Below are 56,296 nucleotides of genomic sequence, written 5' to 3'. Positions count from 1 at the left end.
TGAAATCGCCCTGACGCTGTTTTGGCCCTAAGCCGCCGGAATATTTACAGATTTTATAGCTGTCGAGCAGTTGATATTGCTCGCCCATTTTGACGTAGAGATCGAGCGTACGTTCTTCCTTGAAGATCTGGATGTAGACAGGGGATCCCATCAACTGCTGCTTATACTCTTTGCTCACTGGCGTGGTCGAGCTACTGCTGCCCAGCAAACCGGCAAACGAAACGCACGGGATCAACAACATCGCAAGAATTAATGCGATTTTACGCATACTGCTTATTCCTTGATAAAACGGTTACACACGCCAGGACGGCAAAATGAATCCCAAATCGGAATAGTCTGGATTTGGAAGGCTCACATTATCACCAAAAGAGTTTTACGCAAGCCTGTCGGCGCAGGGTTTACAAATTTCATCGGAAGCGGGCTTTACCCAAAGAGCGCCGCGTGAGTTCCAGTTCTCTCAAATCGTAAAAGTTTATCGGTAAGTTTGTAAATCAGGAGCCAGTCCGGTTCGACATGAGCATCGCGATAACCTTTCCATGAACCTTGCAGCGGGTGGTCTTAATAAACAGCTGGAAGCGGTAAAGTAAGAAGCGTCATAAGATATTTCAATTTATTCATATCATTATGACGCTTTTGTGCAAGTTTTACATCCTTTGAAAATTGTCCCGAGTATTCAATATCCCTTTGAATCATATTTAAATTCCTAATTTATCAAATAAATCATCGGCGTCTTTGGCCTTATGAACATCAACGCCAGCTTCGCTGTTTTTAATTGATTGAATGGTTAATTGATTAGGCTCGCGTAAATCGAACGGCAATGCCTTTTCACGCGCGACCTTTGTGAGGGTTATGCGAACCAGGTCAGAGATGGTCAGCCCCATCCCGGCCAGTACGTCCGCCGCCTGATTCTTCAGATCTTCATCGATTCGGGCGCGAACAAACGCGTTAGCAGCCATTGGGGTATCTCCTGTGCTGTATATTTATACAGCTTGAATTGTAGCTCAAATGAGCAACAGCGACAATCCATGAGTAATTTAAGAAACGGATGTTTTTACATAATAAACTGAAATATATTTATTAATTTTATAATAATGGTTTATTAAGTTTGTTCAGGTACGGGCCAGGATACACTGCAACATCAATGCATGACCAGCCATTATTGAGAATGTCTTTGCCGTCGATTCCCTCTTTTGTGTTGTCGGGATTACTGTTGCTTTGCTTGCCGTTTTCTTCATTTGCCAGCGCCACCACATCACATATCTCTTTCAGCTACGCCGCCCGCCAGCGGATGCAAAACCGTGCGCGTTTATTAAAACAGTACCAAACTCATCTGAAAAAGCAGGCCAGCTATATTGTGGAAGGCAATGCCGAAAGCAGAAGGGCGCTACGCCAGCACAACCGGGAGCAGATAAAACAGCATCCAGAATGGTTTCCTGCGCCGCTCAAGGCGAGTGACAGACGCTGGCAGGCGCTGGCGGAAAACAACCACTTTCTAAGCAGTGACCATCTGCATAACATCACCGAAGTGGCGATTCACCGCCTGGAGCAGCAGCTTGGCAAGCCTTACGTCTGGGGCGGCACGCGGCCCGATCAAGGCTTCGACTGTAGCGGGTTAGTTTTTTATGCCTACAACAAGATCCTCGAGGCGAAGCTCCCACGTACGGCCAATGAGATGTATCACTATCGCCGGGCAACGATTGTGGCGAACAACGACCTGCGCCGGGGAGATTTGCTGTTTTTCCATATCCACAGCCGCGAGATTGCCGACCATATGGGCGTGTATTTGGGCGATGGGCAATTTATCGAGTCGCCACGTACCGGCGAAACCATTCGGATAAGCCGATTAGCCGAACCTTTCTGGCAGGACCATTTTTTGGGCGCGCGCAGGATTTTGACGGAAGAGACGATTTTGTAGGCCGGATAAGGCGTTTACGCCGCATCCGGCGGTTGTGCGCAGATGCCTGATGCGACGCTGACGCGTCTTATCATGCCTACAAATCTGTGCGTTTTTGCGAGCCGCTTTCCTGTTATTCCATCACCTCATTGCCGACCTTTCCTTTTCTTCTTACCGTTGAGAAAAAGGAGTCGCCATGTCTGAATATCGTCGTTATTACATCAAGGGGGGAACCTGGTTTTTCACGGTGAATTTACGCAATCGTCGAAGCCAACTCTTGACCACCCAGTACCAGATGCTCCGTCACGCCATTATTAAAGTTAAGCGAGACAGGCCTTTTGAAATCAACGCCTGGGTCGTTTTGCCAGAGCATATGCACTGTATCTGGACATTACCTGAAGGCGATGATGATTTTTCCTCGCGCTGGCGGGAAATTAAAAAGCAATTTACCCATGCTTGTGGATTGAAAAATATCTGGCAACCACGTTTTTGGGAGCACGCCATCCGCAATACCAAAGATTATAGGCATCATGTTGATTATATTTATATAAATCCAGTAAAGCATGGTTGGGTAAAGCAAGTGAGTGATTGGCCATTCTCAACGTTCCATCGCGATGTCGCGCGAGGGTTATATCCCATCGATTGGGCGGGGGACGTAACGGATATAAATGCTGGCGAGCGTATCATTTTATAATTATGCGCAGATGCCTGATGCGACGCTGGCGCGTCTTATCGTGCCTACAAACTTGTGCCGCATCCGGCAATTGTGCGCGGATGCCTGATGCGACGCTGGCACATCTTATCATGCCTACAAACCTGCGCCTGAACGGTAGGCCGGATAAGGCGTTCACGCCGCATCCGGCGGTTATGCACCGATGCCTGATGCGACGCTGACGCGTCTTATCATGCCTACATCAACGCCCCCATAATCTTCAACTCCAGCTCATCCGGCACTTCGTTATACGACAGCACATGCAGCCCCGGCGCAAACAACCTTGCATAACGCGCCAGCAAAGGGCGCAGCTGCGGTGGCACCAGCAGCACCGGGTCTTTCCCCGCCGCTTTCATCTGCTCTTTCACCTGTGGCATCGTACTCTGGAACTGGTTGAGCATATTCGGATCGACCGGCACGCTGTCGAGCATCACTTTCCCGCCCTGTTGCGCCTGATTCACCACGTTGGTCAGCAGATTTTCCAGCTCATTATTCAGCGTATACACCGTCAGCTCCTGCTTGCGAACGAACGGATGGGTAATGCTTCGCCGCAGCGCCAGGCGCACATCAGCTGCCAGCAGAATATGATCTTTGGTCACCGCGCTACTGGCGACCAGCACGGTGGCGATGGTGACGATATCGCGCAGGGAAACGCCTTCGGTCAGCAGCGCCCGGTACACTTTCAGCAACTGGCTGTAATTGAGCGCCGCGCTTAAATCTTCCGCCAGGCGCGGTGCCATCGACGCCAAACGGTTATGCAACTGCGTAATATCATCATAGTTAAACAAATCAGGAATATAGCTGCGCACAATCTTGTTCACATGGGTAGCAATCACGCTGGCGCTGTCGATCACCTGATACCCCATATTCAGCGCCTTCGCCTTCTGCGCAGGCTGGATCCAGGTGACCGGCATCCCATACGCCGGGTCGTTCCCCAGCACGCCGTCAATCTCGCCGTAGGTTTCGCTGGAGGGCAGGGCCATCAGTTTATCCGCCGGAATATCCGCTTCATCAGCCTTTATGCCGTTGATGAAAATGGCGTACTGACTGGGCTTAAGGCGGAAGTTTTCCCGAATGCGGATCTCCGGCAGCAGCACGCCGTTGCCGTCAGAAATCACCTGCCGCACGCCGCGAATCCGCTGGGTGAGCGGGTTACCCTGTGCTTTGTCCACCAGCGCCACCAGTTTGTAACCGAGGCTTAAACTGATAGGCTCGATCAGCGGAATGGTTTCCCAACTGACCTGCTGCTCGCTGGTTTCGGTGATGGTGCGGGTCAGCGTTTCGAGGCTTTTCTCTTCCGCCTCCGCCGCCAGCGGCTGTTTGCTCATCCGCCAGCCGGTAAAACCAAGCAGGGCGCTGAACAGCAAAAACGGCAGGTGCGGCATTCCCGGTACCACCGCCAGCACGAACATAATCCCGGTGGCGGTGTAGAGCACCGACGGGCTTGCCAGCAGCTGGTTACGCACGTCATGGGCGATATCGCCGTTGTCGCTGACGCGGGTGACGATAATCGCCGCCGCGGTGGAGAGCAGCAGGGAAGGGATCTGCGCCACCAGGCCGTCGCCGATGGTCATCAGCACATACTGCTGGAAGGCAGCATCGGCGCTCAGGTTGTATTTGAAGATCCCGATACAGACGCCGCCGATCAGGTTGATCGCCAGAATCATCATCCCGGCGATGGCGTCCCCGCGCACAAACTTCGATGCCCCGTCCATCGCGCCGTAGAAATCGGCCTCGCTGGCAACATCTTTACGCCGGGTTTGCGCCTGCGCCTGGTTGATCAATCCGGCGTTAAGATCGGCGTCAATCGCCATCTGTTTGCCGGGCATCGCGTCTAAGGTAAAGCGGGCAGAAACCTCGGAAATACGCTCGGCCCCTTTGGTGACGACAATAAAGTTGATGATCATCAGGATGATAAACACCACGAAGCCGACGACAAAGTTGCCGCCGATCACCACCTGACCAAACGACTCAATCACCTTACCCGCCGCGCCCGCGCCGAGATGCCCGTGCAGCAGCACCACGCGCGTAGAAGCAACGTTAAGCGTCAGGCGCATTAAGGTGGTGATCAGCAAAATGGTCGGGAACAGGCTGAATTCCAGCGGTCGTTTCGCCGACACCGCCACCAGCAGCACCATCACCGCCAGCACAATGTTGAAGGTGAACAGAATATCCAGCAGCGCAGGCGGCAGCGGCAAAATAACCATCGCCAGAATACACAGGATCACCAGCGGCACGCCGAGATTGCCGCCGCGCAGCAGCGCGAGGAACGATTTAGTTGTTTTCGCCATCCAGTTTAAGCACCTCTTTGGGAATGGAAATATGTCTGTTCAGGGCCGGGCGCGGCTGTGCACCCTCGCGCCAGTGTTTCATTTGCAGGACGTAGGTCAGAACGTGGGCGATGGCCCGGTAAAGCTGAAACGGAATTTGCTGGTTCACCTGGGTGGTGTAGTAAACCGAGCGCGCCAGTCGCGGGAACTCGACCACTTCCACCTGATTCTCAGCGGCGACCTGGCGAATATAGAGGGCGATTTCATCGGTGCCTTTCGCCACCACAAACGGCGCGGCGGCGCGCGACGAGTCATACTGCAACGCCACGGCGTAGTGGGTCGGGTTGGTGATCACCACGTTGGCTTTCGGCACCACTTTGCGAATTTGCCCCATCGCCAACTGCCGTTGCAGACGCCGCACGCGCGCCTTCACTTCCGACTTGCCTTCCTGGTTTTTATACTCTTCTTTCAGCTCCTGTTTGGTCATCTTCAGCCCTTTGGTAAACAGGGCTTTCGCCAGCGGCACGTCGATTAACGCAAAGAAGATAAACAGGATGACAAAGTTGCGCATCACGCAGGCGTAGAGCGATAAACCCTCATTCATCGCCAGTTTGAACGGTAGCGCCTGCAGGCCGAGAAAGGCGGCAAAGTTATTGCGCAGGCTTACCCACAGCATCACCAGCACCACCACCGACTTCATCGTCATCTTTCCCGTTTCCGCCAGATGTTCACTGGAAAACAGCCGCCCAATGCCTTTTAACGGGCTGATTTTGCTGAAATCCGGGAGGATTTTTTTCGGCAGAAACAGCCAGCCGCCGGGCACCAGCGAAGAGAGTAGCGCGGCAGCGGGCATCGGCAGCAAGGTGAGAATAAACTTGCCGAGTATTAACAGGTGATGGCGCAGAAACTGGCCGATCACCTCCGGGTTATTAATCTCCTGCGCGTACTGATGCACGCTGATAAAACTCTCGCGCACAAAATCGGCATACCACGGGAAGCTGCTGGAGATCACCACAAACGCCGCAAACAGGCTCGCCGCCAGCCCCATATCCTTCGAGCGCGGCAGTTGCCCCTCTTCACGCGCTTTACGCAGCTTTTGCGCCGAGGGTTTTTCTGTTTTTTCTTCGCTGCTGCTATCCGCCATAGTGACCTTTCAGCGCGTCGAGTTGCTGCAACACAAAATTCGCCAGATGCAGATAGTGATCCGGCAGGTTGTAGAGCAGGGTGGCAAAGCAGACCAGCCCCGCCAGCATGTTGATGGGAAAACCGAGTGAAAAAAGGTTCAGCGGCGGCGCAATGCGGTTGAGCAGGCCAAAGCAGCCCTGCACAATCAGCATGATAAAAGTGGTTGGCAGCGCCAGCAGCGATGCGGACGCCAGCACCCAGCTAAAGGCCAGCGCGATGGTGCGCAGGGTTTGCGGATGCAGCGCGTTGCCAATCGGCCAGTAGGTAAAGCCCTTATACAGCACACTCACCAGCAGCAGATGCCCGTCCATGGCAAAAAACAGCAGGATCGCGTAGACGTTGATGAGCTCCGCCAGCACGGTGGTCGATGCGCCACTGCTCGGGTCGTTCATCACCGCCATGCTCATCCCCATATTGAACGAGAGAATTTGCCCGGCCAGCTGTAGCGCCAGAAACAAAAACTGAAACATCAGCCCGAATAACATGCCCCATAAAATTTGCTCCACCGTCAGGATCAGGCTGTTGAGTGAAAGCAGGTCGTGGGGAATGGGATGCGGAATTAACGGCGTGATGATGATTGCCAGCGCCAGCGACAAAATAATCCGCACGCGCACGGTCAGGGCGCTGTTATCCAGCACTGGCACATAGCGCAGAAACGCCATAATGCGCACAAAGGGAAACCACAGCCCCAGCGCCAGATCCATCAGTTGCGTAACGTCGCTTGTGCGCATCTTAATGCACCAGCAGGGCGGCCTGGGTAAACAGGTGAATGCAGAGATCATGCAACTGGATAATCATCCATTTGCCGCACACGCCCAGCACCACCAGCGTGACAATCAGCCTCGGCAAAAAGCTCAGGGTCTGTTCGTTAATCTGCGTTACCGCCTGGAACACGCTCACCAGCAGGCCGACCAGCAAACTCGGCACCACCAGTACCGAAACCAGCAAAATCACTACTTTTATGCCGCTGGCGACAATGTCGGCGGCAACGTCTACGGTCAACATAATCAGCCCAGCCCCAGCCCGCGAATGCTGGTGGTGAGCGTGCCGATGGTCAGCGACCAGCCGTCGATCAGCACAAACAGCATCAGCTTAAAGGGCAGCGAAACAATCAGCGGCGACAGCATCATCATCCCCATCGCCATCAGTACGCTTGCGACAATCAGGTCGATAACCAGAAACGGGATGTAAATCATAAAGCCAATCTGGAAAGCGGTTTTCAGCTCGCTCAACACATAGGCGGGCACCACGATAGAGAGATCCTGGTCGGCGGCATTGCCCTTCGCGCCTCCGATGGTCATGATTTGCGCCATCGCTTTTTTGTCGGTCTGCGCCAGCATAAAGCGTTTGAGTGGCGTCGCGGCGGTGCTTAACGCATCGGTCAGGGTAATCTGATCGTTTTCGAACGGCACTACTGCGTGGTCGTAAATATTGAGCCAGATGGGGCGCATCACCAGCATGGTGAGGGAGAGCGCAATGCCAATCAGAATGCGGTTTGGCGGCGTTTGTTGCAGCCCTAGCGCCTGGCGCAGCAGCGACAGCACGATAATAAAGCGCGCAAAGCAGGTCATCATCAGCGCCATCGTCGGCAGCAAACCGACGAGGGTCATCAGAATCAGTACCTGAATTTTGACGCTGTACTCCTGAGTGTTGCCGTGGGTGACCACGTTAAGCAGCGCAATATCGCCGCCCTGGGCGATTGCCAGCGGCGCAAGCGCCAGCAGCCCAAGGCCCAGCGTCAGTTGAGTGCGGCGTTTCATGGTGCCAGGTCGTTGATATCGCGGGTGTTAAATTCCAGCACGCGCAGGCCGTACTTCTCGTTGACCACCACCACTTCCGCTTTGCCCAGCAGGATATTGTTCACTTTAATATCCAGCGGCTCCCCGGCGAGTTTATCCAGCTCAATCACCGTGTCGTCGTCGATGTTAAGGAGGTCGGCTAACATGATCTCCACCGACGACACTTCCAGCGTTAAGGTCACCGGAATGCGTTTTAGCAGCGTCATCGAGTCGGAAAAACGGTCTTCCAGGCGGGGGACCAGCGTTTCAGCGTCGGCGGATTTTGCGACAGGCGCAACTTCATCGGTGAGGCCAAAATCCCCGGCTAAAATATCTTCTTGCTTACTCATGGCTATTCTCATTTTTGCCCGCCAGCTCCGACAAAAACAGTTTGTCTTTGTCTTCCACAATCAGGGCGCTAAATAATTCAGATTGCCCAATCGCCACCGGGAACGTTTCTCCCAGCGAGATGGGTAAAATATCCCCGGCTTTTATCTGCGTGAGATCCGCGACATTCATCGATAGCTCGGCGATTTTGACGTTCAGGGTCAGCGGCAGGGAGCGGATGATCTCTTTAATCAGGGCCGGTTTATTGACGGATTTCGCCACCTGCTGCGGTTTACTGTGCTCGCTGTGGCGGATCAGATTTAAAATAAAATCGGTGTGGGCGTCGTCGAGCAAAATACGAAAACAGCTCTCTTCATCGCCCGCAAGGGTAAAGGTTAATTGATACGCCCAGTGGGTAATCACCGTGCTGCTGTCCAGCTTTAATTTCAGCGCAATACCGGAGGTTTGCAGATTAAATATCAGCGTGCAGATATCCAGCGCGAGTCGGTTCTTTAATCGTGTTTCGGTTTTGGTCGGCAGGCCGTTATGCGCTTTCGCCTCTTCAAGAGACGACTCCAGACCATAAAAATTGCCCAGCAGCATTAACAGCAAGGAGCGATCAATATCAAACGCCAGATGCCCGACCTGGGAAATCATTAGTTCAGCGTTTTTATTAATAATATCCATTTCGCAGCCAATCTTTTTTAAGGTGATATTGCTGCGATGCTTTTTGAGAAAGTAGCTGCCCAGATGCGAATCAATCACGTCAAAATTCCCCGTAAACAGGGGCGGCAGGTGATGGTAGGGGCGTCCGAGCCGATTACCTTCTAATTTAAAGATGCCTGGCGTTTTACTGTACTTCAGCATGGCTTACTTTCTCTGCTGTAATGGTATGGGCGATTTTGTGCACGCAAATCCGGCAGTGACACAAGGTGAGGTATTAAATAGAGGGGGAGTGAAAGGGGCAAATTATTAATAGGATGAAAAAATAATTAAATTATTAAAGGGCTAGATATCAGGCATCGTCATAACACATTGCACGAACCGTAGGCCTGATAAGACGCGCAGCGTCGCATCAGGCATCGGCGCACGATTGCCGGATGCGGCGTAAACGCCTTATCCGGCCTACATGGATAACTCATTGTTTACCATAAAATAATATTTTTATTATCGTTTAATTCGAACTTGTTAATCCCGCCGGTGATACGCTTCACAATATCCTGTTTTCTGTCGCTACTGATATCGTTCACCCTATGTCTGAACTTATTGCAACTGCCGCTTCCAGCATTAACGCTTTTACTCTGGCAAAGCGTGTCGCCGCATTTAACGTGCCGGTGCTCATTCAGGGCGAAACCGGCGCGGGCAAAGAATGCGTGGCGAAATATATTCACACCGTAGCCTTTGGTGAAAATGATAACGCGCCCTATATCGGCGTGAACTGCGCAGCGATCCCGGAAAACATGCTGGAAGCTACATTATTTGGCTACGACAAAGGCGCATTTACCGGCGCAATTGCCAGTGTGCCAGGAAAAATGGAACTGGCGAATAACGGCACCTTATTACTCGATGAAATTGGCGATATGCCGCTGGCGCTACAGGCCAAAATATTACGCGTATTGCAGGAGCAACAGGTTGAGCGATTAGGCAGCAACCGACAAATTAAACTCAATTTTCGCCTGATTGCCTGCACCAATAAAAACCTTGAACAGGAAGTGGCTGCCGGGCGTTTTCGTGAAGATCTCTATTATCGTCTGGCGGTTATTCCTATTACCATGCCGCCACTGCGTGAACGTCTGAACGATATTATTCCGCTGGCAGAGTCATTTATAAAAAAGTACTCCACGGTGCTGGTGAAAAATATCACCCTTTCAGAATCTACCCGCCGGGCGCTGCTCAATTACCGCTGGCCCGGCAACGTGCGCCAGCTGGAGAACGCCATTCAGCGGGGAATGATTTTAAATCGCGACGGCGTGATTTACCCGGATGCCTTAGGCCTGCCGGAAACGGACGTTGCCGACCGCAGCGAACTGCAATGGCCTGTTCAGCCCGCCGTCCACATTGCCGAAACCAGCGATTTGGGCCAGCACGGACGAAGCGCCCAGTATCAATATATCGCTGACCTGATGCGTAAATATCAGGGCAACCGCAGCAAAATCGCCGACCTGTTAGGCATTACCCCGCGCGCACTGCGCTATCGACTGGCCTCCATGCGCAAGCAAGGTATCGAAGTTTTCTCCTGACCCGGAAGTTAAAAATGAGCATTACCACAATCAACAGCACCATGCAGGCGCAAATCATGCAGGACGTGCAGCGGATGCAGGCCAACGCCCAGGCGCCGGTGCTACCCGCCATGACCTTCAGTTCCACAGACCCGGACGTGTCGTTTAACCGCATTATGTACGGCGCGCTTGGTCATGTTGATCAGTTCCAGCAGGTGGCGGAGCAGCAGCAAACGGCTGTCGACACGGGCAAAAGTGATGACCTGGCAGGTGCGATGATCGCCAGCCAGCAGGCGTCGCTCTCTTTCTCCGCGCTGGTGCAGGTGCGCAATAAAATCGCCACCGGGTTTAACGACCTGATGAGTATGTCGATCTAACCCTATGAATGCACAAATAAAGAAGTTAACCCAGGCGTTTCCGGCGTTTCGACTGCGTCTCGTAGATAACAAACGCTGGGCGTTGATGGCGGGAGTGGGGCTTGCCGTGGCGGCGACGGCGATTATCGTCAGCGTGCTGTGGACCGGTAATCGCGGCTACGTTTCGCTCTACGGACGCCAGGAAAATCTGCCCGTGTCGCAGATTGTCACGGTGCTGGACGGCGAAAAGCTCAGCTACCGCATCGACCCGCAGAGCGGGCAGATTCTGGTGCCGGAAGATGAACTGTCGAAAACGCGTATGACCCTTGCCGCGAAAGGCGTGCAGGCGATATTGCCCAGCGGCTACGAGCTGATGGACAAAGACGAAGTGCTCGGCAGCAGCCAGTTCGTGCAGAACGTGCGCTATAAACGCAGCCTCGAAGGGGAGCTGGCGCAGAGCATTATGTCGCTGGACGCGGTGGAGAGCGCGCGGGTGCATCTGGCGCTCAACGAAGAAAGCTCGTTTGTGGTCAGCGATGAGCTGCAAAACAGCGCCTCGGTGGTGGTGCGTCTGCACTACGGCGCGAAGCTGAATATGGACCAGGTGAACGCCATCGTGCATCTGGTTTCCGGCAGTATTCCGGGGCTGCAGGCCAGCAAAGTCAGCGTCGTCGATCAGGCGGGAAATCTGCTAACCGACGGCATTGGCGCGGGCGAGGCGGTCTCTGCCGCTACCCGTAAACGCGATCAGATCCTCAAAGACATTCAGGACAAAACCCGCGCCAGCGTGGCGAACGTGCTGGATTCGCTGGTCGGCAGCGGGAATTACCGTGTCAGCGTGATGCCGGATCTCGACCTCAGCACCATCGACGAAACTCAGGAACACTACGGAGACGCGCCGAAAATAAACCGCGAAGAGAGCGTGCTGGACAGCGACACCAATCAGGTGGCGATGGGTGTGCCCGGCTCTCTCAGCAACCGTCCGCCGGTTGCGGCGAATCAGATGACCAACGGCACGGAAGAAAATCGCTCGCCGGAAGCGTTATCCAAACACAGCGAAAGCAAGCGCGATTACTCTTACGACCGCAGCGTCCAGCATATTCAGCATCCCGGCTTTGCGGTGAAACGCCTCAACGTGGCGGTGGTGCTCAATCAAAACGCCCCGGCGCTGAAAAACTGGAAGCCGGAACAGACCACGCAGCTTACCGCGTTGCTGAACAATGCCGCCGGGATCGACGCGCAACGTGGAGATAACCTGACGCTTTCACTGCTTAACTTTGTCCCGCAGGTGGTCCCGGTCGAACCGGTGATCCCGCTGTGGAAAGATGACAGCGTGCTGGCCTGGGTGCGGCTGATTGGCTGCGGCCTGCTGGCGCTGTTGTTGCTGTTCTTTGTGGTGCGCCCGGTAATGAAACGCCTGACGGCGGTGCGTGCGCCGGTTATCACACCAGAACCGGAAGCTGTCAGCGAACCGTGGATCGCTATGCCGGAAGAGGAGCGCAAAAACGTCGATCTGCCGTCGCTGCCCGGCGATGACAGCCTGCCTTCGCAGAGTTCCGGCCTCGAAGTGAAACTCGAGTTCCTGCAAAAACTGGCCATGAGCGACACCGATCGCGTAGCCGAAGTTCTCAGACAATGGATCACCAGCAATGAGCGAATTGACAACAAATAAGAGCAACAGCTACCTGGAACAGGCGGCGATCCTGCTGCTGTGTCTGGGCGAAGAGGCGGCGGCGACGGTGATGCAAAAACTCAGCCGCGAAGAAGTAGTGCGCCTGAGCGAAAACATGGCGCGGCTTTCCGGCGTCAAAACCAGCATGGCGCGCAAAGTGATCAATAACTTCTTTGATGAGTTCCGCGAACAGAGCGGGATCAACGGCGCATCGCGATCCATGTTGCAGGGTATTCTCAACAAAGCCCTCGGCACCGAGATCGCCAGCAGCGTGATCAACGGCATCTACGGCGATGAGATCCGCTCGCGGATGGCGCGCCTGCAATGGGTGGAACCACGCCAGCTGGCGATGCTGATCTCCGAAGAGCATTTGCAATTACAGGCGGTGTTCCTCGCGTTTCTGACGCCGGAAATCTCGGCGGCGGTGCTCTCGTATCTCAATGAATCGGTGCAAAACGAAATTCTCTATCGGGTGGCGAAACTCAACGACGTTAACCGCGACGTGGTGGATGAACTGGACAGGCTGATCGAACGCGGCCTGTCGGTGCTCTCTGAACATGGCTCGAAGGTGAAAGGCATCAAACAGGCGGCGGATATCGTCAACCGCTTCCAGGGTAACCAGCAGGTGATCCTCGACCAGATGCGCGAGCGCGACGAAGAGGTGCTGGAGCAGCTCCAGGATGAGATGTACGACTTCTTTATCCTCAGCCGCCAGAACGAAGAGGTACGTCGACGTCTGCTCGACGAAGTGCCGATGGAAGACTGGGCGGTGGCGCTGAAAGGCACCGAAGCCCTGTTGCGGCGCTCGATTTACGCGGTAATGCCAAAACGTCAGGTGCAACAACTGGAAGCGATCACCGCGCGCCTGGGGCCGGTGCCGGTCAGCCGTATCGAACAGATCCGCCGCGAAATCATGGGCATCGCCCGTGAACTGGAAGAGGCGGGCGAAATTCAGCTACAGCTCTTTGCGGAACAGACGGCGGAGTAACCCATGACCATTGAAACACTGCGCGGGCGCTATCGCCTGCACCGCTTCCCGCCGCGCCAGCGTGCGGTGACCGGAGAACCGCTCACCGCCAGCATTAGCGCCGCCGATTACCAGCGCCAGTTGATGGACGGTTTTCAGGAAGGGCTGCAAAAAGGTTTTGCTCAGGGAATGACCGAAGGTCAGGAGCAGGGCTTTAGCGAAGGTCATCAGCAAGGTTTTGCCGAGGGGCGACGCCAGGGCTACACCGAAGGCAGTCTCGCCGGGCAGCAGGAAGGGCGCAAACAGTTTGTTGAGGCGGCGCAGCCGCTGGAAGCCATCACCGGTAAAGTGAACGACTTTCTCGCCCATATCGAACGTAAACAGCGGGAAGATTTGCTGCAACTGGTGGAAAAGGTGACGCGGCAGGTGATCCGCTGCGAACTGGCGCTGCAACCGACGCAGTTGCTGGCGCTGGTGGAAGAGGCGCTGGCGGCCTTCCCGGCGATGCCGGAAACCCTGCAAGTGATGCTGAGTACGGAAGAGTTTAACCGCCTGCGCGACGCGGTGCCGGAAAAGGTCAGCGAATGGGGGCTGACGCCTTCGCCGGATCTGCCACCGGGCGAATGCCGGGTGATCACCGACAAATCCGAACTGGATATCGGCTGCGAGCATCGCCTTGAACAATGCATGACCGCGCTGAAAGAAACACTCACGCCGGAGTCGCAGGGTGAGTGATTTTTCTGCGTTCGATAACGCCCTGCGCTCGCTGGAGTCGATCCCGCTGGCCCGCGTCGCCGGGCGGCTGGTGCGCCTTAACGGCATCCTGCTGGAGAGTGTCGGCTGCCCGCTAATGACCGGGCAGCTGTGCCGCATCGAAAGTGCCAATCACACGCTGATCGACGCGCAGGCCGTGGGCTTTAATCGCGACATCACCTATTTAATGCCGTTTAAACAGCCGGTCGGCCTGATGGCAGGCGCACGCGTCTTCCCGGAAGAAAAAGCCCACGACATCCTGATAGGCGAAAGCTGGTTAGGCCGCGTGGTGAATGGCCTCGGCGAACCGCTGGATGGCAAAGGCCGCCTGAACGGCAACGACCTTCTGCCGCCGTTGCCGCCCTCGGTTAATCCCTTAACTCGTCGTTCGGTAGACGAACCGCTGGACGTGGGCGTGAAAGCGATCAACGGCCTGCTGACCATCGGCAAAGGCCAGCGCGTCGGACTAATGGCAGGCAGCGGCGTCGGGAAAAGCGTGCTGCTGGGGATGATCACCCGCCAGACCAAAGCCGATATCGTGGTGGTTGGGCTGATTGGGGAACGCGGGCGCGAAGTGAAAGAGTTTATCGACCACTCGCTGGGCGCGGACGGGCTGGCAAAGTCTATCGTCGTCGTCGCGCCTGCCGATGAATCGCCGCTGATGCGTCTGAAAGCCACCGAACTGTGCCACTCCATCGCCGCCTGGTTTCGCGACCGCGGGCATCACGTCTTACTGCTGGTGGATTCCCTGACCCGCTACGCGATGGCGCAGCGGGAAATCGCCCTCTCGCTCGGCGAACCGCCCGCCACCAAAGGTTATCCGCCATCGGCATTCGGCATGATCCCCAAACTGGTCGAAAGCGCAGGCAACAGCGAAAGCGCGGGATCGATGACCGCCATCTACACCGTGCTGGCGGAAGGTGACGACCAGCAAGATCCGATTGTCGACTGCGCGCGCGCGGTGCTGGACGGGCATATCGTATTAACCCGCAAACTGGCGGAAGCGGGGCACTATCCGGCCATTGATATCGGCCAGTCGATCAGCCGCTGCATGAACCAGGTCACCAGCCTGGAACATCAGCAATCCGCCCGCGCGTTAAAGCAAAACTATGCCGCCTATATGGAGATCAAACCTCTGATCCCGCTCGGCGGCTATGTGGCAGGTGCCGACGCCAGCGTCGACAAAGCGGTGAAAATGTTTCCGGCCATTGAGCGATTTTTGCGCCAGGAGATGCGCGAACCCGCCTCCCTCGAACTGGTGCAAAGCCGCCTGCAAATCCTCTTTCCTTGTGCCAAAAAGGCAGAACAGTAACTATGCGACAAATCATCGACACCCTGGCGCAGTTGCAGCGCCTGCGGGATAAATCGGTCAAAGACAAAACCGTCGAGCTGGCAAAGCAAAAACAGATTTGCGCGGGTTATGACAACAATATCAAGGCGTTAGGCTACCTTGTCGAGAAAACATCTGCGGGTGCGGCGGTGTCGGTGGAATCGCTGAAAAACGTCAGCGGCTACAAAGGCACCCTGCGCAAGGTAATCGCCTGGCAGGAGCAGGAAAAAACGCTGGCCAATATCAAAGCCACGCGAATGCAGAAAAACCTCACGGCGGCGGCGTGCGAAGAGAAAGTAGTCGCCCTGACGCTGGACGACAAACGCCGCGAGCAACAAGAAAGCGCCACGGCGAAAGCGCAAAAAGCGGTGGACGACATCGCCGTGCAGTGCTGGCTGCGGCACAAATTAGCGGAGTAGCCATGAAAACGGTCATCACCTTCGGCACCTTCGATGTGTTTCATGTCGGTCATCTGCGCCTTTTACAACGCGCCCGCGCATTGGGCGAGCGGCTGCTGGTCGGCGTATCGTCCGACGCCCTGAACATCGCCAAAAAGGGCAGGGCACCGGTTTACCATCAGGATGACCGCATGGCGATCATCGCCGGGCTGGCGTGCGTGGATGGCGTATTTCTGGAAGAGTCGCTGGAGCAAAAAGCGGAGTATTTGCGCGGGTACAGTGCGGATATTTTAGTGATGGGGGATGACTGGGCAGGGAAGTTTGACAGCTTTGCGTATATTTGTGAGGTGGTCTATTTCCCCCGCACGCCGTCGGTGTCGACGACGGGGATTATTGAGGTGATTAGAGGGCTTTTATAAAGTACTAAAACAGAGATGTATTTTCTTGCCGGATGCGCGGTTTACCCCAGCGCCTCCACAATCACAATCGCCGCCCGTTCTCCCGCCTTGCCATCCATAAACGCATCGCAATAGTGATGGCGAATCTCCGTAAGCCGCGCCTGCACCGACCCCCAGTCAAACGCCTCTGACAACAAATAACGCAGTTCTGCAACATCATGAGCAACCGGCAATATTTCGCGGATTCGCTGGTCGGCGCTCTCTGCCGTGGAATAACTTTTCTCACCGTCGAGCAAATCATTCATGCCCGGAAAGTCGAGCAGGATCACCCGCTTATCAACGTGGATAGCATCGAAAATAAACCCGCTGTTATCGGTCAGCACGTAATCGGCTTTTGCCAGCAGCGCCAGCGTGTGGCGGGCGGAGTCGGTGCGCTGTTTTAAATGCCTGCGCACCAGGGCCAGCGATGCTGCTTCTTCCGGGCGTGAGCAGGTGCCATGGTGCAGTTTGCAAATCAGGTTCACATCACCGCTCAAGCGGCCCAATTTTTCAGCCCAGTGGGGCAGGGAGCTTAATGCGCCAAACGTTGGGGCATAGAGCACCGTAGGTTTACGGTAATCTGATTGGATGTTTTCCGGCAACGCGCGATCGAACGTGCCGTTATGCCAGGCGTCGAAGCGCGGGTTGCCGACCACTTTTGCGCTGCCGAAATGCGCCAGCGCCTGCTGACTGTAGTGGCTATAACACAAAATGCTTTGGTAAAAACGATTCCAGTCGGCGTGGTTCCACGTCTCTTTGGCTAAGCCGTACATAGCGCGGATGTTCACCGCCGCCAGGCCATTGAGCGCAGGCGTGTGGTAGGGGCTGACCAGGCATTTCACCCGCTGACCATGTGTCTGCATTTCTGACAGACGCATACCTTTAAGCTGCGGATCGTCGATGTTTTTCAGTGTTTCCAGCATCTCATCAAGAAACGGTTTAAACACGCGGTCATTGATCACTAGTGTGCAGCTCTGCCCCTGCGCCTGTAGAGCGGTGATGATTGGGCGGTACAGCGTGTAGTGGAATGAGGTTTCCATAAAAAAGCCGATGGTATCGGCGATGGGTAATGTAGATGGCTTGGTGGCTACGGGTAACTTATTGAAATAGTGAGCAATATTATCAGTCGTTTTTTTCTCGATATCACTAAAACCCGGTCGCTGGTAGCAAAGGCTCGGGTAACAGGCCAGCCATTTGTCGGCGCGTAGCAGCGGCTGCCAGCAGGCTTCCAGCGAGTGCTCATCGTTGCTCATCTGCTGCGCCAGTTGCGGGTAGTAGCGGCTGTTCACCAGATACGCGCACACTTTGCGGCAGTCCCGCGCGTGCACCAGCCCCGGCAAACTTTTTAGCATCGTTCCCTGCGAAATTTCGCCACCGAGGATCATCACCTGCCAGGGAATTTTCGCCAGGCTCGCCAGCAGCGTGTTCAGTACCTGAATATGTTTCTCCTGCTTGAGAATAACCGCGTCATCTTCCAGCAGCAGGTAGTTTTGCCAGCCGTGCTGTTGCGCCAGGCGCAGCGCCTGTAAGTGCGACTGACGGCGGCCCCGTTGACCGTTTTCATCTTCACTGGCGGCAAGGCGGGTGATCTTCTCAGGTGGAATATGCAGCAATGCCAGTTCTTCACGGATCTGTTGTAAGCGATCCGGGCGTTTATCCAGATTCAGCAGAACGATCTGATCGATCGCCTGATGGTTGATCGCCTGGTGATGAGTGGCGTTATGCAGACTCAGATAAGCATTGCGCAGCAGCGGATCGCGGACGATATCCGTAAGCGCCGCGTTTACTGGCGTGCTGGCCCCGAGAATAAAATCTTTATCAAAGGTGTTGTGACTATGCGAGATACACAGAATCGTGCGCTCGCCGGGCAGTTGCAGCGGGTTTACGCTGAAATTGTCGGTGAAACGTTTCTCTTCGCCTAAATTGCAATCATCGTCGTAACGGTGCTTTTTCAGGTAGTTACGGTGATAGCAAAAGGTGCCGTTGAGGATGTTATGCGGGCCAAAGCTGCGGCTTTGAAAGATGCGGTTGATGTGGCTGTACCAGATGGGGATCTGATCGGAGCCGGAGATGAGCGCCCGGTGTTTTTGCATCATGGCGATGGTGTAAGAGATTTTATCTGCCGGGTAGTAGTCGTCATCGTCCATGCAGAGGATGTATTCGCCGCGCGCCAGTTCGTTGAGCATGTTGCGTTTTTTGCCCAGCGGCAGTTTTTCCGGGTGATGGATGTAGCGGATGTTAAAGGCTTCCGGCGTGCCATTGGTCAGGCGGTCGATGATGTGTTGATGGCTTTGTGGGGAATCGTCGAGGATGATGAGTTCGCGGCGGTCTGCCGGGTAATCCTGATAGCGGTACATATAGAGCAGGTACGGCAGGAATGCGCCGCGGTTCCAGGTTGGCGTGACGACGCTGACAAACGGTTTTTCGCGGTGGGTGTTGAGTGTTTTGATGATGGTTGGTGTTGGCATGGTGTTTGGGTGAGTTAATGGGTGAATGTGATGAATGTGCGCGCTGATGCCCTCACCCCAACCCTCTCCCACAGGGAGAGGGAGAAAATCAGCGCCGATTTTAACACTGTGCTCGATCGGTCCCCTCGCCCCTTTGGGGAGAGGGTTAGGGTGAGGGGCAAAGCGCGCACAGAGCGACTCACGTTAGCAGCGAAAACGCTGAAAGCAGCGGGTCGGCGGCACATAACGACTGAATTTGCTGGCGAACCAACAGCGCATTTTCACTGGCTCGCCAGCGTTCAAACATGGCAAAGAGGGCGAAAATATCCTCCTGCCGCAGCGAAGAACCATCCAGCGTCCATAAACTGATTAACGTGCGGAGGAGATAAAAATCGCACACCAGCGGGAAATAATCCGCCCCGTCAGTCTGCCCAATCACATCGTGGTAAACGCGGTAAATCAGCCAGTTACGCATCATCCAGGGCGCGGTGGCAAAATGCTGTTGCCAGGTGGTTTGCCACTGCGTCTGAAGCTGCTGTTGTAACAGGGCTTCGCTGTTAGCGTCATGCAGCGTCAGCAAAGGCATCTGCAACGGCAGCGAAGTTTTGCGCGGGCTTTCCGGCAAAATCGACCAGTCAAACGTAAAACTCCCGAGTAACGTGGCCAGGTGACGCGCCAGCTGTGGCACGGGCGGCAGCTGGGCGAACTGTGCCTGTAGGATGCCTTTTTTCGCATGATCGGCCAGCGCCTGCGGCAGCGTCGTCAAACGGGCAAGAATATCTCCGTCTCTGCCCGGCATTTTACTGGCGCGGGAGAGCAGGATACCGACGGCATACAATGACAGTTCTGGTGTTAAATCACGGAGCGTGAGGGTACTCAAAATCACCTGGTTTACTATCGCATCGCGCGCGGAAAGCTCTGCGGCATTTTCTTCCACAGGACGGTAGGTGAGCTGTAAATCAAAGGCCCTGACATCGTTGAGCACCGCTTCGCAGCTGGCAATATCGGTCAATGACAGGCTCAGGCGAATCTCGTTTTTCCACACCTTGCGGACGTATAAAGGCGAACCGGGGTGACGCGCTAAAAATTTGCGCACGTATTCCGGTTCGTAACATTCAATAAAACTCATAGGTGGCTTCCAGTCTTTAATGCTGTGCAGAATGTGCAATAAGCGTGCCGAGATTTTTTGTAATCAAAAACAAAGGATTGAGAATCAGGCGGAAAATCCGTTTCCGCTATGGGGAAGGTATGCGCGTTATTCCTGATAGAGAAAATCTGCTTCGCTGCCTAAAAATGACTGAATAAATTCATACTGGCGAATCAACAGCTCGCCGTTTTTATCGTTGTAGGTTTTGCAGCGTTCCGCTTTTTGCTCAAGGCGTTGCCACAATTGTTGTGCTGCCGCTTTTTGGACCGCCGGAAGCCAGGCAAACACCTGCGCCAGACCGTCACGATTTACGCTAACACCGAGCATTTTCAGCAGGCTATGCCGCTGATGGCTATGCCCATGCAACTGTTCATAGTGATGGGTTATCTCCTCGTTTACCGCCAGCAACTCTTCGCTGGCGCGGCGAATCATGCAGATCCGCTGGCGCTGAAGAAGTTCGCGCAGGGAATCATACAGAGCGTCGTCGGCACGAATTCCCTGCAACAACGCCTTCACCTGTTGTAACCGGATACTCACTTCATCGGCCTCTTAGTTCTGGAAAAAACTCAGCATGTCGCTGGCTAACTGTTCGGTGTCCACTTGTAGACTGCCAGAGGCCAGCATCGCCTGCATTTGCGCCACTTTGTCGCTGTCGATATCGCTCTCTTGCTGGTCGTTCAGCGTTTGCTGGGCGGACTGCAATCCCGCCTGAGTAATGTCGTCGGCGCTCAGCGTCGTGGTGGTGGTCGCCGTGGTTTTGCGCGGCTGGCTGGAGCCTGCCGTTGTGGCTGTCGGGCGATTGCCTGGCATAGTCGGGGTGATTTTCATCGCAACCTCGTCTCGGTAATTGGGTGGGTTACTGCGGTAAAGCGGTTAACAGGCGGCAAAACTTTAATCGTTAGCGCAAATTACTCCGCGCTTACCGTTGTCACCACGCCGCTTTCCGCCACCATTGCGCTGATGACCCGCTGGCTGCTGGCGTTACGCACTTTCACCATCTCGCCTTTGCGGCCATTTTTCAGCGCCACGCCGGGCATCGAGGCGGTGATCCCCGCGCTCTGGTAAACAATCATCACCGGTTGATCGCGCCCGACCAGCACCGGAGACACGAGTTCTTCTTTGGTGATTGGCCTGCCGGGTTGCAGGGCGTGTTTACTGCTGAAACCAATCGCGTCATCGAGAACCATCAACACATCGCGGCGCTGGGCGCTGACGTTGTAGGGCTTAAGCTCCACATCATTCGCGGTGAGCGGCGTATCGCGGGCAACCAGTGACTTCGTCATTACCACCGGCACCAGTACATCCGGGCGCACCGCCACGTTCATCTGCCAGCTTTGCGGGCAACTGACGGTGAAGTTCATCCGGTTGAGGGCGATTTCCGCAGGCGAAGTCAGCGTGACGCCGGGTGTTTTAGTACAGGGCGCGGCGGTCGCAATCTGCGAGGGAATGTAGATCTTAAAGGTGTAGCGATAGTCATGCCACTGCCGCTGCTGCGCCAGCGATTCAATTTTTTGGCTCGCGGCATTCAGCACCTGGGCGTTGACTTGTTCCCGCGCGCTGTGTTGCACGGGATGGACGGCGGCGTAGCCCGGTAAGGCTAGCGCCAGAAGGAAATAAAACTTCCGCCTGCAAAATTGAAAACTCATAAACCCTTTCTCATCAGTGACTTAAAAAATGGCATGGCGATTGCTTAGCGTATGCGGATTGAAGCAGGAGTGACGCAGGAAATGGGGATCAGTTTTCAACAAGCATTGGGAGTACATCCGCAGGCAGTGAAGTTACGTCTTGAGAGGACCGAGCTACTGACTGCGAATCTGGCGAATGTCGATACGCCAAATTTCAAGGCTAAAGATATTGATTTTGCCAGGGAGATGCAACGGGCAAATAACGCGGTGGTGGATGTCCAGTACCGTGTGCCGATGCAGCCGTCGGAAGATGGCAACACCGTGGAACTGAACAGCGAACAGGCGCGGCTTTCACAAAATAGTATGGATTATCAAAGCAGTTTGACCTTTCTGAATCTGCAAATCAGCGGTATCAGAGAGGCCATTGAAGGGAAATAAGCATGTCATTTACTGATATCTATCAGATTTCCGGCTCGGCGATGACGGCGCAAACGCTACGTCTGAATACCGTTGCCAGTAACCTGGCGAATGCCAATGCGCCCGCCAGCAGCGAGGCGCAGGCGTATAAAGCGCGCAGCCCGGTGTTTGCCGCGGTGTATCACCACAGCCTGCTGGCGGGTACACATCGTCATGCCATTGACGGTGCCAGCGTGCAGGTACAGGACGTGCTGCAAACCGGCGGGGCGGTGAAACGCTATGAACCGCATTCGCCGCTCGCCGATGCTAACGGTGATGTCTGGTATCCCGACGTCAACGTGGTGGAACAGATGGCGGACATGATGTCGGCCTCGCGCGATTTCGAAACCAATGTCGATGTGCTCAACAACGTGAAAAGTATGCAGCAAAGTTTGCTGAAACTGGGAGAAGCCTGATGAATACCCTGGCGCTGAATGCGCAATCGCCGCAACCCACCGCCACGGCGGAAAGCAACAACGTGGCGGCCAGCGACACGCAAAGCAGCAGCGATAGCTCGCCCGTCGATACTTTCCTGACGCTGTTTGTCGCCGAGATCCAAAACCAGGACCCAACCGACCCGACCGACGCTACCGAATATATCGACCAGCTGTCGTCGATGGCGCAGGTGGCGATGATGGAAGAGATGAGCGTGCAGGCGAATACCAATGCGGTGCTGATGAGCAACATCCAGGTGATGGCGCTCGGTAACCTGGTGGGCGACGACATTATGGTGCAGACCACCGCCTTGCAGGTGAGCGACCAGACCATTAACGGTCGCGCCACGCTTGACGACGCCTGTACCACTGCCGATCTCCACTTTACCGATGCCGCAGGCGATGACTACACCGTCTCGCTGATCCCGCAAGGGAGTTCGTCCGTCGGGCCAGGCCAGGTCGATTTCTCGGTGAATCCCGCCGATTACGGCATCCCGCCGGGCGATTACGACGTCTCGGTGGTCACCAACACCGGGGAAGAAGAGGTGCCGATTGAAGTCTCCGGCGAAGTGGAAGATGTGCGCATCCCGCTCGACGGCAGCTCTCCGGTGCTCAACGTTGCAGGCGTGGGCGAAGTACCGTTCACCATGATTAGCCAGTTTGGCGTACCCGATGCCGACAGTGATGTGGCGTGATGTCCGGTGCCAAATTGCCTGATGCGCTTCGCTTATCAGGCCTACATGAAACTGCAATGTATTGAATCTGCATGGTTTTGTAGGCCGGATAAGGCGTTCACGCCGCATCCGGCAAAACAACGGACACGCTGTCAAAATTTGAATTAACAGGAAGACACAATGAGTTATGAAATTGCCGCAACGGGGCTGAATGCCGTTAACGAACAGCTCGACGGGATCAGTAACAACATCGCCAACGCCGGAACGGTGGGCTATAAGTCGATGACTACCCAGTTTTCCGCCATGTATGCCGGAAGCCAGGCGATGGGCGTCAGTGTGGTGGGCACCGCGCAGAGCATTTCGCGCGGCGGTTCGCTGATCTCCACCGGTAATGCGCTGGATCTGGCGATTAACGACGACGGGTTTTTTGTTACCTGCGACAGCGCGGGCAATATCTCGTATACCCGCGCCGGATCGTTTGAAACCGACAAAAACGGCTATATCGTTAACGCCTCGGGCGACTATTTACAGGGTTATCCGGTCGATGACAGCGGCACCCTGCAAACCGGTACGGTGACGGATATCCAGATCAAAACCGGCAATATCCCGGCGCAGGCCAGCAGCAGCCTGACCTTTACTGCCAACTTCGATGCCAGCGATGCGGCTATCGACCGTACAACCGTGCCGTTCGATCCAACCAACAGCAGCTCGTATACAGACAGCTACACCACCACGGTGTATGACTCATTGGGTAACGAACACTCGGTATGCCAGTACTTCACTAAAACCAGCGATAACACCTGGGAAGTGCAATACACCTTCGACGGTCAGCAGCAGACTGGCGTTCCGGCGACGACCTTAATCTTCGACCCGAACACCGGTAAGCTGACTTCGCCAACCACGCCGCAGACCATTGAGTTCCAGACCGACGCCGCCGCACCTATCGACTTAACCGTCGATTACACCACTTGTACGCAATACGGCTCGGACTTCTCGGTCACCACCAATGCCGCCAACGGCTACGCCTCCGCAACGCAAAACGGCGTGCAGGTTGATGACGATGGCAAAGTTTACGCCACCTACAGCAACGGCGAGCGCATGTTGCAGGGGCAGGTGGTGCTGGCGACTTTCCCGAATGAAAACGGACTCGAAGCGGTGAGCGGCACCGCGTGGGTACAAACCGGGGAATCCGGCACCCCGCTGATTGGCGTTCCTGGCTCCGGCACTTGCGGCACGCTCTCATCGGGCGTGCTCGAAAGCTCTAACGTCGATATCACCAGCGAACTGGTCAACCTGATGACCGCCCAGCGTAACTATCAGGCCAACACCAAAGTTATCGCTACCAGCACACAGCTCGATGACGCGCTGTTCCAGGCAATGTAATGGACCGTTTGATTTATACCGCCCTGAGCGGGGCTTCTCAGACTTTGTACGAGCAGCAAATTAGCGCCAACAACCTGGCGAACGTCAACACCAACGGTTTTCGCGCCGATATGGCGATGGCGACCAACAACAAGGTGAAAGGCGGCGGCTTCGACACGCGCTATATGGCGCAGGAAGGGGCCAGCGGCGTGAACGACAGCACGGGTGTGGCGGAGAAAACCGAACGCCCGCTGGACGTGGCGATTCAGGGGGCAGGTTACATTGCGGTGCAGGATAAAAACGGCAACGAAGTGTATACCCGCAACGGCAACATTCAGCAGGACGACCAGGGGCAACTGACTATCGACGGCAATCTGGTGCTGGGGGATAACGGGCCGATCATTCTGCCGCCGAACGCCATCGCTTCGTTTGGCAGCGACGGCACGCTGTCGGTGACGCCCGATGACGGCGACGTGACCGCGACGATGGATATCGATCGCCTGAAGCTGGTGGATATCCCGGTCGCTAACCTGGCAAAAAATCCTGAAGGGATGCTGGTGACTGCCGACGGCGTACCGGCCCAGCGCGATGAAAATATCAAAGTCAGCGGCGGTTTTCTCGAAGGCAGCAACGTCTCAGCGGTGAGCGAAATGATGTCGTCCATCGCCATGAACCGCCAGTTTGAAGCGCAGATCAAGATGATGAAAACCGCCGAAGATATCAGCGACGCGGGCAACCGCTTATTGCGCGGCTCGTAACCGCACATCGTAGGCCGGATAAGGCGTTCACGCTGCATCCGGCAACCGCGGCCCAAAAATAACACGGAATTTACCACCATGAACGCAGCATTATGGATCAGCAAAACCGGCCTCTCGGCGCAGGATGCTGAAATGAGCGCGATTGCCAACAACATCGCCAACGTTAATACCACCGGCTTCAAGCGCGACCGGGTGATGTTTCAGGATCTGTTCTACCAGACCCAGGAAGCGCCGGGCGCGATGCTCGACCAGAACAACATCATGCCGACCGGGCTGCAATTCGGTAGCGGCGTGCGCATTGTCGGTACCCAGAAAACCTTCACCGAAGGCAACGTCGAAACCACCGACAACGCGATGAATGTCGCCATTATGGGGCAGGGATTTTTGCAGGTGCAAAAGGCTAACGGCGATATCGCCTATACCCGCGATGGCAACTTGCAGGTGAACGCCGACGGCGTGCTGACCAACTCGCAGGGCTTGCCGTTGCAGCCGGAAATCGACGTTCCGGCAGGGGCCACCAACGTCGCGTTTGGTGAGGATGGCACAGTGACGGCGATCTTACCCGGCGACAGCGACGCGACCGAGTTAGGGCAACTGACGCTGGTTAACTTCGCCAACCCGGCGGGGCTTTCCGCCGAGGGCGACAACCTGTATCTGGAAACCGCCGCCAGCGGTCAGCCGACAGAAGGTGTGCCGGGCGAAGATGGGCTTGGCACTTTGCAGGACAACGCACTGGAAGGCTCGAACGTGGATATCGTCAACGAAATGGTGGCGATGATTACGGTGCAACGCGCGTACGAGATGAACGCCAAAATGGTGTCGGCGGCGGACGATATGTTGCAGTACATCAGCCAGACGCTGTAAGGCGAAATGTCGGATGCGACGCTGACGCCCTTGTAGGCACGATAAGCGAGTGGACGGTGCACATAGTTTGGTTGATTAACCGTTTATAAACCGTCCACACGCGCATCGGGCAATGTGCACACGCTTGTTGTCGGATGCGACGCTGACGCGTCTTATCCGACCTACAAGAGCACATAACTCACTGTATTTAAAACAGGCAGAACGTGAAAAATTATCTCTGGCTGGTGGCACTGCTTCCCCTGCTTAGCGGGTGTGAATCGCAGGCCATTCTGGTCAAAAAAGACGACGCATACTTTGCGCCACCGAAAACCGAAGCACCGCCTCCGGCAGACGGGCGTGCTGGCGGTGTATTTGAAACTGGCTACAACTGGTCGATGACCGCCGATCGGCGGGCTTATCGCGTGGGCGATATCCTGACGGTGATCCTCGAAGAATCCACCCAGTCGAGCAAACAGGCGAAAACCAACTTCGGCAAAAGCAACACCGTCGATATCGGCGCACCGACCATTTTTGGTCACACTAAAGATAAGCTTTCCGGCTCTATCGACGCCAACCGCGACTTTGACGGCAGCGCCACTTCCCAGCAGCAGAACAGCCTGCGCGGGGAGATCACCGTTTCCGTCCATGCGGTGCAGCCCAACGGCATCCTGGAAATTCGCGGCGAGAAATGGCTCACCCTCAACCAGGGCGATGAGTACATCCGCTTAAGCGGCCTGGTGCGCGCCGACGACATCCAGAACGACAACTCGGTTTCCTCCCAGCGGATCGCCGACGCCCGTATCTCCTATGCCGGACGTGGCGCGTTAAGCGACGCCAATGCCGCAGGCTGGCTGACGCGGTTGTTTAACCATCCTCTGTTCCCGATTTAATGCCGGAGAGTGCAATGCAAAACTGGATAAAAACAGTGGTCGTAGCCGTAAGCCTGGCGCTACCCGGCGTGGTGCTGGCGCAATCGCTGGAGTCACTGGTTAACGTACAGGGCGTGCGTGAAAACCAACTGGTCGGCTACAGCCTGGTGGTCGGCCTCGACGGTACCGGTGATAAAAACCAGGTCAAATTCACCAACCAGACCATCACCAATATGCTGCGCCAGTTCGGCGTGCAATTGCCGAATAAAATCGACCCGAAGGTGAAAAACGTCGCCGCAGTGGCGGTGAGCGCCACGTTGCCGCCGATGTACTCGCGCGGGCAGACCATTGATGTCACCGTCTCGTCGATTGGCGATGCGAAAAGTATTCGTGGCGGCACCTTGCTGCTGACGCAGTTGCACGGCGCAGATGGTGAAGTGTATGCCCTGGCACAGGGCAGCGTGGTGGTCGGCGGGATGAACGCCACCGGGGCCAGCGGTTCCAGCGTAACGGTTAATACGCCAACCGCCGGGTTAATTCCTAACGGCGCGACGGTGGAGCGCGAGATCCCCAGCGATTTTCAGATGGGCGATACCATCACGCTTAATCTGAAACGCCCGTCGTTTAAAGACGCCAACAACATAGCGGCGGCGATTAACGCCTCGTTTGGCGGGATTGCCATGGCGCAGAGTTCCACCAACGTTACCGTACGCGCGCCCACCAGCCCCGGCGCGCGGGTGGCGTTTATGTCGCAACTGGACGATGTGCAGGTGCAGGCGGAGAAAATCCGCGCCCGTGTGGTGTTCAACTCGCGCACCGGCACGGTGGTAATGGGCGATGGCGTTGCGCTACACGCGGCGGCGGTATCGCACGGCAGTTTGACCGTTTCGATTAACGAAACCAGCAACGTCAGCCAGCCGAATGCCTTTGCGGGCGGGCGCACGGCGGTAACGCCGCAGAGCAATATCGCGGTGAATCATGCCCGTCCGGGCGTGGTGAGTTTGCCGGAGTCGAGCAGCCTGAAAACGCTGGTCAATGCGTTGAACAGTTTAGGCGCGACGCCGGACGACATTATGTCGATTTTGCAGGCGCTGCATGAAGCGGGTGCGCTGGATGCCGATCTGGAGGTGATCTGATGAAAATCAACGCCAGCGGCGGGATTGACGGCAGCGATGCATTAATGGGGCCGAAGGTTCAGGCTAATGATATTAAGCAGGCCGCGGAACAGTTTGAGGCGATTTTTTTACGCAACATGCTGAAAGAGATGCGCAAAACCAACGAGTTGTTTGATTCGAAAGATAACCCATTTAACAGCGATTCGGTGCGCATGATGCAGGGGTTTTATGACGATGAGTTGTGTAACACCCTGGCGCAGCAGCACGGGATTGGGATCGCGGCGATGATTGTGAAGCAGTTGTCGCCAAAGCATAAATGAGGCTCCGACGTTCGGTGCCTGATGCGACGCTGGCGCGTCTTATCAGGCCTACGAGTCGCCCGTATGTAGGCCGGATAAGGCGTCCACGCCGCATCCGGCGTTCGGCACCCGGTTTACGGAACTTAAGAATCCCCAACTTTACGCCGCTTTTAACCGGCACGATTTACCGGTAAGGATCCAACATGGACATGATTAACATCGGCTACAGCGGTGCATCAACCGCGCAGGTGGAGCTGAACGTCACGGCGCAAAACACCGCTAACGCCATGACCACGGGCTACACCCGTCAGGTGGCGGAGATCAGCACCATCGGTGCCAGCGGCGGTTCGCCGAACAGCGCCGGTAACGGCGTACAGGTCGACAGCATTCGCCGCGTCTCCAACCAGTATCAGGTGAATCAGGTGTGGTATGCCGCCAGCGATTACGGCTATTACAGCACCCAGCAGGGGTATCTCAGCCAACTGGAAGCAGTACTAAGCGACGATAACAGCAGCCTGAGCGGCGGCTTCGATAACTTCTTCGCCGCCCTTAACGAAGCGACCACCAGCCCCGATGATTCCGCCCTGCGCGAGCAGGTGATCAGCGAAGCCGGGGCGCTGTCGTTGCGTATTGATAACACGCTCGATTACATCGACTCGCAAAGCACGGAAATCATCAGCCAGCAGCAGGCGATGGTGTCGCAAATCAATACGCTCACCAGCGGCATTGCCAGCTATAACCAGCAAATCGCGCAGGCCGAAGCCAACGGGGATAACGCCTCTGCGCTGTATGACGCCCGCGACCAGATGGTGGAAGAACTCAGCGGGATGATGGATGTGCAGGTCAATATCGACGATCAGGGCAACTACAACGTCACCCTGAAAAACGGTCAGCCACTGGTGAGCGGGCAGCAAAGTTCGACCATCGCGCTGGAAACCAACGCCGACGGCACGCCGACCATGTCGCTGACCTTCGCTGGCACCACCTCGACGATGACCACCGACACTGGAGGTTCATTAGGCGCACTGTTTGATTATCAAAACGATGTGCTGACGCCGTTGACCGACACCATCAACAGCATGGCCTCGCAGTTTGCCGATGCGGTCAACAACCAGCTGGCGCAGGGCTACGATCTCAACGGTAACCCCGGCGAGCCGCTGTTTATTTATGACGCCAGCAATGCCGATGGCCCACTGACCGTTAACCCGGATATCACCGCCGATGAGCTGGCGTTTTCCAGTTCGCCGGACGAAAGCGGTAACAGCGACAACCTGCAGGCGCTGATCAACATCTCCACCGAACCGCTGGAAATTGCCAATCTTGGCAGTGTGACGGTCGGGCAGGCGTGCTCGTCAATCATCAGCAATATCGGCATTTACAGCCAGCAAAACCAGACGGAAGTCGATGCCGCGTCCAATGTCTATTCCGCAGCGCAAAACCAGCAGAGCAGCGTCAGCGGCGTCAGCATGGACGAAGAGGCGGTTAACCTGATCACCTATCAACAAATTTATGAAGCCAATCTGAAAGTCATTTCCGCCGGGGCCGAGATTTTCGATTCGGTGCTGGAAATGTGCAGCTAAGCGGGAGCACGAGAATGCGAGTAACCACCCAACAAACCTACGTCTCGATGACGCAAAGTTTTAATAATCTCTCCGGCGATCTGGCGCATGTGGTCGAACAGATGGCAACCGGTAAGGAAATTTTGCAGCCGTCTGATGACCCGATCGCCGCCACGCGCATCACCCAGTTAAACCGCCAACAGTCGGCGATTGAGCAGTATCAGAGCAATATCGACTCCGCGTCGGCGGGGTTAAGCCAGCAGGAGTCGATTCTCGATGGCGTCAACAACAGCCTGCTGGCGGTGCGTGACGACCTGCTGGAAGCGGCGAACGGCACCAATACCGCCGATTCGCTCGCAAGCCTCGGGCAGGATATTGAGTCGCTCACCGAATCGATGGTCGCGGCGCTCAATTATCAGGACGAAGACGGGCACTACGTGTTTGGCGGCACCATCAACGATCAGCCGTCGATTGTGGCCGTGGACGATGACGGCGATGGCGTGACCGACAGCTATAGCTACCAGGGCAACAGCGACCACCGACAGACCACCGTTTCGAACGGCGTGGAAGTGGATACCAACGTGGCGGCGAGCGATTTCTTCGGTAGCAATTTAGATGTGCTCAACACGCTCAATTCGCTCTCTCAGGAGTTGCAAGCCCCCAACGTTGACCCGGCCGATCCGCAGGTGCAGAGCGATATTCAGAACGCCGTTGATGTGGTGGACACCGCCTCGGACGATCTCAACGCCTCGATTGCGTCGCTCGGCGAGACGCAGAACACCATGTCGATGCTGAGCGATGCGCAGACCGATATCTCTACCTCTAATGATGAGTTGATTGGTTCATTGCAGGATCTCGATTACGGCCCGGCGTCGATCACCTTTACCGGACTGGAAGTGGCAATGGAAGCTACCCTCAAGACTTACTCGAAAGTGAGTGAGTTGAATTTGTTCAGCGTTCTCTAACTCTTTCAGGAACAGTATGCAGGTCGGACTTACATCTTCGTCACTCGCCACCGGCGGCGCGCATAGCGCTGCGGTATCGTCGTCAACCGTTGCGCCCACTCAGGCGGTGCGGCAAAAACTCCCGGCGACGGCGAGTGAATATCCGGCCTCGCCGCTGATTACCACTCGCCCGCAGCGTTACAGCGTGCAGCTTAACGACCAGCTCACCACGTTGCAGCAGGCGGATCACTACCTCGGGCAACTGGAGCAGCAGTTACTCGATTATCGTCATAGCCAGCGTAAGGGTGGGCAGGCGCAGAGTACGGCGCTGATGCAGATGCTGGACAAACGCACCGCGCTTTCCGGCGGTGCGGTAGACCGCCAGTTGCAGCCAGTGTTGCAAGGGGAAGCGCGAGTGAGCTTTCACTCGCCGGATCTGGTGAATCTGGTACACAATCCCACGCCGGGAACGCGTATGTTCAGCGTCTCTGACGGGCGGCAGACTCAACTTTCGGCGGTGATGTTGTCTGAGGATGACAACGCCGGGCAGTATCAGACGCGGCTGACCAACGCCCTGCGCCGCGTGGGCGTGCAGCTGCATCAGCAAGCGGATGGCATCAGTTTCTCCACCACCGAAAAACAGTGGCCTAACATCGAGCGCACTTTAAGCGTGCGCAGCGATGGTGATAAATCAGCGTTTATGCCGCTGAAAATCTTTGCCGAACCGTCACAGGCGGACCGCTTAGCGCAAAGCCTGCAACAGGGCGGGGCGGGAATTTCTCAGACGTTAGAAAGTATTAATCAGCAGCGCGCGCAGATGGCGGTACAACAGGAAAAAGCCCGCCAGTTGATCGACGGCATGTCCCGCTTCCCGCAAACGGAAAACGCCGTGCAGGCATCGGAAAACCTCGGCGGCGTGCTCGATAGCGCGAATCATAATTATCAGGTGTTATTGCAGGCGGTGAACGGTCAGGCGCGAATTTCCAGCCAGACGGTGAGGAATTTATTGGGGTAATTATCAGCCGGATAAGACGCCTTTAGCGTCGTATCCGGCATATATTGGCACTCATCAGCACTTCTGCACAGTATTTAACAACTTCTCTAAATTCTGATACATCGCGCTATTAATATCGCTGTTCTGCCAGCCTTCCACATTAAACGTTAATTGCCAGCTACCATTGCACTGGTTGCGCAGAACAATATCACTTTCCAGTCGGTTACGAACATATTTATAATAGGTTGTCATTGTCATATTATGCGCTGACAATAAATTATCGAGTTTGTCTTTCCCTGGTGCGAGGGTTTGTGACAGTAACGGTACGGAATTATTTTCTTTTCCAGAACTAAGGTGAAATATTTTTATTCTTGGACTGTTAATTGACTCTTTTACCAGCTGCGGGGCATCAGGTGTACTTTTCAAGTGTGAATACCCCACGGTCGAGCCAATAAATATAACAGCCGCGGTCAAGGCTAACCCCATCAGTCCTTTATGTTTTTTTCTAACAGGCACAGGCGGTGTTGTCGAAGATATCTCTCCTGGCACAGTTTCCTGTATCTGGTTGGTAATAATCAGCGCTTCCGCTGGCGATGACTCCGGCAAAGACACATACTCTTTATTGCACAGGTAACCTTTTTTCGGGATGGTTTTAATAATGTTCTGTTGTTTGCCATCATCGTCGATAGCAACGCGTAACGCATGGATCGCCGTCGGCAGGCTGTTTCCGCCGACAATGCGGTTCTTCCATACTTCGGCACATAAATAAGATCGCGATAAAACCACATCGGCATTTTTTGCTAATGTTTCCAGCAAAATAAAATGGTATTCGCCGAGACGACGTGTTTCACCCGTTTCGCAATGTATTAAGGCATTAAGCGACGGGTCCATCCGCCAGTTGTTGATAATAATACTCATAGTTGAGTTTACCTTAGCAAGGGATAAATGTTTCCTGATAGTGCTTTGCATAAAGCACAGTCTTATACGTCCCTGAGAAGATGATTTTTCTGCGTGATAACTAATATTTTATGGTAATAGGATTATTCTTAATCACTATATGGCGTGGAAATGTAACGAAATGACAGGACAGGTACAATAGCCAAATGTGTACTATTTGCAACGCAATGTAAATTTTGGCATCAGTACATTGAGAAGAAAACGCGGTAATTGATGATAATCTTAACTATATCAAGCAATTGATAAAGACATATTTTGATACCTGGCCATGTGGCAGATATTGCTAATAATCTTTTTATCTGAATTTAAACTCTGCTTTTTTTAGCTAAAAGTGGCATCAGATAAACCGCAGTGAAATTTTTTTTACGGCGATTTTAAGTTTGCTCCTGAGGTGTCGTTTTTACAGGGTATCGAAACGAAAACGATTAATCCCAAGGAGCAGTATCATGTTATCTATTAACACCAATAACGCCTCAATGGCCGCCGTTAATGCAATCAGCAAAAGCAGCTCTTCTCTGTCTACATCTATGGAACGCCTGGCGACAGGTAACCGGATTAACTCTTCTGCCGATGACGCAGCGGGCAAACAAATTGCTAACCGTCTGACTGCACAGTCAAGCGGTATGGGCGTGGCGCTGAGCAATATCAATGATGCCACCGCGATGCTGCAAACCGCCGACAGCATGTTCGATGAAATGTCTGACGTGCTGGGTCGTATGAAAGACCTGTCAACTCAGGCAGCGAACGGCACCTACAGCGACGACGACCTGCAGGCGATGCAGGACGAATACGACGAACTGGGTCAGCAGATGTCTGACATGCTGCAAAACACCACCTACGGCGGCACCAACCTGTTCGGTGTTTCCGGCACCAGCAACACCGGTACTGACGGCCTGTTCCAGAGCGCGGTAACCTTCCAGGTGGGCGCGGAATCTTCCGACACCATGACCGTGAACATTTCAAGCCAACTGAATACCCTGGTGACGGATCTTTCTGCTATCAGCAACTCCTTCAGTGCGGATCAGGCAGACACCACGGGTACTGCAGGCGTGTCTGGCGGTACTGAGCTGACTGCGTCTGGCTCGGCTAACCAGATGATTACCAGCATTTCTACCGCGATGGATGACGTTTCTCAGATTCAGTCCAAGCTGGGTGCGTCTATTAACCGTCTGAACGACACTACCAACAACCTGACCAGCATGCAGGACAACACCGAAGTTGCTATCGGTAACATCATGGATACCGACTACGCGACGGAAGCGTCCAACATGACCAAACAGCAGGTGCTGATGCAGACCGGCATCACCATGCTGAAACAGTCCAACAGCATGTCCAGCATGGTTTCCAGCCTGCTGCAGTAATGGCGGACTTGCCGGATGCGGCGTAAACGCCTTATCCGGCCTACAAAATATTGCAAATTCAATATATTGCAGAAACCATGTAGGCCTGATAAGCGCAGCGCATCAGGCAGTGTTGCGTTTGTCATCAGTCTCAACACCGCCTGCGGGCGGTGTTGTGCTTTCTGCGGCAGGCGTTTTTCCGCTAAAGCGGAAGCGTTCTTTCCGCCCATTTTTCAATCTATTGATTCTTCACATAAAAAATATTGGCACGCCTTTTGCCAATAACCTGACATCGTTATTCGGAGTCATCAATGATCAACCCAAGAACCATTGCGCAAGAAATCGCCTATGCCGACGTTGCCACTCAGGCGGCAAACTTGCAGGAAAAGCAAACGGAGCTGGATGCTGAAAGCAGCGGCCTGGACTCGCTCAGCTCAGCGTTGAGCGATTTCCAGAGCGCCGTTGACGCGCTGAACAGCGATACCGACGGCCCGGTGACTTTTGCCGCCACCAGCAATAATGACTCGGCGACCGTTTCCGCCAATTCCCAGGCGCAGGCGGGAAGCTACTCATTTTTCGTTGAGCAACTGGCGCAGGGGCAGCAGACCACATTCAGTATGGGCGACGACGCCTTTTCCGCCACCGGCACCTTCGAACTGACGATGGGCGACAGCACCATGGATATCGATCTGTCGGCGGCAGATCAGAACGGTGACGGCGATGGTTTTATCGACGCCAGCGAGCTGGTGAATGCGATTAACGACTCCGATGACAATCCAGGCGTGTCGGCGGCACTGGTAAAAACCGACGGCACCACCACGATTATGCTCACCTCCGATAGCACCGGGGCGCAGAGCGCGTTTTCGGTGAGCGTAACGGGGCATGATGCCAGCAACGATAGCACCAGCGCGCCCGTTGCCACGGATGTTTCCTCCGCTCAGGACGCGATTATTCATCTCGGTAGCGCCACAGGGCCTGCGATCACCAACAGCAGCAATACATTTGATGATGTGATCCCCGGCGTCACCATGACTTTTACCGAAGTCAGCGATTCTGACAGCGATCTCACCACCTTTAACATCAGCGAAGATTCCAGCGCCAGCCAGGAGAAAGTACAGACCTTTGTCGATGCCTATAACACCTTGATTGATACGGTTGATTCGCTGACCACTCACGATGATGACAGTACCAGCGCCGGGGTATTTGCAGGCGACGCCGGGCTCAGTTCACTGGCGAACCAGCTCGATGACATCGCCCATGCCAGCTACAACGGCGTGTCGATTGTTGACTATGGCATCACCCTCGATTCTCACGGCCACTTACAGATTGACTCCGACCAGTTCAACGACGAAATGGCGAAAAATCCTGACGGTCTGACCTCTATTTTCGTTGGCGACAACAGCATGGTGGCGCAGATGGACGACCTGATTAACACCTACACGGACTCCAGCAACGGCATCATCACCCTGCGCCAGCAGAACATTGACGATCAGATGAGCAAAATTCAGGACGAAGGCGATCAGCTTACTGATACCTATAACGCCAACTACGACCGTTATCTGGAGGAGTACACCAACACGCTGGTTGAGGTGTACACCATGAAAGCCAGCATGGCGGCATTCGCGTAACTCAGAAGGAATATCCCTAAAGATGTACCAAGTACAGGACGGCTATTCGCAATATAAAGAGATCGATCTCGCGGCGCGTACTGCGGCGGCATCGCCTCTGGAACTGGTGCTGGTGCTGTTTTCTGGCCTGATGGACGAACTGGAACGCGCCAAAAGCCATATTGAAGGGCGGCGTTTCGAGAAGAAAGCCCAGAGCATCAATAAATGCATCGACATTCTCAATGCGCTCACCAGTTCGCTGGAGTTTGAAACTGGCGGCGAGCTGGTGGTCAACCTTTCGCGACTCTATGACCACTGCGTTTACCGATTGTATGAGGCCAGCGGCGAACTGTCGGCAGAGAAAATCGATGAAGTGATGCTGATCTTAAGCAACCTGCGCGAAGGCTGGGAAGGGCTTTCGGGCAAGCTGGGTTAAGACGATGGAAAAACAACGCAGGAAACTTTTCGCACTGGTCGAGGCGATGAATGAAGCCCTCGACAAGCAACGCTGGCGACGCCTTCCGGCACTGCATCAGCAGTTGATACGCCAGTTTCACGATTACGCGGCGGCGGAAACCGATGCGGCGCAGTTGGATGCAGTGAAAGCGCGACTGTATGACGCGTTTAACGCCCTGATTAAACGGCGCGAGCAGCGCGCAGAAGTGTTGAAAGCGCGTATGGAACAGCATCAGCGGCATCAGGAAGGCGTACTGGCCTACTCAATTGTTAATTTACTTTCGGAGAAGTCATGAATCCGGCATTGCTTGCCACGCTCGGAACGCTTGCGGAAACGGCGTCGCTGAAAGCGGATATTTTACCGCCGGTGAGCGGTGAAAACGCGCCCGCGTTTACCCTGCCGAAAATGGCGGTCGCGGCGGTGGCGGAGCGCGTTCATAGCGCTAAAACCAGTCAGCAACAGGCGACGCACCCGCAGGAGAACGATCCGGTGGCGATGCAGGCGCTAATGGCGCTGTTACTTCCGCACCCAGCCGCGCCACATCAGGACACGCCGCAGCCGCGAAACGTCGCAACATCGCCGGTTATCCAGCAATTGACGAAAGCGGTGGTGCAAAACGCGCCGCAACGCCCGACGCAACAGCAGGAACTCACGCCGTTGCCGCCGCAGTTGCAGGAACTGATCAGTCAGTTGCCGCAGGAGAAACCCGAACAGCAGGCCAGACTGGCGACTTACGCCAGTGAAGATTTACATGCCATTGCGTCGACGCAGCCGCGCGTCTCAACACAGCCAGCTCGCCCGAAACCTGAACTAACCCGTGTGACCGCGCGCCCGCAGGTCGAGCGTAAAACGGAAAAAGTGCCGGACAGCGAACCGGTTATTGCGCGTGCGGTGTTGCAGGTTAAGACGCCGGAGCTGGTCAGCGATCATCAGGAGATTGTCGCCAAACCCGTCACGCTTTCGATGGACGAACTGGGCGAAAAACTGACGACGCTGTTGAAAGATCAGATCCACTTTCAGCTCAACAAACAACAGCAGATCTCCACCATCCGTCTCGATCCACCGTCGCTTGGCAAGCTCGAGATCGCCGTACAACTCGACAACGGCAAACTGATGGTGCACATCGGCGCGAACCAAAGTGAAGTTTGCCGCGCGTTACAGCAGTTTAGCGACGATCTCCGCCAGCATCTGACGGCGCAAAATTTTATGGAGGTGAACGTACAGGTTTCCTCCGAAGGGCAGTCGCAGCAACAACAACAGTCGGGCCATCAGCAGGAAGAGGTGAGTGCTGCCTTACAGCTTGATGATGCGCCTCAATTTCAACAGAACGAATCCGTTTTGATCAAAGTGTAAAGGCAATATGAAGAAAATCGTGGTGGCGGGCGTGGTCAGCGCCGTTCTGGCGTTGGTGGTGGGGGCCGGAGCTGGATGGGGTGTCTGGCATCATTATGCCGGAAAAGGAAAACCGACTGCCGCCGCGCAGACGGAAACGGTGGAAACCCTGGATGAGAGCAAAAGCGTGTTTGTGACGTTGCCGGAAACCATTGTCACGCTGCATGACAATAACGGCGCGGACCATTATTTGTCGGCGGAATTAGTGATGGTGGTCGCCAGTGACAAAGAAGCGGAAAAAATAAAACATCAGGAGCCGCTGTATCAAAGTATTGCGGTTGAATGCCTGACGGAAATGAAATTTGAAGATTTGCGTGGCATGAAAATATCCGCCATCCGCAAACTCATTTCTGACGCGTTAAAGAAAGATCTTCAGCGTCGCAAAATGAGCGCACCGTATAAGGATTTGCTGGTGAAAAAAGTGGTCTTCCAGTAATCACCAGGCGGATATAAATATGCTACAGGATGTATTCGAGTCGGAAGAATTTGCTGCCGCGCCGGTATTAACCCCGCAGCAGGAGAGCCACTACTTGCAGGCCTATTTACCGTTGGTGCGTAAAGTGGTGCGGCAACTTGCCCCGCAGTGTAATTGCATTATTGATCGTCAGGATATGGAACAAACGGCGTTAATGGGGCTGCTTAATGCCATCCGTCGCTACGGGCTGCCGGACGAAGGTTTTGCGGGCTATGCCGTGCACCGTATTCGCGGCGCGATCCTGGATGAGCTGCGCGCTCTCGACTGGCGACCGCGCCAGCTGCGACAGAAATATCATCAGATGAAAGATCTGATTCGCGAAACGCGCAAAAAACTGGGGCACGAACCGGAGTGGTCAGAACTGGCCGTGGAAGGGATCTCGCATGAAGATTATCTCGAATATCAGCAACTGGAAGGGGCGGAAACGCTCGCCAGCCTGGACGAACTGCTGAACGGCGAAGGGCCTGGCATTCTGCTTGCTGGCAGGGAGCTGGAAGATCAGTTTGTCACCCAGCAAATGCTGCAACAGGCGCTTTCACAATTAAGCGAAAAAGAGCAACTGATCCTCTCCATGTATTACCAGCATGAGATGAATCTCAAAGAGATTGCGCTGGTATTAGGGCTAACCGAGGCCCGAATTTGTCAACTGAATAAACAGATCGCGCAGAAAATTCGTGATTTTGTCTATCCGAATTAAAGTGAAGAAATCATGCAAAAAATATTAGGTTTACTGGTGGTGCTCGGCTGCGTATTTGGCGGTTATTTTGAAGCGGGCGGGCAATTAGTGGCTATCTGGCAACCGGCGGAAATGATCATTATTTTGGGTGCCGGTTTCGGGGCGATGATTATTGGTAACCCGAAACATGTGCTGAAAGAGATTGCCCATCAAATTAAAGGCGTAATCAGTAAAAAACAGCTCGGGCCGGAGTTTCAGCGCCAGCTATTAATGTGCCTGTATGAGTTACTCGAAATGGTGCAAAACGGTGGTCTGCGCATGCTGGATCAACATATTGAGCAACCGGAAGAGAGCACCATTTTCCAGAAATACCCGCTGGTGTTAACCCAGAAGCGGCTGGTGACCTTTATTGCCGATAACTTTCGCCTGATGGCGATGGGTAAAATCGACGCCCATGAACTGGAAGGCATTCTCGATCAGGAACTGGACACCGCGGAAGAGTCGCTGCTAACGCCGTCGCGCTCGCTGCAACGTACCGCCGAAGCGATGCCGGGGTTTGGCATTTGTGCGGCGGTGTTGGGCATCATCATCACCATGCAGTCGATTGACGGCTCTATCGCCCTGATTGGCCTGAAAGTGGCGGCAGCGCTGGTGGGGACATTTTTAGGCGTCTTTATCTGCTACTGCCTGATGGACCCACTCGCCAACGCCATGGAACAACAGGCGCGGGCAGAACATTCTTTGCTGGAATGCGTGCGTACCGTGCTGGTGGCGCAGGCAGGCGGCAAACCGACGCTGCTGGCGGTGGACGCCGGGCGTAAGCTACTGCATCTGGCGTCCAAACCGACCTTCGCCAACCTCGACGCGTGGGTGAATGCGATGCTGGAGCAAGAATAAGCATGAGAAAGACGGGTAACCGCCGCGATCGTGGGGCAAAAACCACCATCGTCCGGCGGCAGATCAAAAAGAATCATGCCGGGCACCACGGCGGGGCGTGGAAGGTGGCGTTCGCCGACTTTACTTTGGCAATGATGGCGCTGTTTATGACGCTGTGGATTGTCAACAGCGTCAGTAAATCCGAGCGTGAAAGCATTATCGCCGCGCTGCACGGGCAGTCGATTTTCAGTGGCGGCGGATTGTCGCCGTTAAATAAAATCAGCCCGTCTCATCCGCCAAAACCTGCCACCGTGGCGGTGCCGGAAGAGACGGAGAAAAAAGCGCGAGACGTCAACGAGAAAACAGCGCTGCTGAAGAAGAAATCCGCCACCGAGCTTGGCGAGCTGGCAACCAGTATCAACACCATTGCCCGTGATGCGCATATGGAAGCGAATCTGGAGATGGAGATTGTTCCCCAGGGATTGCGCGTGCTGATTAAAGATGACCAGAACCGCAATATGTTTGAACGCGGCAGCGCGAAGATTATGCCGTTCTTTAAAACGCTGCTGGTGGAGCTCGCGCCAGTGTTCGACTCGCTCGATAATAAAATTATTATTACCGGGCATACCGATGCGATGGCCTACAAAAACAATATCTACAACAACTGGAACCTTTCGGGTGACCGCGCGCTTTCGGCTCGTCGGGTGCTGGAAGAGGCCGGAATGCCGGAAGATAAAGTGATGCAGGTAAGCGCAATGGCGGACCAGATGCTGCTGGACGCGAAGAATCCGCAAAGTGCGGGTAATCGGCGCATCGAGATTATGGTGCTGACCAAAAGTGCGTCCGATACGCTGTATCAATACTTTGGTCAGCATGGGGATAAAGTGGTGCAGCCGCTGGTGCAAAAGCTGGATAAGCAGCAGGTGCTTTCGCAGCGAACGCGCTAAATGCTGAATCTTTACGCATTTCTCAAACCCTGAAATCACTGTATACTTTAGCAGTGTTGAGAGGTGAGTAATGCGTAAAATCATTCATGTGGATATGGACTGCTTTTTCGCCGCAGTGGAGATGCGCGACAATCCCGCCCTGCGCGATATCCCTATTGCTATTGGCGGCAGCCGCGAACGTCGGGGGGTGATCAGCACCGCCAATTATCCCGCGCGTAAATTTGGCGTACGTAGCGCTATGCCGACAGGGATGGCGCTCAAATTATGCCCGCATCTCACCTTGCTTCCGGGGCGCTTTGACGCCTACAAAGAAGCCTCAAATCATATCCGCGAAATCTTCTCGCGCTACACCTCGCGTATTGAACCGTTGTCACTGGATGAGGCTTATCTCGACGTCACCGATAGCGTCCATTGCCACGGTTCTGCGACCCTCATCGTCCAGGAAATCCGCCAGACGATTTTCAACGAGCTGCAACTGACGGCGTCTGCGGGCGTGGCACCCGTAAAGTTTCTCGCCAAAATCGCCTCCGACATGAATAAACCCAACGGCCAGTTTGTGATTACGCCGGCAGAAGTTCCGGCATTTTTACAAACCTTACCACTGGCAAAAATCCCCGGCGTCGGCAAAGTCTCGGCGGCAAAACTGGAAGCGATGGGGCTACGAACCTGCGGTGATGTACAAAAGTGTGATCTGGTGATGCTGCTTAAACGCTTTGGCAAATTTGGCCGCATTTTGTGGGAGCGTAGTCAGGGGATTGACGAGCGCGACGTTAACAGCGAACGGTTGCGAAAATCCGTCGGCGTGGAACGCACGATGGCGGAAGATATCCACCACTGGTCTGAATGTGAAGCGATTATCGAGCGGCTGTATCCGGAACTTGAACGCCGTCTGGCAAAGGTAAAACCTGATTTACTGATTGCCCGCCAGGGGGTGAAATTAAAGTTCGACGATTTTCAGCAAACCACTCAGGAGCACGTCTGGCCGCGGCTGAATAAAGCTGACTTAATCGCCACCGCGCGTAAAACCTGGGATGAACGCCGCGGCGGGCGCGGTGTGCGACTGGTGGGGCTGCATGTGACGTTGCTTGATCCGCAAATGGAAAGACAACTGGTGCTGGGATTATGATGTATACTATTATGTCTATTCTAGTGTGCATTATTATGAGGGGATCACTGCATGCATCGAATTCTCGCTGAAAAATCGGTCAATATTACTGAGTTACGTAAAAACCCAGCTAAATACTTTATTGATCAACCGGTTGCGGTTCTTTCTAATAATCGCCCCGCAGGATATCTCTTAAGTGCCAGCGCATTCGAAGCGTTAATGGACATGCTTGCTGAACAAGAGGAGAAAAAGCCCATAAAGGCGCGCTTCCGTCCAAGTGCTGCAAGATTAGAGGAAATTACACGCCGAGCTGAAAAATATCTTAATGATATGACGGATGATGATTTCAATGACTTTAAGGAATAAGGATGCGGGTATTCAAAACAAAACTTATTCGCCTGCAACTTACAGCAGAGGAACTTGATGCGTTAACGGCGGATTTTATTTCCTATAAGCGTGACGGTGTTTTGCCAGATATATTTGGTCGCGATGCACTCTACGACGACTCGTTTACCTGGCCATTAATCAAATTTGAGCGAGTTGCTCATATTCATCTGGCAAATGTGAATAATCCATTTCCGCCACAGTTGCGCCAATTCAGCAGAACGAATGACGAAGCGCATTTGGTATATTGTCAGGGTGCGTTTGATGAGCAAGCATGGTTGCTCATTGCCATTCTGAAACCTGAACCTCATAAACAGGCTCGAGATAACAACCAAATGCATAAAATTGGGAAAATGGCAGAAGCGTTTCGCATGCGTTTTTGAATTTATATTATGAATAACATACAAATAAGAGACTATCAGCCTGGCGATTTTCAGCAACTATGCGCTATTTTCATTAGAGCGGTTACGATGATCTCCAGTCAGCATTATTCACCACAACAAATTGCCGCCTGGGCGCAGATTGACGAATCTCGCTGGAAGGAGAAACTCGCGAAATCACAAGTGCGGGTTGCCGTCATTAATGCACAACCGGTTGGTTTTATTACCTGCGTTGAACGTTATATCGATATGTTATTTGTTGACCCTGAATACACCCGCCGCGGGGTTGCCTGCGCTTTGTTAAAACCTTTGATTAAGTCTGAATCCGAACTTACGGTGGACGCCAGCATAACCGCAAAACCCTTTTTTGAACGTTATGGTTTTCAGACAGTTAAGCAGCAGCGCGTTGAATGCCGGGGAACGTGGTTTACTAATTTTTATATGCGATATAAACCGCAATATTAAATCCAGCTTGCAATGAAAATAACGCCCGCCTGGTATGTGCGCGTTTTCTTATTCCACAAACTGCAAGGAGGTAAATCATGACAAATCCTTTATCAATGACTCTTTGCAGACCTTTCCAGGATTAATTCTTTTTTTCTTGCCCTGGATTCGTCTGCCATTTCCTGATTTTTATATTTATATACTCTAAATAATTCGAGTCGCAGTACATGCAACTTGAAGTATGACGAGTATAAATGGAATGGTACATGGGCAAATATATTCGTCCCTTATCCGATGCGGTATTTACCATCGCATCTGATGACCTGTGGATCGAGAGTTTAGCGATCCAACAATTACACACCACGGCAAATTTACCCAACATGCAGCGCGTAGTGGGGATGCCAGATTTACACCCCGGACGCGGCTACCCGATTGGCGCAGCGTTCTTCTCTGTTGGTCGTTTTTACCCGACAAGACGTCGCTGTAACGGTGCTGGAAACAGAAACGGGCCGCTACTCTGACACGCTGCGTTCGGCGCTGGTTTCTCTGGATGGCGATAACGCATGGGCATTAAGCGAAAGCTGGTGTGGCACTATTCAGTGGATTTGTCCGAGTCCGTATCGGCCTCATCATGGGCGCAAAAACTGGTTTCTGGGCATTGGGCGTTTTACCGCTGATGAGAAGGAACAATCGGATGCAATCCGTTATGAGACGCTGCGTTCGTCGGGGCCGGGCGGTCAACATGTCAATAAAACCGACTCGGCGGTACGCGCCACGCATCTGGCATCCGGTATTAGCGTGAAGGTTCAGTCAGAGCGCAGCCAGCATGCTAACAAACGGCTGGCGCGATTGCTGATTGCCTGGAAGCTGGAGCAGCAGCAACAGGAAAATAGCGCGGCGCTGAAATCGCAGCGGCGAATGTTCCATCACCAGATTGAACGTGGCAACCCGCGACGGACATTTACAGGGATGGCTTTTATCGAAGGATAATGAAGGATGAAACTGCCGGAAGGCGATTAAACGCCATCCGGCAGCAAATCAAATAATTACTTCGCCGGAATTTCTTTCAGCAGTTCAGTCAGCAGTGTCCAGTAATGACCTACGCTTTTGATGTGAACTTGCTCATCCGGAGAGTGTGGACCGGTGATAGTTGGCCCGATAGAAACCATGTCCATTTCCGGATACGGTTTTTTAAACAGACCACATTCCAGGCCCGCGTGGATAATCTGGATGTTCGGCGTCTTGTTGAACAGGCGCTGATAGGTTTCACGTACCAGATGCATCACCGGAGAATTAGCGTCCGGCTGCCAGCCAGGATATGCGCCTTTCGCTTCGGTTTTCGCGCCAGCCAGTTTACCCAGCGAATCCAGCATGCTCACCACGTAGTCTTTACCGCTGTCGATCAGTGAACGAATCAGGCAGTGAATTTCTACGTTATTGTCAGTCATGGTCACCACACCGACGTTCAGGGAGGTTTCGACCACACCTTTTGCCACGTCGGAATTGCGGATCACACCGTTCGGGGTGGCGTTCAGCAGACGAATAAAGGTATCGCGAGATTTCGCAATCAGAGCAGCTTTATCGTTCGCTACAGAGTCCAGCAACAAGGCCAGATTCTTCTCTTTCTCTGCCAGCTCGTTTTTCAGGATGTCCTGATAGGTATTCACCAGAGATTTCAGGGCGTCGACTTTATCAGCTGCGACAGCAATGGTCGCAAAGGCTTCACGCGGGATGGCGTTACGCAGTGTGCCACCGTTGAAATCGATAAGGCGCAGGTCCAGCTCTTCCGCATGACCCACCAGGAAGCGCACCAGCAGTTTGTTGGCATTACCCAGGCCAACGTGGATTTCACCGCCGGAGTGACCGCCTTTTAGACCTTTTAAGGTTAACTTGAAGGTTTCAAAGCCAGCTGGAACCGCTTCACGATCCAAATGCAGGTTGGAGGTGAAGTCGATACCCCCCGCGCAACCCATGTAGATTTCACCTTCTTCTTCGGAGTCGGTGTTAATCAGAATATCAGCCTGCAACCAGTTGCTCTGTAAGCCGAACGCACCGTCCATACCGGCTTCTTCGGTCATGGTCAGCAGCACTTCCAGCGGGCCGTGAACCACGTTTTCGTCAGCCAGAACCGCCAGCGCAGACGCCATACCAATGCCGTTATCTGCACCCAGCGTGGTGCCGCGCGCTTTAACCCATTCGCCATCAATATAAGGCTGGATAGGATCTTTCGTGAAGTCATGCACGGTGTCGTTATTTTTCTGCGGCACCATATCGAGGTGGGCCTGCAAGACGACCGGTTTACGATTTTCCATACCTGCGGTGGCAGGTTTACGAATCAGGATATTACCTACCTGATCGCGTTCGACATGGAAACCTTTCTCTTTTGCCCAACCAACAATGTATTCAGCGAGTTGCTCTTCATGATAGGACGGGTGAGGAATAGAACAGATTTTGGCAAAAATATCCCACAGCGGCTGTGGAGATAATTGAGACAGTTCAGACACGTTAAGTCTCCTTGTCGATCACCCGCAAAACAGTATTGCAGGTCACAGGGTTAGCAGAAAATGTTGTCAACACAAGACAGGCTTGCGAGATATGTTTGAGAATACCACTTTATCCCGCGTCAGGGAGAGGCAGTGCGTAAAAAGACGCGGACTCATGTGAAATACTGGTTTTTAGTGCGCCAGATCTCTATAATCTCGCGCAACCTATTTTCCCCTCGAACACTTTTTAAGCCGTAGATAAACAGGCTGGGACACTTCACATGAGCGAAAAATACATCGTCACCTGGGACATGTTGCAGATCCATGCACGTAAACTCGCAAGCCGACTGATGCCTTCTGAACAATGGAAAGGCATTATTGCCGTAAGCCGTGGCGGTCTGGTACCGGGTGCGTTACTGGCGCGTGAACTGGGTATTCGTCATGTCGATACCGTTTGTATTTCCAGCTACGATCACGACAACCAGCGCGAGCTTAAAGTGCTGAAACGCGCAGAAGGCGATGGCGAAGGCTTCATCGTTATTGATGACCTGGTGGATACCGGTGGTACTGCGGTTGCGATTCGTGAAATGTATCCAAAAGCGCACTTTGTCACCATCTTCGCAAAACCGGCTGGTCGTCCGCTGGTTGATGACTATGTTGTTGATATCCCGCAAGATACCTGGATTGAACAGCCGTGGGATATGGGCGTCGTATTCGTCCCGCCAATCTCCGGTCGCTAATCTTTTCAACGCCTGGCACTGCCGGGCGTTGTTCTTTTTAACTTCAGGCGGGTTACAATAGTTTCCAGTAAGTATTCTGGAGGCTGCATCCATGACACAGGCAAACCTGAGCGAAACCCTGTTCAAACCCCGCTTTAAACATCCTGAAACCTCGACGCTAGTCCGCCGCTTTAATCACGGCGCACAACCGCCTGTGCAGTCGGCTCTTGATGGTAAAACCATCCCTCACTGGTATCGCATGATTAACCGTCTGATGTGGATCTGGCGCGGTATTGACCCACGTGAAATCCTCGACGTCCAGGCACGTATTGTGATGAGCGATGCTGAACGTACCGACGATGATTTATACGATACTGTGATTGGCTACCGTGGTGGCAACTGGATTTATGAGTGGGCCACCCAGGCGATGGTGTGGCAACAAAAAGCCTGTGCGGAAGAAGATCCGCAACTCAGTGGTCGTCACTGGCTGCATGCGGCTACGTTGTATAACATTGCTGCCTATCCTCATCTGAAAGGAGATGACCTGGCCGAGCAAGCGCAGGCTTTGTCAAACCGCGCCTATGAAGAGGCCGCTCAGCGTCTGCCGGGCACGATGCGGCAGATGGAGTTTACCGTACCCGGCGGTGCGCCCATCACCGGCTTTTTGCATATGCCGAAAGGCGATGGCCCGTTCCCGACAGTATTAATGTGTGGTGGTCTGGATGCGATGCAGACGGACTATTACAGCCTGTACGAACGTTATTTTGCGCCGCGCGGCATTGCGATGCTGACTATTGATATGCCGTCGGTGGGCTTTTCTTCAAAATGGAAGCTGACCCAGGACTCCAGCCTGTTGCATCAGCACGTCTTAAAGGCGCTGCCTAACGTACCGTGGGTGGATCACACTCGCGTCGCGGCCTTTGGTTTCCGTTTCGGCGCTAACGTTGCCGTGCGTCTGGCATACCTTGAATCGCCGCGTCTGAAAGCGGTTGCCTGTCTTGGTCCGGTAGTTCATACCCTGTTGAGTGATTTTAAGTGCCAGCAACAGGTGCCGGAAATGTATCTTGACGTTCTGGCGAGTCGTTTGGGGATGCATGATGCTTCCGACGAAGCGTTGCGCGTGGAGCTGAATCGCTATTCATTAAAAGTGCAAGGATTGCTGGGACGTCGCTGCCCAACGCCAATGTTATCGGGCTACTGGAAGAACGATCCGTTCAGCCCGGAAGAGGACTCACGCTTAATCACCTCATCATCTGCTGACGGTAAATTATTAGAGATCCCATTTAACCCGGTGTATCGGAATTTTGACAAAGGTCTTCAGGAAATCACAGACTGGATCGAAAAACGTTTGTGTTAAAAATTTGCTAAAATTTGCCAATTTGGTAAAACAGTTGCATCACAACAGGAGATTGCAATGACGTTACCGAGTGGACACCCGAAGAGCAGATTGATCAAAAAATTTACCGCACTAGGCCCGTATATTCGTGAAGGTAAGTGCGAAGATAATCGATTCTTTTTCGATTGTCTGGCTGTATGCGTCAACGTGAAACCGGCACCGGAAGTGCGTGAGTTCTGGGGCTGGTGGATGGAGCTTGAAGCGCAGGAATCCCGTTTTACCTACAGTTACCAGTTTGGTCTGTTCGATAAAGCAGGCGACTGGAAGAGTGTTCCGGTAAAAGACACTGAAGTGGTTGAACGACTGGAGCACACCCTACGTGAGTTTCACGAGAAGCTGCGTGAACTGCTGACGACGCTGAATCTGAAGCTGGAACCGGCGGATGATTTTCGTGATGAACCGGTGAAGTTAACGGCGTGAGTGAAATGTGCCGGATGTATCACATCCGGCAATATCCATTAAAACTGATAGGTCATGCCAACCGCGACAATATCATCATTATTAATATTCAATTTGTTATCGCTATCCAGTTGGTTGATTTTATAATCAACAAACGCTGACATATTTTTGTTGAAATAATACGTAGCACCGACGTCGATATAATTGACCAGATCTTCATCACCGATACCTTCAATATCTTTCCCTTTCGATAAGACATAACCCAGCGATGGACGCAGACCAAAGTCAAACTGGTATTGAGCGACCGCTTCAAAGTTCTGTGTCTTATTGGCAAAGCCGCCAGTTATTGGCGTCATTTTGCGTGTTTCAGAATAGAAAGTTGCCAGATAAATATTATTGGCATCGTATTTCAGACCTGTTGCCCATGCTTCTGCACGCTTGCCTGTGCCACGGCTTTGCAGGTTCTGCTCGTTGGTGCGATCTGAGTTGGTATAGGCCCCACTAATGGCGAAATCGCTGCCGCCAAAGTCATATGTCAATGACGTGCCGAAGCCATCGCCGTTTTGCTTTTTAACGTCGCGGTTTTCGTTTTTCCCTTGATATTGCAGGGTTAAGTTCAGGCCATCGATAACGCCGAAGAAGTCGGTGTTCCGATACGTCGCCAGACCGCTGGCGCGTTTGGTCATAAAGTTGTCGGTCTGCGCCGAGGAATCGCCACCAAATTCCGGGAACATATCGGTCCAGGCTTCCACGTCATACAACGCCCCCAGGTTACGACCATAATCGAAAGAACCCAAATCTTTATATTTCAACCCGGCAAAAGCGAGACGCGTTTTTTGCTGTGCAGTATCACTCTCTGCTTTATTACCGGCAAACTCTGCTTCCCAACGACCATAACCAGTCAGTTGATCGTTAATTTGTATTTCGCCTTTAAAACCAAAACGGATATAACTCTGGTCGCCATCTTTACTGGCGTTATCACTCATATAATGCATGGCTTTAACTTTGCCATAGACATCCAGTTTATTACCGTCTTTATTATATATTTCTGCAGCCTGTACAGATGCAGATGCCACAATGCCCATCACCACTAATGCCAGAGTGCTCTTTTTCATTTTCATTCCTGATTTTAATTAACGCGCGAATATTCAGCGGGAGAGTCCCGTTGAAAACAGGAAAGTTTTTAACCTGAGATTGTTAAAGATATATTACAGATTAATAATATTCTTAAAATGTGGTAATTTATTAAATCTGTAATAAAAGCGTAAACAACTGCCGCTAGGCTTGCTGATCCCGCGCAACAAAACGCCATGCTTTGCTCGCAGATGGTTGGCAACCGACGACAGTCCTGCTAAAACGTTCGTTTGATATCATTTTTCCTAAAATTGAATGGCAGAGAATCATGAGTGACAGCCAGACGCTGGTGGTAAAACTCGGCACCAGTGTGCTAACAGGCGGATCGCGCCGTCTGAACCGTGCCCATATCGTTGAACTTGTTCGCCAGTGCGCGCAGTTACATGCCGCCGGGCATCGGATTGTTATTGTGACGTCGGGCGCGATCGCCGCCGGACGTGAGCACCTGGGTTACCCGGAACTGCCAGCGACCATCGCCTCGAAACAACTGCTGGCGGCGGTAGGGCAGAGTCGACTGATTCAACTGTGGGAACAGCTGTTTTCGATTTATGGCATTCACGTCGGGCAAATGCTGCTGACCCGTGCTGATATGGAAGACCGTGAACGCTTCCTGAACGCCCGCGACACCCTGCGAGCGTTGCTCGATAACAATATCGTTCCGGTAATCAATGAGAACGATGCTGTCGCTACGGCAGAGATTAAGGTCGGCGATAACGATAACCTTTCTGCGCTGGCGGCGATTCTTGCGGGTGCCGATAAACTGTTGCTGCTGACCGATCAAAAAGGTTTGTATACCGCTGACCCGCGCAGCAATCCGCAGGCAGAACTGATTAAAGATGTTTACGGCATTGATGACGCACTGCGCGCGATTGCCGGTGACAGCGTTTCAGGCCTCGGAACTGGCGGCATGAGTACCAAATTGCAGGCCGCTGACGTGGCTTGCCGTGCGGGTATCGACACCATTATTGCCGCGGGCAGCAAGCCGGGCGTTATTGGTGATGTGATGGAAGGCATTTCCGTCGGTACGCTGTTCCATGCCCAGGCGACTCCGCTTGAAAACCGTAAACGCTGGATTTTCGGTGCGCCGCCGGCGGGTGAAATCACGGTAGATGAAGGGGCAACTGCCGCCATTCTGGAACGCGGCAGCTCCCTGTTGCCGAAAGGCATTAAAAGCGTGACTGGCAATTTCTCGCGTGGTGAAGTCATCCGCATTTGCAACCTCGAAGGCCGCGATATCGCCCACGGCGTCAGTCGTTACAACAGCGATGCATTACGCCGTATTGCCGGACACCACTCGCAAGAAATTGATGCAATACTGGGATATGAATACGGCCCGGTTGCCGTTCACCGTGATGACATGATTACCCGTTAAGGAGCAGGCTGATGCTGGAACAAATGGGCATTGCCGCGAAGCAAGCCTCGTATAAATTAGCGCAACTCTCCAGCCGCGAAAAAAATCGCGTGCTGGAAAAAATCGCCGATGAACTGGAAGCACAAAGCGAAATCATCCTCAACGCTAACGCCCAGGATGTTGCTGACGCGCGAGCCAATGGCCTTAGCGAAGCGATGCTTGACCGTCTGGCACTGACGCCCGCACGGCTGAAAGGCATTGCCGACGATGTACGTCAGGTGTGCAACCTCGCCGATCCGGTGGGGCAGGTAATCGATGGCGGCGTACTGGACAGCGGCCTGCGTCTTGAGCGTCGTCGCGTACCGCTGGGGGTTATTGGCGTGATTTATGAAGCGCGCCCGAACGTGACGGTTGATGTCGCTTCGCTGTGCCTGAAAACCGGTAATGCGGTGATCCTGCGCGGTGGCAAAGAAACGTGTCGCACTAACGCTGCAACGGTGGCGGTGATTCAGGACGCCCTGAAATCCTGCGGCTTACCGGCGGGTGCCGTGCAGGCGATTGATAATCCTGACCGTGCGCTGGTCAGTGAAATGCTGCGTATGGATAAATACATCGACATGCTGATCCCGCGTGGTGGCGCTGGTTTGCATAAACTGTGCCGTGAACAGTCGACAATCCCGGTGATCACAGGTGGTATAGGCGTATGCCATATTTACGTTGATGAAAGTGTAGAGATCGCTGAAGCATTAAAAGTGATCGTCAACGCGAAAACTCAGCGTCCGAGCACATGTAATACGGTTGAAACGTTGCTGGTTAATAAAAACATCGCCGATAGCTTCCTGCCCGCATTAAGCAAACAAATGGCGGAAAGCGGCGTGACATTACACGCAGATGCAGCTGCACTGGCGCAGTTGCAGGCAGGCCCTGCGAAGGTGGTTGCTGTTAAAGCCGAAGAGTATGACGATGAGTTTCTGTCATTAGATTTGAACGTCAAAATCGTCAGCGATCTTGACGATGCCATCGCCCATATTCGTGAACACGGCACACAACACTCCGATGCGATCCTGACCCGCGATATGCGCAACGCCCAGCGTTTTGTTAACGAAGTGGATTCGTCCGCTGTTTACGTTAACGCCTCTACGCGTTTTACCGACGGCGGCCAGTTTGGTCTGGGTGCGGAAGTGGCGGTAAGCACACAAAAACTCCACGCGCGTGGCCCAATGGGGCTGGAAGCACTGACCACTTACAAGTGGATCGGCATTGGTGATTACACCATTCGTGCGTAAATAAAACCGGGTGATGCAAAAGTAGCCATTTGATTCACAAGGCCATTGACGCATCGCCCGGTTAGTTTTAACCTTGTCCACCGTGATTCACGTTCGTGAACATGTCCTTTCAGGGCCGATATAGCTCAGTTGGTAGAGCAGCGCATTCGTAATGCGAAGGTCGTAGGTTCGACTCCTATTATCGGCACCATTTTTTCTAATAAAATCATCTGGTTACTGTTGCGTTGTTTTGCTTTTCTTAACACAAATGTGCATTTTTGCGCGTTGTGAGTGTGGCAAAATTGTGGCAGGTTTCTTTTTGGAATGAGAAGATACGCTACACATCTCAATCCATCTCAACATACCTTGAACCAGCTCGTAGATGCTGTAAGATCTGTGAAGAGTTTTTCTACTTTACCTAAGTTCATAATATCGGATTAGTTTATAGTTTAAGGATAATATGTGTGAACAGATCTATTTATTTTGATTTATGTGAGAAAAGGCTTACGTTGCTATGCTATAGCGTTGAATTAAGAGGGAAGTTAAATATTCTTAACTATAATCTTCATTGTGAAGATTTTTATGTTCACTTCTTTAATTTATTATTTGGGTATTCCCTAAAGAATACTAATCAAGAGAAGCATAATTTTGAGGGTATCGATCTTATCGATGAGAATGGGAAGATAGTATTACAGGTTTCATCAACTGCAACTAAAACAAAAATTGATTCAGCCTTGAACAAAGACTTAAGATTATATAAAGGCCATCAGTTTAAATTTATATCAATTGCAAAAGATGCTAGTGATTTAAGAAATAAAACTTACACTAATCCTCATGCTTTGGTTTTTATACCGCAGCAAGATATTCATGATGTAAAATCGATACTTAATGTTATTTCACATCTTGACATAACAAAACAGAAAGAAATACACGGTTTTCTAAAAAATGAGTTACAAGAGGAATCTGATAATGTTTTAATCGAAACAAATATTGCTGCTGTTATAAATATATTAGCTAAGGAGGATTTTTCTAATGTTGAAACTACTGACTTCCCGCAACCATTCGATGTAACTGACAAGATTACATTTAATAATTTGAATGCAGCTGAATATATTATTGAAGATTACAAAATCCATCATGGAAAAGTATCCCGCATTTATTCAGAGTTCAACCAGATGGGTAAAAACTCAAGCCTTTCAGTTTTGTCTTCCTTTAGAACTATCTTCGTAAAATTGAGTACACAATACACTGGAGATGAGCTATTTTTTAAAATAATTGACAGCTCTGTTGAAATGGTCAGAAAAAGTGCAAATTTTACACAAATACCATTAGAGGAACTGGAGCTTTGTGTTAGTATACTTGCAGTGGACGCGTTCATACGCTGTAAAATTTTTAGGGACCCTAACGGAGTGAATGATGTTGTTACCAAAGGACATTCATCCTAAAGATAGCTTATATTATAACGGTGGGTTTATTATAGATACGCTGAAACGTTTCGATGAAATTGAATTGATAGATCTTTTTTACGAAACAAAGAAAAAAATTGAAATGTCTATATCAATTTTTGTTTTATCTCTTGACTGGTTATACCTAGCAGGAATAGTTGAATTAAATCCAAAGGGGAAATTGGAATATGTTCATAAAATCTCTCCAGATAGCCAATAAAGATGGGGTTATACGCTTAATAAAGTTTCATGCTGGTTTGAATTTGATCGTTGATGAAACGCCAGTTGATGAAGCATCAACCGAGTCAACCAAAACCACTGGCAATAATGTTGGTAAAACAACAGTATTAATGTTAGTCGATTTTTGTTTAGGCGCAGATGCTAAAGGCATTTATACTGACCCAGAAACTAAAAAGGGCGAATATACACTTGTTAAAAACTTCTTGATTGAAACAGAGGTTTTAATAACCCTAACACTTGTTGAGGATTTAGATGATCCGCTAGCTAAGACCATCGTCATTGAGCGAAATTTTCTCTCTCGTAAAAAATGTATCAGAAGAATTAATGGACTACAAAAAACAATCGAAGAGTTTGAAGAAACGTTAACAGACGTATTAGTTTCTGGCCATTATGGTAATAAGCCTACCTTTTCCCAAATAATATCTAATAATATAAGATATAAAGAACTCAGTGTCACCCATACGCTGAGAACACTAAGCTCATTTACTCGTGATGATGAATATGAGACCCTTCATTTATTTCTTCTTGGATGTGATTTTGGAAAAGGAGCTCTTAAACAAAATTTGTTAGCTAGCATCCGAATGGAAACAACCTTCAAGAATAGGTTGGAGTCTAAACAAACTCGCACTGCATATGAGACATCACTAGCATTATTGATTTCGGAAATTAATGATTTAGATCTGAAAAAGTCTACTTTCTATATCAACCCTAACTTTGAAAATGATCTCAATGCTTTGGATGATATTAAGTATCAATTGAGCACTATAGGTTCAAAATTAAGTAAGCTTAAATTACGGAAAGAACTCATAGTTGAGGCGGTAAAAGATATTGAAAGTGGCAAGATGGAAATTGACACTAATCAATTGAAAGATCTATATACTGAAGCCAGTAATAATATAAAGAATATTCAGGTAAAATTTGAATCATTACTTTCCTTCCACAACCAAATGGTTGAAGAAAAAGTTAAATTCATATCAAAAGAATTACCTGTAATAACTAGTGAGATTAGTAAAACTCAAGAAGATTTAACTATACTTCTTGCCAAAGAAAAAGAATTAGTTGAAAATATAAATAAAAGCGGTTCGTTTGATGAACTTGAAGGACTAGTCTTAGAATTGAACGAAAAACACCGAAAAAAAGGTGAGTTCGAAGCCATTATTAACCAAATTGAGAAAACTGAAAAGAATATCGAAGAGTTAAACGCTCAAGTTGATGCTATTAACAATAATTTATTTTCTGATGATTTTGAGTTAGAAGTTCAATCTCAAGTAAATAAGTTCAATAAATATTTTTCAACTGTGTCTCAAGAGTTATACGGTGAACAATATGCTTTGAAATATGATATTGTTACAGCATCAAAAACAGGAAAAAAAATATACAAATTCAGTTCGTTTAATACCAATTTTAGTTCAGGAAAAAAACAAGGAGAAATTGTTTGTTTTGATATTGCATATATTTTATTTGCAGATGAAGAAAACATTCCTTGTTTCCATTTTTTGTTAAATGACAAAAAAGAACTTATGCATGGCAATCAACTGGTCAGAATAGCTAATCTTGTTGAACGTTACAAATCTCAAATTCAGTATGTTGCATCTATATTGAAGGATAAACTTCCAAAAGAACTGAGCGATGAGAAAAACTTCATTGTGAAATTGTCTCAAGAGAATAAATTATTCCGCATTGAGAATAATTAATCTTGTTAAATACATGCCGTTGATAATACACATTATTAACGGCAGATTTTGATATCAGTTACATTTTTGATGCCAGTAATGATGAACATTTTGTAAGTTTATCCAAAAATCCGGATCCGTGTGAAATACTTCAGCAAGTAATAATGCTTCTTTTATGGATATTGGATCATTATGTATTATAATTTTTCTTATTCTACTATAAGACATTCCTGTCAATTCCGCTAATTTACATAAAGACATATTCATGGGTTTCAAGAATTCTTCATTAAGTATTTCACCTACAGTGCTTGGTTCAGCCTTTTTTGTCCTCACAATTCTCACCTTTCTACTTGTTAGATAACAACTTTTACATCAGCGATAACTTGTTTTAGATAATACCTAATTGCTTTACCTCAACAATTCATTATAGAATTTTTTCGTCTAATGTGGGATGTCCCCTCCGCCCAGAGCTACAAATACTCAAGCCCGGCCTCACCTGTCGGGTTTAGTATCCCTATTTTTCTGGTTATATTGCGAGTAGCGTTGCTATGCAGCAAAAACACCTATCCATTGACCATTCCTTCCTGTTTGGGATCAGGTTTTGCCCTTCATACATACTTAGTAAAATTTAAATTTGTTTAGCTAAACAAGCCATCGAGGAGCATTTTCTGTTACTCGTTTCGATATATCCGTTGTTAATGATGGTGCTCTCATAATTATGAGATACCACAAAGGTTAGCTAACCTTTGTGGGTAACTATAGCCAAAATCCATTATTTACATTTTGTTTCATTTTTATTGTTGCTATTTTGTTTAGCTAAACAATTTATATTTTTTGCGTATATCCTGTGCATTTATCCACAAATTCTGTTAGTAACTATGTTTATAACCTGTGCTTGTTTTTTTATGTTTATGACATATGAGGGGCCATTTCATGACATATGAGGGGCAAATTATTGACATATGAGGTAGGGCATTTTTTTTAAATTAATTACAAAACAACGGATTAGCTATTGTTTTATTGTTCTCTAACCAGATCTTTAACCATATATATAACCAAAATACTAAAAGACTTATTAAAACCTTATTGTTGTGCAAAAAACGAACAAAAAATAGAGCTGGTCCAGTGGTTTTTTATTTCCTCTAGCTGTTGAGGTGTTGACAGAAATATTTCAGGTGATAATTTTTGGGTATTCTCAATTCTTAACGGGTGATGCTGCCAACTTACTGATTTAGTGTATGATGGTGTTTTTGAGGTGCTCCAGTGGCTTCTGTTTCTATCAGCTGTCCCTCCTGTTCAGCTACTGACGGGGTGGTGCGTAACGGCA

Annotated in this window: 62 protein-coding genes, 1 tRNA gene and 3 pseudogenes (1 of these 66 cut by a window edge); 47 read left to right on the top strand and 19 right to left on the bottom strand. The window is 52.2% G+C overall.

The annotated features are described in order from the left end of the window. From dpaA to dinJ, 3 genes and pseudogenes are all read right to left on the bottom strand, one after another. On the bottom strand, positions 1-268 hold the 5' portion of the coding sequence (gene dpaA / locus K0778_RS15245) for a peptidoglycan meso-diaminopimelic acid protein amidase (RefSeq protein WP_001225679.1). Its footprint begins 473 nt before the window's first position; the window shows 268 of its 741 coding nt (coding positions 1-268); it begins with the start codon at positions 266-268; its stop codon lies off the left edge, out of view. Between the two features lie 155 nt (positions 269-423). Next, positions 424-693 (bottom strand): annotated as a pseudogene (locus tag K0778_RS15240) (type II toxin-antitoxin system YafQ family toxin). A gap of 2 nt (positions 694-695) precedes the next feature. Continuing rightward, positions 696-956, bottom strand: coding sequence for a type II toxin-antitoxin system antitoxin DinJ (gene dinJ / locus K0778_RS15235; protein WP_000729704.1), 261 nt, complete (start codon positions 954-956; stop codon positions 696-698). A 209-nt stretch (positions 957-1,165) separates the two neighbouring features. Here dinJ and K0778_RS15230 point away from each other — a divergent pair, with 209 nt between their 5' ends. Then, complete coding sequence (locus tag K0778_RS15230) at positions 1,166-1,915, top strand: C40 family peptidase (RefSeq protein WP_014639831.1); 750 nt, start codon at positions 1,166-1,168, stop codon at positions 1,913-1,915. Positions 1,916-2,090: 175 nt separating this feature from the next. After that, positions 2,091-2,588: an REP-associated tyrosine transposase RayT gene (gene rayT, locus K0778_RS15225; RefSeq protein WP_000006256.1), complete on the top strand. Its 498-nt coding sequence runs from the start codon at positions 2,091-2,093 to the stop codon at positions 2,586-2,588. 215 nt (positions 2,589-2,803) lie between these two features. Here rayT and K0778_RS15220 read toward each other — a convergent pair whose 3' ends face one another. The 7 genes from K0778_RS15220 to K0778_RS15190 are packed head-to-tail and all read right to left on the bottom strand — an operon-like array spanning position 2,804 to position 9,033. Continuing rightward, positions 2,804-4,897 (bottom strand): flagellar biosynthesis protein FlhA, encoded by a 2,094-nt coding sequence (locus K0778_RS15220; protein WP_032083916.1) that lies wholly within the window; start codon positions 4,895-4,897, stop codon positions 2,804-2,806. Continuing rightward, positions 4,881-6,020, bottom strand: a complete 1,140-nt coding sequence (gene flhB / locus K0778_RS15215) for a flagellar type III secretion system protein FlhB (RefSeq protein WP_063084598.1) — start codon at positions 6,018-6,020, stop codon at positions 4,881-4,883. Before flhB ends, K0778_RS15220 begins: the two co-directional genes overlap by 17 nt. Beyond that, positions 6,010-6,792 carry a flagellar biosynthetic protein FliR gene (gene fliR / locus K0778_RS15210; RefSeq protein WP_001260503.1) on the bottom strand — a complete coding sequence of 261 codons (783 nt, stop codon included), beginning with the start codon at positions 6,790-6,792 and terminating at the stop codon, positions 6,010-6,012. Before fliR ends, flhB begins: the two co-directional genes overlap by 11 nt. A gap of 1 nt (position 6,793) precedes the next feature. After that, complete coding sequence (locus tag K0778_RS15205) at positions 6,794-7,066, bottom strand: flagellar biosynthetic protein FliQ (RefSeq protein WP_000958542.1); 273 nt, start codon at positions 7,064-7,066, stop codon at positions 6,794-6,796. Positions 7,067-7,068: 2 nt separating this feature from the next. Continuing rightward, positions 7,069-7,821 carry a flagellar type III secretion system pore protein FliP gene (gene fliP, locus K0778_RS15200; protein WP_000830273.1) on the bottom strand — a complete coding sequence of 251 codons (753 nt, stop codon included), beginning with the start codon at positions 7,819-7,821 and terminating at the stop codon, positions 7,069-7,071. Next, the gene (locus K0778_RS15195; RefSeq protein ID WP_001635785.1) at positions 7,818-8,189 is read right to left on the bottom strand and encodes a FliM/FliN family flagellar motor switch protein; all 372 of its coding nucleotides are present in this window, start codon (positions 8,187-8,189) and stop codon (positions 7,818-7,820) included. The genes fliP and K0778_RS15195 overlap by 4 nt, the downstream gene beginning before the upstream one ends. Beyond that, positions 8,182-9,033, bottom strand: coding sequence for a FliM/FliN family flagellar motor switch protein (locus K0778_RS15190; protein WP_063084597.1), 852 nt, complete (start codon positions 9,031-9,033; stop codon positions 8,182-8,184). The genes K0778_RS15195 and K0778_RS15190 overlap by 8 nt, the downstream gene beginning before the upstream one ends. 386 nt (positions 9,034-9,419) lie before the next feature. Between K0778_RS15190 and K0778_RS15185 the strand changes: the two genes are divergently transcribed. Genes K0778_RS15185 through K0778_RS15150 form a run of 8 tightly spaced genes read left to right on the top strand, consistent with a single transcriptional unit; the run spans position 9,420 to position 16,280 of the window. After that, positions 9,420-10,406 carry a sigma-54-dependent Fis family transcriptional regulator gene (locus K0778_RS15185; RefSeq protein WP_001292204.1) on the top strand — a complete coding sequence of 329 codons (987 nt, stop codon included), beginning with the start codon at positions 9,420-9,422 and terminating at the stop codon, positions 10,404-10,406. Positions 10,407-10,420: 14 nt separating this feature from the next. After that, complete coding sequence (locus tag K0778_RS15180; RefSeq protein ID WP_000029089.1) at positions 10,421-10,762, top strand: flagellar hook-basal body complex protein FliE; 342 nt, start codon at positions 10,421-10,423, stop codon at positions 10,760-10,762. Positions 10,763-10,766: 4 nt separating this feature from the next. Next, positions 10,767-12,413: a flagellar basal-body MS-ring/collar protein FliF gene (gene fliF, locus K0778_RS15175; protein ID WP_001752079.1), complete on the top strand. Its 1,647-nt coding sequence runs from the start codon at positions 10,767-10,769 to the stop codon at positions 12,411-12,413. Next, positions 12,391-13,401 carry a flagellar motor switch protein FliG gene (locus K0778_RS15170; protein ID WP_001293173.1) on the top strand — a complete coding sequence of 337 codons (1,011 nt, stop codon included), beginning with the start codon at positions 12,391-12,393 and terminating at the stop codon, positions 13,399-13,401. Before fliF ends, K0778_RS15170 begins: the two co-directional genes overlap by 23 nt. Positions 13,402-13,404: 3 nt before the next feature. Next, a complete protein-coding gene (gene fliH / locus K0778_RS15165) occupies positions 13,405-14,115 on the top strand; it encodes a flagellar assembly protein FliH (RefSeq protein WP_000151519.1) in 711 nt (236 codons plus the stop codon). After that, positions 14,108-15,445, top strand: a complete 1,338-nt coding sequence (gene fliI / locus K0778_RS15160) for a flagellar protein export ATPase FliI (RefSeq protein WP_001279403.1) — start codon at positions 14,108-14,110, stop codon at positions 15,443-15,445. Before fliH ends, fliI begins: the two co-directional genes overlap by 8 nt. Positions 15,446-15,447: 2 nt before the next feature. Continuing rightward, the gene (gene fliJ / locus K0778_RS15155; RefSeq protein ID WP_001248924.1) at positions 15,448-15,882 is read left to right on the top strand and encodes a flagellar export protein FliJ; all 435 of its coding nucleotides are present in this window, start codon (positions 15,448-15,450) and stop codon (positions 15,880-15,882) included. Between the two features lie 2 nt (positions 15,883-15,884). Further along, positions 15,885-16,280: an adenylyltransferase/cytidyltransferase family protein gene (locus K0778_RS15150; protein WP_000859525.1), complete on the top strand. Its 396-nt coding sequence runs from the start codon at positions 15,885-15,887 to the stop codon at positions 16,278-16,280. A 41-nt stretch (positions 16,281-16,321) separates the two neighbouring features. Here K0778_RS15150 and K0778_RS15145 read toward each other — a convergent pair whose 3' ends face one another. The 5 genes from K0778_RS15145 to flgA form a co-directional block, all read right to left on the bottom strand. Then, positions 16,322-18,766, bottom strand: coding sequence for a glycosyltransferase (locus tag K0778_RS15145; protein WP_001143108.1), 2,445 nt, complete (start codon positions 18,764-18,766; stop codon positions 16,322-16,324). 178 nt (positions 18,767-18,944) lie between these two features. Further along, entirely contained in the window at positions 18,945-19,874 is a 930-nt protein-coding gene (locus tag K0778_RS15140) for a hypothetical protein (RefSeq protein WP_000008069.1), read from the bottom strand. Positions 19,875-20,000: 126 nt separating this feature from the next. Continuing rightward, positions 20,001-20,429: a flagellar protein FlgN gene (gene flgN / locus K0778_RS15135; RefSeq protein ID WP_000027799.1), complete on the bottom strand. Its 429-nt coding sequence runs from the start codon at positions 20,427-20,429 to the stop codon at positions 20,001-20,003. A gap of 12 nt (positions 20,430-20,441) precedes the next feature. Continuing rightward, positions 20,442-20,720 (bottom strand): flagellar biosynthesis anti-sigma factor FlgM, encoded by a 279-nt coding sequence (flgM, locus tag K0778_RS15130; protein ID WP_000705401.1) that lies wholly within the window; start codon positions 20,718-20,720, stop codon positions 20,442-20,444. An 80-nt stretch (positions 20,721-20,800) separates the two neighbouring features. Continuing rightward, a complete protein-coding gene (gene flgA, locus K0778_RS15125; RefSeq protein WP_000009754.1) occupies positions 20,801-21,538 on the bottom strand; it encodes a flagellar basal body P-ring formation chaperone FlgA in 738 nt (245 codons plus the stop codon). An 81-nt stretch (positions 21,539-21,619) separates the two neighbouring features. Here flgA and K0778_RS15120 point away from each other — a divergent pair, with 81 nt between their 5' ends. The 12 genes from K0778_RS15120 to K0778_RS15065 all read left to right on the top strand — a co-directional run bounded on the left by K0778_RS15120 (position 21,620) and on the right by K0778_RS15065 (position 31,845). Beyond that, positions 21,620-21,955 (top strand): flagellar basal body protein, encoded by a 336-nt coding sequence (locus K0778_RS15120; RefSeq protein ID WP_063084596.1) that lies wholly within the window; start codon positions 21,620-21,622, stop codon positions 21,953-21,955. Between the two features lie 2 nt (positions 21,956-21,957). Continuing rightward, on the top strand, positions 21,958-22,389 hold the full coding sequence (gene flgC, locus K0778_RS15115; RefSeq protein WP_000010949.1) for a flagellar basal body rod protein FlgC: 432 nt from the start codon (positions 21,958-21,960) through the stop codon (positions 22,387-22,389). Then, complete coding sequence (locus tag K0778_RS15110) at positions 22,389-23,102, top strand: flagellar hook capping FlgD N-terminal domain-containing protein (protein ID WP_001093675.1); 714 nt, start codon at positions 22,389-22,391, stop codon at positions 23,100-23,102. The genes flgC and K0778_RS15110 overlap by 1 nt, the downstream gene beginning before the upstream one ends. A gap of 159 nt (positions 23,103-23,261) precedes the next feature. Continuing rightward, a complete protein-coding gene (gene flgE, locus K0778_RS15105; protein WP_153449095.1) occupies positions 23,262-24,464 on the top strand; it encodes a flagellar hook protein FlgE in 1,203 nt (400 codons plus the stop codon). Next, positions 24,464-25,201 carry a flagellar basal body rod protein FlgF gene (locus K0778_RS15100; RefSeq protein ID WP_000375468.1) on the top strand — a complete coding sequence of 246 codons (738 nt, stop codon included), beginning with the start codon at positions 24,464-24,466 and terminating at the stop codon, positions 25,199-25,201. Before flgE ends, K0778_RS15100 begins: the two co-directional genes overlap by 1 nt. Before the next feature lie 78 nt (positions 25,202-25,279). After that, positions 25,280-26,065, top strand: a complete 786-nt coding sequence (gene flgG, locus K0778_RS15095) for a flagellar basal-body rod protein FlgG (RefSeq protein ID WP_000990538.1) — start codon at positions 25,280-25,282, stop codon at positions 26,063-26,065. A gap of 203 nt (positions 26,066-26,268) precedes the next feature. Next, positions 26,269-26,934, top strand: coding sequence for a flagellar basal body L-ring protein FlgH (gene flgH, locus K0778_RS15090; protein ID WP_063084595.1), 666 nt, complete (start codon positions 26,269-26,271; stop codon positions 26,932-26,934). Positions 26,935-26,948: 14 nt separating this feature from the next. After that, positions 26,949-28,049 (top strand): flagellar basal body P-ring protein FlgI, encoded by a 1,101-nt coding sequence (locus tag K0778_RS15085; protein WP_001181895.1) that lies wholly within the window; start codon positions 26,949-26,951, stop codon positions 28,047-28,049. Beyond that, the gene (locus tag K0778_RS15080; RefSeq protein WP_000700041.1) at positions 28,049-28,348 is read left to right on the top strand and encodes a rod-binding protein; all 300 of its coding nucleotides are present in this window, start codon (positions 28,049-28,051) and stop codon (positions 28,346-28,348) included. The genes K0778_RS15085 and K0778_RS15080 overlap by 1 nt, the downstream gene beginning before the upstream one ends. A 182-nt stretch (positions 28,349-28,530) precedes the next feature. Beyond that, positions 28,531-29,907 carry a flagellar hook-associated protein FlgK gene (flgK, locus tag K0778_RS15075; RefSeq protein ID WP_000367226.1) on the top strand — a complete coding sequence of 459 codons (1,377 nt, stop codon included), beginning with the start codon at positions 28,531-28,533 and terminating at the stop codon, positions 29,905-29,907. A 14-nt stretch (positions 29,908-29,921) separates the two neighbouring features. Next, entirely contained in the window at positions 29,922-30,851 is a 930-nt protein-coding gene (gene flgL, locus K0778_RS15070) for a flagellar hook-associated protein FlgL (RefSeq protein WP_032083750.1), read from the top strand. A gap of 16 nt (positions 30,852-30,867) precedes the next feature. Then, positions 30,868-31,845, top strand: a complete 978-nt coding sequence (locus tag K0778_RS15065) for a hypothetical protein (protein WP_001752087.1) — start codon at positions 30,868-30,870, stop codon at positions 31,843-31,845. A gap of 54 nt (positions 31,846-31,899) precedes the next feature. On the opposite strand, the gene K0778_RS15060 is transcribed toward K0778_RS15065, so the two are convergent. Beyond that, positions 31,900-32,742, bottom strand: a complete 843-nt coding sequence (locus K0778_RS15060) for a transcriptional regulator (protein WP_032083752.1) — start codon at positions 32,740-32,742, stop codon at positions 31,900-31,902. Between the two features lie 485 nt (positions 32,743-33,227). On the opposite strand from K0778_RS15060, the gene lafA reads away from it, so the two are divergent. The 15 genes and pseudogenes from lafA to prfH form a co-directional block, all read left to right on the top strand. Further along, positions 33,228-34,142, top strand: a complete 915-nt coding sequence (gene lafA / locus K0778_RS15055; protein WP_032083753.1) for a lateral flagellin LafA — start codon at positions 33,228-33,230, stop codon at positions 34,140-34,142. Positions 34,143-34,432: 290 nt separating this feature from the next. Then, complete coding sequence (gene fliD, locus K0778_RS15050) at positions 34,433-35,749, top strand: flagellar filament capping protein FliD (protein ID WP_032083754.1); 1,317 nt, start codon at positions 34,433-34,435, stop codon at positions 35,747-35,749. A gap of 22 nt (positions 35,750-35,771) precedes the next feature. Then, on the top strand, positions 35,772-36,164 hold the full coding sequence (fliS, locus tag K0778_RS15045) for a flagellar export chaperone FliS (RefSeq protein ID WP_000285319.1): 393 nt from the start codon (positions 35,772-35,774) through the stop codon (positions 36,162-36,164). A gap of 4 nt (positions 36,165-36,168) precedes the next feature. Then, positions 36,169-36,480, top strand: a complete 312-nt coding sequence (locus tag K0778_RS15040) for a hypothetical protein (protein ID WP_000414993.1) — start codon at positions 36,169-36,171, stop codon at positions 36,478-36,480. After that, complete coding sequence (locus K0778_RS15035; RefSeq protein WP_001067465.1) at positions 36,477-37,538, top strand: flagellar hook-length control protein FliK; 1,062 nt, start codon at positions 36,477-36,479, stop codon at positions 37,536-37,538. The genes K0778_RS15040 and K0778_RS15035 overlap by 4 nt, the downstream gene beginning before the upstream one ends. 7 nt (positions 37,539-37,545) lie before the next feature. After that, complete coding sequence (locus K0778_RS15030; protein ID WP_000725257.1) at positions 37,546-38,013, top strand: flagellar basal body-associated FliL family protein; 468 nt, start codon at positions 37,546-37,548, stop codon at positions 38,011-38,013. A 19-nt stretch (positions 38,014-38,032) separates the two neighbouring features. Continuing rightward, positions 38,033-38,749 carry a FliA/WhiG family RNA polymerase sigma factor gene (locus K0778_RS15025; protein WP_000938723.1) on the top strand — a complete coding sequence of 239 codons (717 nt, stop codon included), beginning with the start codon at positions 38,033-38,035 and terminating at the stop codon, positions 38,747-38,749. Positions 38,750-38,761: 12 nt separating this feature from the next. Further along, positions 38,762-39,625, top strand: coding sequence for a flagellar motor stator protein MotA (motA, locus tag K0778_RS15020; RefSeq protein ID WP_001169518.1), 864 nt, complete (start codon positions 38,762-38,764; stop codon positions 39,623-39,625). A gap of 2 nt (positions 39,626-39,627) precedes the next feature. After that, entirely contained in the window at positions 39,628-40,551 is a 924-nt protein-coding gene (gene lafU, locus K0778_RS15015; RefSeq protein ID WP_001232547.1) for a putative lateral flagellar export/assembly protein LafU, read from the top strand. Between the two features lie 70 nt (positions 40,552-40,621). After that, on the top strand, positions 40,622-41,677 hold the full coding sequence (gene dinB, locus K0778_RS15010) for a DNA polymerase IV (RefSeq protein WP_063084594.1): 1,056 nt from the start codon (positions 40,622-40,624) through the stop codon (positions 41,675-41,677). Positions 41,678-41,728: 51 nt separating this feature from the next. Beyond that, positions 41,729-42,022, top strand: a complete 294-nt coding sequence (yafN, locus tag K0778_RS15005) for a type I toxin-antitoxin system antitoxin YafN (RefSeq protein ID WP_000554757.1) — start codon at positions 41,729-41,731, stop codon at positions 42,020-42,022. A gap of 2 nt (positions 42,023-42,024) precedes the next feature. Then, positions 42,025-42,423: a type II toxin-antitoxin system mRNA interferase toxin YafO gene (yafO, locus tag K0778_RS15000; protein WP_001263493.1), complete on the top strand. Its 399-nt coding sequence runs from the start codon at positions 42,025-42,027 to the stop codon at positions 42,421-42,423. 9 nt (positions 42,424-42,432) lie between these two features. Further along, positions 42,433-42,885 (top strand): GNAT family N-acetyltransferase, encoded by a 453-nt coding sequence (locus K0778_RS14995; RefSeq protein ID WP_001059847.1) that lies wholly within the window; start codon positions 42,433-42,435, stop codon positions 42,883-42,885. A 245-nt stretch (positions 42,886-43,130) separates the two neighbouring features. Continuing rightward, positions 43,131-43,334 (top strand): annotated as a pseudogene (locus tag K0778_RS14990) (RtcB family protein); the annotation flags it as partial. Positions 43,335-43,347: 13 nt separating this feature from the next. Then, a pseudogene (prfH, locus tag K0778_RS14985) lies at positions 43,348-43,854 on the top strand (peptide chain release factor H); the annotation flags it as partial. A 56-nt stretch (positions 43,855-43,910) separates the two neighbouring features. Here prfH and pepD read toward each other — a convergent pair. Next, positions 43,911-45,368: a cytosol nonspecific dipeptidase gene (pepD, locus tag K0778_RS14980; protein ID WP_063084593.1), complete on the bottom strand. Its 1,458-nt coding sequence runs from the start codon at positions 45,366-45,368 to the stop codon at positions 43,911-43,913. A 260-nt stretch (positions 45,369-45,628) separates the two neighbouring features. Here pepD and gpt point away from each other — a divergent pair, with 260 nt between their 5' ends. From gpt to crl, 3 genes are all read left to right on the top strand, one after another. Next, positions 45,629-46,087: a xanthine phosphoribosyltransferase gene (gene gpt / locus K0778_RS14975; RefSeq protein WP_001291990.1), complete on the top strand. Its 459-nt coding sequence runs from the start codon at positions 45,629-45,631 to the stop codon at positions 46,085-46,087. Positions 46,088-46,178: 91 nt separating this feature from the next. Continuing rightward, positions 46,179-47,423, top strand: coding sequence for an esterase FrsA (gene frsA / locus K0778_RS14970; protein WP_000189541.1), 1,245 nt, complete (start codon positions 46,179-46,181; stop codon positions 47,421-47,423). 57 nt (positions 47,424-47,480) lie between these two features. Continuing rightward, positions 47,481-47,882 (top strand): sigma factor-binding protein Crl, encoded by a 402-nt coding sequence (crl, locus tag K0778_RS14965; RefSeq protein ID WP_000174677.1) that lies wholly within the window; start codon positions 47,481-47,483, stop codon positions 47,880-47,882. Between the two features lie 38 nt (positions 47,883-47,920). Here the strand turns inward: crl and phoE are convergent, their stop codons facing one another. Continuing rightward, entirely contained in the window at positions 47,921-48,976 is a 1,056-nt protein-coding gene (phoE, locus tag K0778_RS14960) for a phosphoporin PhoE (RefSeq protein WP_063084592.1), read from the bottom strand. Positions 48,977-49,263: 287 nt separating this feature from the next. Here phoE and proB point away from each other — a divergent pair, with 287 nt between their 5' ends. The 6 genes from proB to K0778_RS14930 all read left to right on the top strand — a co-directional run bounded on the left by proB (position 49,264) and on the right by K0778_RS14930 (position 54,990). Further along, positions 49,264-50,367 carry a glutamate 5-kinase gene (proB, locus tag K0778_RS14955; RefSeq protein WP_001285288.1) on the top strand — a complete coding sequence of 368 codons (1,104 nt, stop codon included), beginning with the start codon at positions 49,264-49,266 and terminating at the stop codon, positions 50,365-50,367. An 11-nt stretch (positions 50,368-50,378) separates the two neighbouring features. After that, positions 50,379-51,632, top strand: a complete 1,254-nt coding sequence (proA, locus tag K0778_RS14950) for a glutamate-5-semialdehyde dehydrogenase (RefSeq protein WP_000893278.1) — start codon at positions 50,379-50,381, stop codon at positions 51,630-51,632. 114 nt (positions 51,633-51,746) lie between these two features. Beyond that, positions 51,747-51,822: transfer RNA gene (locus K0778_RS14945), tRNA-Thr, on the top strand. Between the two features lie 253 nt (positions 51,823-52,075). Then, positions 52,076-53,056 (top strand): ABC-three component system protein, encoded by a 981-nt coding sequence (locus K0778_RS14940; protein WP_001082070.1) that lies wholly within the window; start codon positions 52,076-52,078, stop codon positions 53,054-53,056. After that, entirely contained in the window at positions 53,025-53,276 is a 252-nt protein-coding gene (locus K0778_RS14935; protein ID WP_196613384.1) for an ABC-three component system middle component 6, read from the top strand. Before K0778_RS14940 ends, K0778_RS14935 begins: the two co-directional genes overlap by 32 nt. Beyond that, positions 53,245-54,990, top strand: a complete 1,746-nt coding sequence (locus K0778_RS14930; protein ID WP_000470135.1) for a DUF2326 domain-containing protein — start codon at positions 53,245-53,247, stop codon at positions 54,988-54,990. Before K0778_RS14935 ends, K0778_RS14930 begins: the two co-directional genes overlap by 32 nt. A 54-nt stretch (positions 54,991-55,044) precedes the next feature. Here the strand turns inward: K0778_RS14930 and K0778_RS14925 are convergent, their stop codons facing one another. Then, positions 55,045-55,302 carry a HigA family addiction module antitoxin gene (locus tag K0778_RS14925; RefSeq protein ID WP_071840188.1) on the bottom strand — a complete coding sequence of 86 codons (258 nt, stop codon included), beginning with the start codon at positions 55,300-55,302 and terminating at the stop codon, positions 55,045-55,047. A 930-nt stretch (positions 55,303-56,232) separates the two neighbouring features. Between K0778_RS14925 and K0778_RS14920 the strand changes: the two genes are divergently transcribed. Beyond that, positions 56,233-56,296, top strand: a 64-nt coding sequence (locus K0778_RS14920) for an IS1 family transposase (RefSeq protein WP_001676991.1), incomplete at its 3' end; no start/stop codon positions are given.

The organism is Escherichia sp. XD33, assembly GCF_019375075.1.
Lineage (GTDB): Bacteria > Pseudomonadota > Gammaproteobacteria > Enterobacterales > Enterobacteriaceae > Enterobacter > Enterobacter flexneri_A.
The sequence above is the reverse complement of the archived record's forward strand: the minus strand, read 5'-3'. Positions and strand labels throughout refer to the sequence as shown.

Excerpts from the sequence above, each read along its gene's own strand:
- K0778_RS15120 (WP_063084596.1), top strand. The coding sequence starts at position 21,620 with ATGGGGATCAGTTTTCAACAAGCATTGGGAGTACATCCGCAGGCAGTG.
- motA (WP_001169518.1), top strand. The coding sequence starts at position 38,762 with ATGCAAAAAATATTAGGTTTACTGGTGGTGCTCGGCTGCGTATTTGGC.
- K0778_RS15025 (WP_000938723.1), top strand. The coding sequence starts at position 38,033 with ATGCTACAGGATGTATTCGAGTCGGAAGAATTTGCTGCCGCGCCGGTA.
- flgL (WP_032083750.1), top strand. The coding sequence starts at position 29,922 with ATGCGAGTAACCACCCAACAAACCTACGTCTCGATGACGCAAAGTTTT.
- lafU (WP_001232547.1), top strand. The coding sequence starts at position 39,628 with ATGAGAAAGACGGGTAACCGCCGCGATCGTGGGGCAAAAACCACCATC.
- flgG (WP_000990538.1), top strand. The coding sequence starts at position 25,280 with ATGAACGCAGCATTATGGATCAGCAAAACCGGCCTCTCGGCGCAGGAT.
- fliF (WP_001752079.1), top strand. The coding sequence starts at position 10,767 with ATGAATGCACAAATAAAGAAGTTAACCCAGGCGTTTCCGGCGTTTCGA.
- fliP (WP_000830273.1), bottom strand. The coding sequence starts at position 7,821 with ATGAAACGCCGCACTCAACTGACGCTGGGCCTTGGGCTGCTGGCGCTT.
- K0778_RS15065 (WP_001752087.1), top strand. The coding sequence starts at position 30,868 with ATGCAGGTCGGACTTACATCTTCGTCACTCGCCACCGGCGGCGCGCAT.
- yafN (WP_000554757.1), top strand. The coding sequence starts at position 41,729 with ATGCATCGAATTCTCGCTGAAAAATCGGTCAATATTACTGAGTTACGT.
- fliR (WP_001260503.1), bottom strand. The coding sequence starts at position 6,792 with ATGCGCACAAGCGACGTTACGCAACTGATGGATCTGGCGCTGGGGCTG.
- K0778_RS14935 (WP_196613384.1), top strand. The coding sequence starts at position 53,025 with ATGATGTTGTTACCAAAGGACATTCATCCTAAAGATAGCTTATATTAT.
- K0778_RS15145 (WP_001143108.1), bottom strand. The coding sequence starts at position 18,766 with ATGCCAACACCAACCATCATCAAAACACTCAACACCCACCGCGAAAAA.
- K0778_RS15030 (WP_000725257.1), top strand. The coding sequence starts at position 37,546 with ATGAAGAAAATCGTGGTGGCGGGCGTGGTCAGCGCCGTTCTGGCGTTG.
- K0778_RS15085 (WP_001181895.1), top strand. The coding sequence starts at position 26,949 with ATGCAAAACTGGATAAAAACAGTGGTCGTAGCCGTAAGCCTGGCGCTA.
- fliS (WP_000285319.1), top strand. The coding sequence starts at position 35,772 with ATGTACCAAGTACAGGACGGCTATTCGCAATATAAAGAGATCGATCTC.
- flgA (WP_000009754.1), bottom strand. The coding sequence starts at position 21,538 with ATGAGTTTTCAATTTTGCAGGCGGAAGTTTTATTTCCTTCTGGCGCTA.
- flgK (WP_000367226.1), top strand. The coding sequence starts at position 28,531 with ATGGACATGATTAACATCGGCTACAGCGGTGCATCAACCGCGCAGGTG.
- phoE (WP_063084592.1), bottom strand. The coding sequence starts at position 48,976 with ATGAAAAAGAGCACTCTGGCATTAGTGGTGATGGGCATTGTGGCATCT.
- K0778_RS15080 (WP_000700041.1), top strand. The coding sequence starts at position 28,049 with ATGAAAATCAACGCCAGCGGCGGGATTGACGGCAGCGATGCATTAATG.
- K0778_RS15100 (WP_000375468.1), top strand. The coding sequence starts at position 24,464 with ATGGACCGTTTGATTTATACCGCCCTGAGCGGGGCTTCTCAGACTTTG.
- flgE (WP_153449095.1), top strand. The coding sequence starts at position 23,262 with ATGAGTTATGAAATTGCCGCAACGGGGCTGAATGCCGTTAACGAACAG.
- fliJ (WP_001248924.1), top strand. The coding sequence starts at position 15,448 with ATGCGACAAATCATCGACACCCTGGCGCAGTTGCAGCGCCTGCGGGAT.
- K0778_RS15150 (WP_000859525.1), top strand. The coding sequence starts at position 15,885 with ATGAAAACGGTCATCACCTTCGGCACCTTCGATGTGTTTCATGTCGGT.
- K0778_RS15060 (WP_032083752.1), bottom strand. The coding sequence starts at position 32,742 with ATGAGTATTATTATCAACAACTGGCGGATGGACCCGTCGCTTAATGCC.
- K0778_RS15180 (WP_000029089.1), top strand. The coding sequence starts at position 10,421 with ATGAGCATTACCACAATCAACAGCACCATGCAGGCGCAAATCATGCAG.
- K0778_RS15170 (WP_001293173.1), top strand. The coding sequence starts at position 12,391 with ATGAGCGAATTGACAACAAATAAGAGCAACAGCTACCTGGAACAGGCG.
- flhB (WP_063084598.1), bottom strand. The coding sequence starts at position 6,020 with ATGGCGGATAGCAGCAGCGAAGAAAAAACAGAAAAACCCTCGGCGCAA.
- dinB (WP_063084594.1), top strand. The coding sequence starts at position 40,622 with ATGCGTAAAATCATTCATGTGGATATGGACTGCTTTTTCGCCGCAGTG.
- gpt (WP_001291990.1), top strand. The coding sequence starts at position 45,629 with ATGAGCGAAAAATACATCGTCACCTGGGACATGTTGCAGATCCATGCA.
- K0778_RS15195 (WP_001635785.1), bottom strand. The coding sequence starts at position 8,189 with ATGAGTAAGCAAGAAGATATTTTAGCCGGGGATTTTGGCCTCACCGAT.
- K0778_RS15110 (WP_001093675.1), top strand. The coding sequence starts at position 22,389 with ATGAATACCCTGGCGCTGAATGCGCAATCGCCGCAACCCACCGCCACG.
- K0778_RS15190 (WP_063084597.1), bottom strand. The coding sequence starts at position 9,033 with ATGCTGAAGTACAGTAAAACGCCAGGCATCTTTAAATTAGAAGGTAAT.
- fliD (WP_032083754.1), top strand. The coding sequence starts at position 34,433 with ATGATCAACCCAAGAACCATTGCGCAAGAAATCGCCTATGCCGACGTT.
- frsA (WP_000189541.1), top strand. The coding sequence starts at position 46,179 with ATGACACAGGCAAACCTGAGCGAAACCCTGTTCAAACCCCGCTTTAAA.
- crl (WP_000174677.1), top strand. The coding sequence starts at position 47,481 with ATGACGTTACCGAGTGGACACCCGAAGAGCAGATTGATCAAAAAATTT.
- K0778_RS15040 (WP_000414993.1), top strand. The coding sequence starts at position 36,169 with ATGGAAAAACAACGCAGGAAACTTTTCGCACTGGTCGAGGCGATGAAT.
- dinJ (WP_000729704.1), bottom strand. The coding sequence starts at position 956 with ATGGCTGCTAACGCGTTTGTTCGCGCCCGAATCGATGAAGATCTGAAG.
- proA (WP_000893278.1), top strand. The coding sequence starts at position 50,379 with ATGCTGGAACAAATGGGCATTGCCGCGAAGCAAGCCTCGTATAAATTA.
- yafO (WP_001263493.1), top strand. The coding sequence starts at position 42,025 with ATGCGGGTATTCAAAACAAAACTTATTCGCCTGCAACTTACAGCAGAG.
- K0778_RS14930 (WP_000470135.1), top strand. The coding sequence starts at position 53,245 with ATGTTCATAAAATCTCTCCAGATAGCCAATAAAGATGGGGTTATACGC.
- flgM (WP_000705401.1), bottom strand. The coding sequence starts at position 20,720 with ATGAAAATCACCCCGACTATGCCAGGCAATCGCCCGACAGCCACAACG.
- K0778_RS15140 (WP_000008069.1), bottom strand. The coding sequence starts at position 19,874 with ATGAGTTTTATTGAATGTTACGAACCGGAATACGTGCGCAAATTTTTA.
- K0778_RS15205 (WP_000958542.1), bottom strand. The coding sequence starts at position 7,066 with ATGTTGACCGTAGACGTTGCCGCCGACATTGTCGCCAGCGGCATAAAA.
- K0778_RS15185 (WP_001292204.1), top strand. The coding sequence starts at position 9,420 with ATGTCTGAACTTATTGCAACTGCCGCTTCCAGCATTAACGCTTTTACT.
- rayT (WP_000006256.1), top strand. The coding sequence starts at position 2,091 with ATGTCTGAATATCGTCGTTATTACATCAAGGGGGGAACCTGGTTTTTC.
- K0778_RS14995 (WP_001059847.1), top strand. The coding sequence starts at position 42,433 with ATGAATAACATACAAATAAGAGACTATCAGCCTGGCGATTTTCAGCAA.
- fliH (WP_000151519.1), top strand. The coding sequence starts at position 13,405 with ATGACCATTGAAACACTGCGCGGGCGCTATCGCCTGCACCGCTTCCCG.
- K0778_RS15230 (WP_014639831.1), top strand. The coding sequence starts at position 1,166 with ATGTCTTTGCCGTCGATTCCCTCTTTTGTGTTGTCGGGATTACTGTTG.
- lafA (WP_032083753.1), top strand. The coding sequence starts at position 33,228 with ATGTTATCTATTAACACCAATAACGCCTCAATGGCCGCCGTTAATGCA.
- K0778_RS15220 (WP_032083916.1), bottom strand. The coding sequence starts at position 4,897 with ATGGCGAAAACAACTAAATCGTTCCTCGCGCTGCTGCGCGGCGGCAAT.
- proB (WP_001285288.1), top strand. The coding sequence starts at position 49,264 with ATGAGTGACAGCCAGACGCTGGTGGTAAAACTCGGCACCAGTGTGCTA.
- flgC (WP_000010949.1), top strand. The coding sequence starts at position 21,958 with ATGTCATTTACTGATATCTATCAGATTTCCGGCTCGGCGATGACGGCG.
- K0778_RS15035 (WP_001067465.1), top strand. The coding sequence starts at position 36,477 with ATGAATCCGGCATTGCTTGCCACGCTCGGAACGCTTGCGGAAACGGCG.